At 45.0% G+C, this 57292-nt stretch carries 58 protein-coding genes (1 of these 58 cut by a window edge); 34 read left to right on the forward strand and 24 right to left on the reverse strand.

All coding sequences use genetic code 11. The annotated features are described in order from the left end of the window. Positions 1 to 160: 160 nt before the first annotated feature. Both QTO06_RS13335 and QTO06_RS13340 read right to left on the reverse strand, forming a co-directional pair. A complete protein-coding gene (locus tag QTO06_RS13335) occupies positions 161 to 1486 on the reverse strand; it encodes an MATE family efflux transporter (RefSeq protein ID WP_331408437.1) in 1326 nt (441 codons plus the stop codon). Positions 1487 to 1609: 123 nt separating this feature from the next. Next, on the reverse strand, positions 1610 to 1924 hold the full coding sequence (locus tag QTO06_RS13340; protein ID WP_005373603.1) for a DUF496 family protein: 315 nt from the start codon (positions 1922 to 1924) through the stop codon (positions 1610 to 1612). Between the two features lie 238 nt (positions 1925 to 2162). Here QTO06_RS13340 and QTO06_RS13345 point away from each other — a divergent pair, with 238 nt between their 5' ends. From QTO06_RS13345 to luxQ, 5 genes are all read left to right on the forward strand, one after another. Continuing rightward, positions 2163 to 2366 (forward strand): hypothetical protein, encoded by a 204-nt coding sequence (locus tag QTO06_RS13345; protein WP_331408439.1) that lies wholly within the window; start codon positions 2163 to 2165, stop codon positions 2364 to 2366. A gap of 93 nt (positions 2367 to 2459) precedes the next feature. Continuing rightward, positions 2460 to 3113 (forward strand): YceH family protein, encoded by a 654-nt coding sequence (locus QTO06_RS13350; protein ID WP_331408440.1) that lies wholly within the window; start codon positions 2460 to 2462, stop codon positions 3111 to 3113. Beyond that, positions 3110 to 3424 carry a GIY-YIG nuclease family protein gene (locus QTO06_RS13355; RefSeq protein ID WP_331408441.1) on the forward strand — a complete coding sequence of 105 codons (315 nt, stop codon included), beginning with the start codon at positions 3110 to 3112 and terminating at the stop codon, positions 3422 to 3424. Before QTO06_RS13350 ends, QTO06_RS13355 begins: the two co-directional genes overlap by 4 nt. 361 nt (positions 3425 to 3785) lie before the next feature. Next, positions 3786 to 4883 (forward strand): autoinducer 2-binding periplasmic protein LuxP, encoded by a 1098-nt coding sequence (locus QTO06_RS13360; RefSeq protein WP_331408442.1) that lies wholly within the window; start codon positions 3786 to 3788, stop codon positions 4881 to 4883. After that, the gene (gene luxQ / locus QTO06_RS13365; protein ID WP_331408444.1) at positions 4883 to 7462 is read left to right on the forward strand and encodes a quorum-sensing autoinducer 2 sensor kinase/phosphatase LuxQ; all 2580 of its coding nucleotides are present in this window, start codon (positions 4883 to 4885) and stop codon (positions 7460 to 7462) included. The genes QTO06_RS13360 and luxQ overlap by 1 nt, the downstream gene beginning before the upstream one ends. A gap of 57 nt (positions 7463 to 7519) precedes the next feature. Here the strand turns inward: luxQ and QTO06_RS13370 are convergent, their stop codons facing one another. Beyond that, on the reverse strand, positions 7520 to 8182 hold the full coding sequence (locus QTO06_RS13370) for a PilZ domain-containing protein (protein ID WP_331408446.1): 663 nt from the start codon (positions 8180 to 8182) through the stop codon (positions 7520 to 7522). 93 nt (positions 8183 to 8275) lie between these two features. Then, on the reverse strand, positions 8276 to 9202 hold the full coding sequence (locus QTO06_RS13375) for a DMT family transporter (RefSeq protein ID WP_331408447.1): 927 nt from the start codon (positions 9200 to 9202) through the stop codon (positions 8276 to 8278). Positions 9203 to 9351: 149 nt separating this feature from the next. Between QTO06_RS13375 and QTO06_RS13380 the strand changes: the two genes are divergently transcribed. Together QTO06_RS13380 and QTO06_RS13385 are read left to right on the forward strand one after the other, a co-directional pair. Next, complete coding sequence (locus QTO06_RS13380; protein WP_331408449.1) at positions 9352 to 9807, forward strand: Lrp/AsnC family transcriptional regulator; 456 nt, start codon at positions 9352 to 9354, stop codon at positions 9805 to 9807. A 44-nt stretch (positions 9808 to 9851) separates the two neighbouring features. Then, entirely contained in the window at positions 9852 to 10466 is a 615-nt protein-coding gene (locus tag QTO06_RS13385) for a class I SAM-dependent methyltransferase (RefSeq protein WP_331408451.1), read from the forward strand. 463 nt (positions 10467 to 10929) lie between these two features. Here QTO06_RS13385 and QTO06_RS13395 read toward each other — a convergent pair whose 3' ends face one another. Further along, positions 10930 to 11469, reverse strand: a complete 540-nt coding sequence (locus QTO06_RS13395) for an ATPase (protein ID WP_331408453.1) — start codon at positions 11467 to 11469, stop codon at positions 10930 to 10932. A 117-nt stretch (positions 11470 to 11586) separates the two neighbouring features. Between QTO06_RS13395 and QTO06_RS13400 the strand changes: the two genes are divergently transcribed. The 4 genes from QTO06_RS13400 to secF all read left to right on the forward strand — a co-directional run bounded on the left by QTO06_RS13400 (position 11587) and on the right by secF (position 15789). After that, the gene (locus QTO06_RS13400; RefSeq protein WP_331408454.1) at positions 11587 to 12255 is read left to right on the forward strand and encodes an SH3 domain-containing protein; all 669 of its coding nucleotides are present in this window, start codon (positions 11587 to 11589) and stop codon (positions 12253 to 12255) included. Between the two features lie 144 nt (positions 12256 to 12399). Then, the gene (locus tag QTO06_RS13405; RefSeq protein ID WP_331408455.1) at positions 12400 to 12879 is read left to right on the forward strand and encodes a hypothetical protein; all 480 of its coding nucleotides are present in this window, start codon (positions 12400 to 12402) and stop codon (positions 12877 to 12879) included. A 166-nt stretch (positions 12880 to 13045) separates the two neighbouring features. Then, positions 13046 to 14884: a protein translocase subunit SecD gene (gene secD / locus QTO06_RS13410; protein ID WP_331408456.1), complete on the forward strand. Its 1839-nt coding sequence runs from the start codon at positions 13046 to 13048 to the stop codon at positions 14882 to 14884. Between the two features lie 2 nt (positions 14885 to 14886). After that, a complete protein-coding gene (gene secF, locus QTO06_RS13415) occupies positions 14887 to 15789 on the forward strand; it encodes a protein translocase subunit SecF (RefSeq protein ID WP_009704757.1) in 903 nt (300 codons plus the stop codon). 118 nt (positions 15790 to 15907) lie between these two features. Here secF and QTO06_RS13420 read toward each other — a convergent pair whose 3' ends face one another. Beyond that, positions 15908 to 16174: a hypothetical protein gene (locus QTO06_RS13420; protein ID WP_009696224.1), complete on the reverse strand. Its 267-nt coding sequence runs from the start codon at positions 16172 to 16174 to the stop codon at positions 15908 to 15910. 45 nt (positions 16175 to 16219) lie between these two features. Next, the gene (locus QTO06_RS13425; RefSeq protein ID WP_331408458.1) at positions 16220 to 16840 is read right to left on the reverse strand and encodes a LysE family translocator; all 621 of its coding nucleotides are present in this window, start codon (positions 16838 to 16840) and stop codon (positions 16220 to 16222) included. 753 nt (positions 16841 to 17593) lie between these two features. On the opposite strand from QTO06_RS13425, the gene QTO06_RS13430 reads away from it, so the two are divergent. The 4 genes from QTO06_RS13430 to phaC all read left to right on the forward strand — a co-directional run bounded on the left by QTO06_RS13430 (position 17594) and on the right by phaC (position 21789). Beyond that, entirely contained in the window at positions 17594 to 18334 is a 741-nt protein-coding gene (locus QTO06_RS13430; protein WP_331408459.1) for an SDR family oxidoreductase, read from the forward strand. A gap of 12 nt (positions 18335 to 18346) precedes the next feature. Beyond that, positions 18347 to 19555, forward strand: coding sequence for an acetyl-CoA C-acetyltransferase (locus QTO06_RS13435; RefSeq protein WP_331408520.1), 1209 nt, complete (start codon positions 18347 to 18349; stop codon positions 19553 to 19555). A gap of 44 nt (positions 19556 to 19599) precedes the next feature. Next, positions 19600 to 19947, forward strand: a complete 348-nt coding sequence (locus QTO06_RS13440) for a phasin family protein (RefSeq protein ID WP_005435289.1) — start codon at positions 19600 to 19602, stop codon at positions 19945 to 19947. Between the two features lie 66 nt (positions 19948 to 20013). Beyond that, positions 20014 to 21789, forward strand: a complete 1776-nt coding sequence (phaC, locus tag QTO06_RS13445) for a class I poly(R)-hydroxyalkanoic acid synthase (RefSeq protein WP_331408460.1) — start codon at positions 20014 to 20016, stop codon at positions 21787 to 21789. A gap of 295 nt (positions 21790 to 22084) precedes the next feature. Here the strand turns inward: phaC and QTO06_RS13450 are convergent, their stop codons facing one another. The 6 genes from QTO06_RS13450 to napF all read right to left on the reverse strand — a co-directional run bounded on the left by QTO06_RS13450 (position 22085) and on the right by napF (position 26697). Next, positions 22085 to 22219 carry a TIGR02808 family protein gene (locus QTO06_RS13450; RefSeq protein WP_009704753.1) on the reverse strand — a complete coding sequence of 45 codons (135 nt, stop codon included), beginning with the start codon at positions 22217 to 22219 and terminating at the stop codon, positions 22085 to 22087. A 15-nt stretch (positions 22220 to 22234) separates the two neighbouring features. Continuing rightward, a complete protein-coding gene (locus QTO06_RS13455) occupies positions 22235 to 22813 on the reverse strand; it encodes a NapC/NirT family cytochrome c (protein ID WP_331408462.1) in 579 nt (192 codons plus the stop codon). 28 nt (positions 22814 to 22841) lie between these two features. Next, positions 22842 to 23297: a nitrate reductase cytochrome c-type subunit gene (locus QTO06_RS13460; protein ID WP_331408521.1), complete on the reverse strand. Its 456-nt coding sequence runs from the start codon at positions 23295 to 23297 to the stop codon at positions 22842 to 22844. A gap of 76 nt (positions 23298 to 23373) precedes the next feature. After that, positions 23374 to 25863, reverse strand: coding sequence for a periplasmic nitrate reductase subunit alpha (gene napA / locus QTO06_RS13465; RefSeq protein WP_331408463.1), 2490 nt, complete (start codon positions 25861 to 25863; stop codon positions 23374 to 23376). Continuing rightward, positions 25860 to 26168 (reverse strand): chaperone NapD, encoded by a 309-nt coding sequence (locus tag QTO06_RS13470; RefSeq protein ID WP_005433349.1) that lies wholly within the window; start codon positions 26166 to 26168, stop codon positions 25860 to 25862. Before QTO06_RS13470 ends, napA begins: the two co-directional genes overlap by 4 nt. 43 nt (positions 26169 to 26211) lie before the next feature. Further along, positions 26212 to 26697 carry a ferredoxin-type protein NapF gene (napF, locus tag QTO06_RS13475; RefSeq protein WP_077201881.1) on the reverse strand — a complete coding sequence of 162 codons (486 nt, stop codon included), beginning with the start codon at positions 26695 to 26697 and terminating at the stop codon, positions 26212 to 26214. Positions 26698 to 26943: 246 nt separating this feature from the next. Here napF and narQ point away from each other — a divergent pair, with 246 nt between their 5' ends. After that, on the forward strand, positions 26944 to 28680 hold the full coding sequence (gene narQ, locus QTO06_RS13480) for a nitrate/nitrite two-component system sensor histidine kinase NarQ (RefSeq protein ID WP_331408464.1): 1737 nt from the start codon (positions 26944 to 26946) through the stop codon (positions 28678 to 28680). Continuing rightward, entirely contained in the window at positions 28667 to 29299 is a 633-nt protein-coding gene (locus QTO06_RS13485; RefSeq protein WP_009704748.1) for a response regulator, read from the forward strand. The genes narQ and QTO06_RS13485 overlap by 14 nt, the downstream gene beginning before the upstream one ends. A 59-nt stretch (positions 29300 to 29358) precedes the next feature. On the opposite strand, the gene QTO06_RS13490 is transcribed toward QTO06_RS13485, so the two are convergent. Further along, entirely contained in the window at positions 29359 to 29532 is a 174-nt protein-coding gene (locus QTO06_RS13490; RefSeq protein WP_009704747.1) for a hypothetical protein, read from the reverse strand. 263 nt (positions 29533 to 29795) lie between these two features. On the opposite strand from QTO06_RS13490, the gene QTO06_RS13495 reads away from it, so the two are divergent. Further along, positions 29796 to 30656 (forward strand): DUF6279 family lipoprotein, encoded by an 861-nt coding sequence (locus tag QTO06_RS13495; RefSeq protein WP_331408465.1) that lies wholly within the window; start codon positions 29796 to 29798, stop codon positions 30654 to 30656. Positions 30657 to 30848: 192 nt separating this feature from the next. After that, positions 30849 to 32078 carry a peptidase T gene (gene pepT, locus QTO06_RS13500; RefSeq protein WP_331408466.1) on the forward strand — a complete coding sequence of 410 codons (1230 nt, stop codon included), beginning with the start codon at positions 30849 to 30851 and terminating at the stop codon, positions 32076 to 32078. A gap of 134 nt (positions 32079 to 32212) precedes the next feature. On the opposite strand, the gene QTO06_RS13505 is transcribed toward pepT, so the two are convergent. Beyond that, a complete protein-coding gene (locus QTO06_RS13505) occupies positions 32213 to 32671 on the reverse strand; it encodes a dCMP deaminase family protein (protein ID WP_005435882.1) in 459 nt (152 codons plus the stop codon). Between the two features lie 350 nt (positions 32672 to 33021). Between QTO06_RS13505 and vmeY the strand changes: the two genes are divergently transcribed. Together vmeY and vmeZ are read left to right on the forward strand one after the other, a co-directional pair. Then, positions 33022 to 34149, forward strand: a complete 1128-nt coding sequence (vmeY, locus tag QTO06_RS13510; protein ID WP_331408468.1) for a multidrug efflux RND transporter periplasmic adaptor subunit VmeY — start codon at positions 33022 to 33024, stop codon at positions 34147 to 34149. Between the two features lie 8 nt (positions 34150 to 34157). After that, the gene (gene vmeZ / locus QTO06_RS13515; protein WP_331408470.1) at positions 34158 to 37310 is read left to right on the forward strand and encodes a multidrug efflux RND transporter permease subunit VmeZ; all 3153 of its coding nucleotides are present in this window, start codon (positions 34158 to 34160) and stop codon (positions 37308 to 37310) included. Between the two features lie 93 nt (positions 37311 to 37403). Here the strand turns inward: vmeZ and QTO06_RS13520 are convergent, their stop codons facing one another. Continuing rightward, entirely contained in the window at positions 37404 to 39173 is a 1770-nt protein-coding gene (locus QTO06_RS13520; RefSeq protein WP_331408471.1) for a methyl-accepting chemotaxis protein, read from the reverse strand. A gap of 74 nt (positions 39174 to 39247) precedes the next feature. Next, positions 39248 to 39658 carry an alternative ribosome rescue aminoacyl-tRNA hydrolase ArfB gene (gene arfB, locus QTO06_RS13525; RefSeq protein ID WP_331408473.1) on the reverse strand — a complete coding sequence of 137 codons (411 nt, stop codon included), beginning with the start codon at positions 39656 to 39658 and terminating at the stop codon, positions 39248 to 39250. Between the two features lie 76 nt (positions 39659 to 39734). Between arfB and QTO06_RS13530 the strand changes: the two genes are divergently transcribed. The 6 genes from QTO06_RS13530 (at position 39735) to QTO06_RS13555 (ending at position 45950) form a co-directional block, all read left to right on the forward strand. Beyond that, positions 39735 to 40337, forward strand: a complete 603-nt coding sequence (locus QTO06_RS13530) for a beta-phosphoglucomutase family hydrolase (RefSeq protein WP_331408475.1) — start codon at positions 39735 to 39737, stop codon at positions 40335 to 40337. A 209-nt stretch (positions 40338 to 40546) separates the two neighbouring features. Continuing rightward, positions 40547 to 41182, forward strand: a complete 636-nt coding sequence (locus QTO06_RS13535; protein WP_331408476.1) for a helix-turn-helix transcriptional regulator — start codon at positions 40547 to 40549, stop codon at positions 41180 to 41182. Positions 41183 to 41352: 170 nt separating this feature from the next. Then, positions 41353 to 41865, forward strand: a complete 513-nt coding sequence (locus tag QTO06_RS13540; RefSeq protein WP_005453662.1) for a hypothetical protein — start codon at positions 41353 to 41355, stop codon at positions 41863 to 41865. Positions 41866 to 41915: 50 nt separating this feature from the next. Beyond that, the gene (locus QTO06_RS13545; RefSeq protein WP_331408478.1) at positions 41916 to 42578 is read left to right on the forward strand and encodes a fimbrial biogenesis chaperone; all 663 of its coding nucleotides are present in this window, start codon (positions 41916 to 41918) and stop codon (positions 42576 to 42578) included. A gap of 46 nt (positions 42579 to 42624) precedes the next feature. After that, positions 42625 to 45021 (forward strand): fimbria/pilus outer membrane usher protein, encoded by a 2397-nt coding sequence (locus QTO06_RS13550; RefSeq protein WP_331408480.1) that lies wholly within the window; start codon positions 42625 to 42627, stop codon positions 45019 to 45021. A 38-nt stretch (positions 45022 to 45059) separates the two neighbouring features. Continuing rightward, positions 45060 to 45950, forward strand: coding sequence for a hypothetical protein (locus tag QTO06_RS13555; RefSeq protein WP_331408481.1), 891 nt, complete (start codon positions 45060 to 45062; stop codon positions 45948 to 45950). 66 nt (positions 45951 to 46016) lie between these two features. Here QTO06_RS13555 and QTO06_RS13560 read toward each other — a convergent pair whose 3' ends face one another. Beyond that, positions 46017 to 46490, reverse strand: coding sequence for an FKBP-type peptidyl-prolyl cis-trans isomerase (locus QTO06_RS13560; RefSeq protein ID WP_020194145.1), 474 nt, complete (start codon positions 46488 to 46490; stop codon positions 46017 to 46019). A 14-nt stretch (positions 46491 to 46504) separates the two neighbouring features. Beyond that, positions 46505 to 47137, reverse strand: coding sequence for a thiol:disulfide interchange protein DsbA/DsbL (locus tag QTO06_RS13565; protein WP_331408483.1), 633 nt, complete (start codon positions 47135 to 47137; stop codon positions 46505 to 46507). A 372-nt stretch (positions 47138 to 47509) separates the two neighbouring features. Between QTO06_RS13565 and QTO06_RS13570 the strand changes: the two genes are divergently transcribed. Next, positions 47510 to 48133: an OmpA family protein gene (locus QTO06_RS13570; RefSeq protein WP_331408484.1), complete on the forward strand. Its 624-nt coding sequence runs from the start codon at positions 47510 to 47512 to the stop codon at positions 48131 to 48133. A gap of 88 nt (positions 48134 to 48221) precedes the next feature. On the opposite strand, the gene QTO06_RS13575 is transcribed toward QTO06_RS13570, so the two are convergent. From QTO06_RS13575 to QTO06_RS13590, 4 genes are all read right to left on the reverse strand, one after another. After that, positions 48222 to 48581, reverse strand: coding sequence for a glutaredoxin family protein (locus QTO06_RS13575; RefSeq protein WP_331408485.1), 360 nt, complete (start codon positions 48579 to 48581; stop codon positions 48222 to 48224). Between the two features lie 146 nt (positions 48582 to 48727). Then, entirely contained in the window at positions 48728 to 49270 is a 543-nt protein-coding gene (locus tag QTO06_RS13580; RefSeq protein WP_331408486.1) for a hypothetical protein, read from the reverse strand. Continuing rightward, a complete protein-coding gene (locus QTO06_RS13585; RefSeq protein ID WP_005433408.1) occupies positions 49257 to 49802 on the reverse strand; it encodes a YaeQ family protein in 546 nt (181 codons plus the stop codon). Before QTO06_RS13585 ends, QTO06_RS13580 begins: the two co-directional genes overlap by 14 nt. A gap of 75 nt (positions 49803 to 49877) precedes the next feature. Next, a complete protein-coding gene (locus QTO06_RS13590; RefSeq protein WP_005433440.1) occupies positions 49878 to 50087 on the reverse strand; it encodes a cold-shock protein in 210 nt (69 codons plus the stop codon). Between the two features lie 368 nt (positions 50088 to 50455). Between QTO06_RS13590 and QTO06_RS13595 the strand changes: the two genes are divergently transcribed. Next, positions 50456 to 50722 (forward strand): alternative ribosome-rescue factor A, encoded by a 267-nt coding sequence (locus QTO06_RS13595; RefSeq protein WP_054823771.1) that lies wholly within the window; start codon positions 50456 to 50458, stop codon positions 50720 to 50722. On the opposite strand, the gene QTO06_RS13600 is transcribed toward QTO06_RS13595, so the two are convergent. Beyond that, positions 50719 to 51882 (reverse strand): threonine/serine exporter family protein, encoded by a 1164-nt coding sequence (locus QTO06_RS13600; protein WP_331408487.1) that lies wholly within the window; start codon positions 51880 to 51882, stop codon positions 50719 to 50721. The genes QTO06_RS13595 and QTO06_RS13600 overlap by 4 nt on opposite strands. Before the next feature lie 363 nt (positions 51883 to 52245). Between QTO06_RS13600 and QTO06_RS13605 the strand changes: the two genes are divergently transcribed. From QTO06_RS13605 to QTO06_RS13625, 5 genes are all read left to right on the forward strand, one after another. Beyond that, entirely contained in the window at positions 52246 to 53688 is a 1443-nt protein-coding gene (locus tag QTO06_RS13605) for a transporter substrate-binding domain-containing diguanylate cyclase (RefSeq protein WP_331408488.1), read from the forward strand. Positions 53689 to 53805: 117 nt separating this feature from the next. Then, positions 53806 to 54552, forward strand: a complete 747-nt coding sequence (locus QTO06_RS13610; protein ID WP_331408489.1) for an outer membrane lipoprotein-sorting protein — start codon at positions 53806 to 53808, stop codon at positions 54550 to 54552. Between the two features lie 66 nt (positions 54553 to 54618). After that, positions 54619 to 55848: an ABC transporter permease gene (locus QTO06_RS13615; RefSeq protein ID WP_331408490.1), complete on the forward strand. Its 1230-nt coding sequence runs from the start codon at positions 54619 to 54621 to the stop codon at positions 55846 to 55848. Beyond that, entirely contained in the window at positions 55838 to 57073 is a 1236-nt protein-coding gene (locus QTO06_RS13620; protein WP_331408492.1) for an ABC transporter permease, read from the forward strand. The genes QTO06_RS13615 and QTO06_RS13620 overlap by 11 nt, the downstream gene beginning before the upstream one ends. After that, a protein-coding gene (locus QTO06_RS13625) for an ABC transporter ATP-binding protein (RefSeq protein ID WP_009699547.1) crosses the window boundary here: on the forward strand, positions 57073 to 57292 show its 5' portion. It continues 494 nt past the right edge of the window; 220 of the gene's 714 nt are visible here — the first part of the coding sequence; the start codon lies at positions 57073 to 57075; its stop codon lies off the right edge, out of view. Before QTO06_RS13620 ends, QTO06_RS13625 begins: the two co-directional genes overlap by 1 nt.

The following is a 57292-nucleotide window of genomic DNA, read 5'->3' on the forward strand; positions in this document are numbered from 1 at the left end:
GAATATGTCATCTTAGTGTTTCAGTGAGGAATAGTAAGTGATCAGATCGCACACACGTTAAAGAGTTCAAAAAAAATCCCCAAGCTACAAGCTTGGGGATTTGTGTATAAGAGACAGTCGTTATGAGGGCTTTGTTTTGTGCGATATTCTTAAATTGTTTTTAAGCGGATGCAAGCTTATGAATGGTTTTGCGATACGTAATATAAGCGGCAATACCAGCCATTATGTTACCGAGACACGCCCCGATAAGTAGGCCTTTGATTCCACCCATTTGTGCACCGATCCATAGGCAAGGAAGGAAAAACAAGAACAGACGCAATGCTGAAATTGTTAACGCGGTGTATGATTTACCTAAAGCATTGCAGATCGACACCATCAACATACACACACCCAGCGAACCTAAGCTGATAGGCACAATCATCAAATGCATTTCAAGCACGCTAGTTACTTCAGCATCACTGGTCATAAGCAGAGCAAGTGGATCAGCAGCGACAAAGGTGATGATGGCGATTAGAAGCTGGAAGCTAAGAACAAATTTCACCGCGATAGAAATCAGCGATTGAATGTCAGCGTAGTTTTTCGCACCCAGTAATCGGCCCACCATTGGCGGCATAGACATGGTTAATGCCAATACCGAAACGATGGCAAAGAATTCGTAGCGAGATCCCAAAGCCCAAGAAGCGACGGCTGCGGTACCAAATCCAGCAAGTAGCTTAGTTGCCAACATCGAAGAAAGTGGTGGCAACAGTTGGCTGATCATCGCTGGTCCCATGATATTGCCGATGGATGTAACGCTCTTAACCACATTCAAATCGTGCCATTCGAAGCTAGCCCAATGATTCCTCTGAACGCGAGGAGCCACTACTAAAATACCAAAACCAAAAGCAATCACTGTCGCAATAGCGGCACCGTTGATACCGAGATCGAAAGTGAAGATAAACAGTGGGTCGAGCACTAAGTTCACACCACTGGTGACCATCATCATGGTGCCAGGCAGCATGGTGTTGCCATTGGCTCGGCAGATACTGTAGTAGAAATACAGTACTGCACCTACCCATGAACTTAATAGCCACCAAGGCCAATAGCTATCGATGATGGGCATAACTGAATCTGGGGCGCTCAATATAGAGAGGATAGGGTAGCGCAGCATCCAAATAAGCAGACCAAAGACCGCAACACCAACAGAGCCAATCATGAGCACTAGGCCTCCTAGCTGCTTAGCATAGCGAGCATTGTTGGCGCCGAGTGCTTTTGAGATGACCGCTGTGGTCGCGATGCCTAAGCCAACTTGAATACCAATCACCACCATTTGAAGTGGGAGAGTGAAACCTTGTGCTGCAAGGGGAAGGACACCAAGTTGGCCAATGAACGCACTATCAACCAATTGGAAACTCATCAATGACAGAACGCCAAACAGCATTGGCCAAGTCATCGTAAAGAGTTGTTTCGCTAACGTCGGTTGGGCATTAGAAGAAATAGAAGACATACAAAATATGGGTGTTTTTGGAACGGAAATTGTGTTTATTGTACACACTGTACAACAAAGAGACAAAAAGAAACCCCGAGCAAGGCGCGCTTGCTCGGGGTTGAATATGGCAACTAAGTCGGCTTATTTTTTACCGCTAGTTTGCTTGTCTTCTTCTGTTAGCTCACGGATACGACGGCTGATGTCACGGCGTGCTTTAGAGATTTCTGCACTCTTGATGATGTGATCGTCAACGCGGTCTTCGTAGTCAGCTTTCATGTTTTTGATGATTGCAACGATCTCGTCGTGAGTCATTTCTGGCTTGATGTAGTCTAGTAGGTTTTCTAGTAGGTCTACACGTTTACGGTTGTCACGAACTTTTTTCTCGTTATCAAGCAGCTCACGTTTTAGTTTGTTTTTACGACGAGCTTGGTTCACGATTTCAAATACGCTACTCATGGTTCCCTTTCCTAATTTGTGAATATCTGACTCGATTAAAGCACAACATCTCGTGGCATAACAGTCTTTAGATCAAACGCGCGGCAGGGTTGAACATTTATCCACCAATTTTGATGTGGTATTAACAATCGCGCATTAAAAGCGTGAATGTTGCTCACTTGAACGCAGGGACTCGTTGTCATGGTGATGCCTTCGCTATATTATCAGCGTCATTCAATACAAAAATATGAAGCTCGAAATGAACTCTGGGACTATTGCGGAGCAAGTTGAAACCCAAGATGTCGAAACCCAAAACGACTCTCTGGCGGCCAAGCTCAAAGCATCCTATGTTGCGGCGAGAACGCAACTTGAAATCACTGAAGTCGAACTCAATCGTTCGAAGATAATGATGATTGATGAGAATGGAAAAATGACCAAGGTGTCGATTCTCTCAGAGCATTAAGACCTAACCCGATTCGCAAAGGGTGTCAGGTCCATGCGCTATGCTTTAGCCTGATACCCAAATTCAAATGCAACAATAATAAGGAAATGCATTATGAAAGTTGAGCTAACGGCAATTGAAGCACGAGTAATTGGCTGCTTAATCGAAAAAGAAGTGACCACCCCCGACCAATACCCTCTAAGCCTTAACGCGCTGACTAACGCATGTAACCAAAAGAGTAACCGCGAACCAGTAATGTCGCTATCCGAAGCCGATGTACTGGATGCGGTTGATGCGCTGATTGAGCGCCGTCTAGTCAGCGATGAAAGTGGTTTTAACAGCCGCGTAAGCAAATACCAACATCGATTCTGCAATACTGAGTTTGGCGACCTACAACTAACGGAACAAGAAAAGGGCATCGTATGCTGCATGTTGCTTCGTGGCGCGCAAACTCCAGGTGAAATCCGCACTCGTACTAACCGTCTGGCTACTTTCAATGATGTAAAAGAAGTCGAAAACGTACTTGAGCATTTAGCAAGTGAGGAGAAAGGTCCACTTGTGGTTAAACTTCCTCGTGAAGCTGGCAAACGTGAATCACGCTACATGCACCTATTCTGCGGTGAAGTAGATGTGAGCGAGTTGGCAGTAGCTAGCGCGGCACCTTCTTCTGCGGGCGCTGAGCGTATTGCTCAATTAGAACAAGAAGTCGCGGAACTTCGTGAAGAGCTTGCAGCGCTAAAAGAGCAGGTTGAATCTCTACTTTCATGAGTGAGACTGCCGAGCAGAATTGGAGCGTTTACCTGATTCGTAATAACCGCAATGCGCTGTATTGCGGTGTGACGAATAACGTTGAGCGACGCTTCAAGCAGCACGAGAGTGGGAAAGGCGCAAAAGCCTTAAAAGGAAAGGGGCCGCTAACGTTAGAGTGGTCCTGTTCTTTTGATAACAAAAGCATGGCAATGAAGGTTGAATACTTCATCAAGCAGCTGACCAAGACGAAGAAAGAGTTGTTAGTGCAAAAAAGCGCAGATATTCAGGTAAGTGAAGACCAATTGATTGCGTTTCAAACGCGTAAATAACAACGCTAAGAGATCATCCAGTTGCTTGATAGGCGTTTTAGTTAAATCTAGCAAGTACAACCCTCAATCGGTCAAAAAATGCAAAATTGTGCAGCTAGTTCAACGTTTGTCCTCTAAGTTAATACCTAATTATGTCAAAAAATAAACCGCCTTCAAATGGCGGTTTATTTTTGGCGTTTGTGGGTATCATTTCGGGCGCTTGTACCACATAATACGCCGATGTCCGCTCGGCTTTATATCAAAAATATTTATATAGAAACGGACAATTTATGGAAGATGAAATTAATAGGGTAAAGGATGACTCGGCTAGGTAATAAAATAGAGCAGCTCCATGCTCCATAAAAAACTAAATGAGCAACAAATGAATAAAGCGTTACTATTTTCCTTAATTTCTATGGTGAGTTTTTCACCAGTTACCCACGCCACTCAAGTGTTGAATGGGTACTGGGCATATCAAGAGTTCTTAGATGAATTTCCTGAGCAGAGAAAACTGACCAATGCGTTGGCGGAAGCTGTTCGAGAGCGTCCTGTTCCGCTTTCCATAGCCAAAAAGCGTCCACTCAAAATATCGGTTGTTTATCCAGGGCAGCAAGTGTCCGATTACTGGGTAAGAAACATCGCTGCATTTGAAAAACGATTAGACAAGTTGAATATCAACTATCAAATCAACCAAGTATTTACACGACCAAATGCCGATATTAAGCAACAGAGCTTGTCATTAATGGAGGCGCTCAAGAGCAAATCGGATTACTTGATTTTCACGCTTGATACGACAAGACACCGTAAATTTGTTGAGCACGTTTTGGACTCAACGAACACCAAATTGATCTTGCAAAATATTACTACACCAGTCCGTGAGTGGGACAAACATCAACCGTTTTTATATGTCGGATTTGACCACGCAGAAGGCAGTCGTGAATTGGCAACAGAATTCGGAAAGTTCTTCCCAAAACACACATATTACAGTGTGCTTTACTTTTCTGAAGGGTACATTAGCGACGTAAGAGGTGACACTTTCATTCACCAAGTCAACCGTGACAATAACTTTGAGCTACAATCAGCGTACTACACGAAAGCAACCAAGCAATCAGGCTATGAGGCCGCGAAAGCGAGTTTAGCGAAACACCCAGACGTTGATTTTATTTATGCGTGTTCGACCGATGTGGCCTTAGGCGCTGTCGATGCATTGGCTGAGTTGGGTCGTGACGACATTATGGTTAATGGATGGGGTGGAGGCTCTGCTGAGCTAGACGCTATTCAAAAAGGCGACTTAGACATTACTGTCATGCGTATGAATGACGATACTGGCATTGCCATGGCAGAAGCCATCAAGTGGGACTTGGAAGGAAAGCCAGTGCCAACCGTATACTCCGGTGACTTTGAAATTGTCACAAAGGCGGATTCACCGGAAAGAATCGAAACGCTGAAGAAGCGTGCATTTAGATATTCAGATAATTGATGACAATAACTCGATCAAACATAAAGAAGCGTCGCTCACTGGCGACGCTCATAACAAAGATCATCATTCTTGTTCTTGCTCCGATCATTCTAGGGATTTTTATTCAGAGCTATTACTTCTCTAAACAGATCATTTGGCAAGAAGTCGACAGAACGAAGCAACAAACCTCTGCATTGATCCACAATATATTTGATAGTCACTTTGCGGCGATTCAAATACATCATGACAGCAACTCAAAAAGTGAAGTGATTCGTGACTTTTACACCAATCGCGACACTGATGCACTTAACTTTTTCTTTCTCAGTATCGATCAAAGTGACCCATCGCACACGCCAGAGTTTCGCTTTCTGACCGATCATAAGAGTATCATTTGGGATGATGGTAATGCACATTTCTATGGTGTGAATGATCTTATCCTCGACAGTTTGGCGAACCGCGTCACCTTTAGTAATAACTGGTATTACATTAATGTGATGACCTCTATTGGTTCTAGACATATGCTGACGCGTCGCGTGCCAGTGTTGGATCCTGCGACAGGTGAGGTGCTTGGCTTCTCTTTTAATGTTGTAGTGCTTGATAACAACTTCGCTTTGATGGAGAAGCTAAAAAGCGAAAGTAATGTCGACAATGTGGTCCTTGTGGCGAATAACGTCCCTTTAGCTAACTCTTTAATTGGTGACGAGCCATACAATGTTGCGGATATCTTGCAGCGCAAAGGTTCAGAAAGAAGGCTCGACAAACTTCTAGTGATTCAAACTCCAATAGAAGTGAATGCCGTGACGACGGAGTTATGCTTGCTTACTGTGCAGGATAACCAAAGCGTTGTTACGTTGCAGATTCAACATATCCTAGCAATGTTAGCCTCTATCATCGGTATGATCATGATTGCGTTGCTCACTAAAGAATGGATCGAGAGTAAGGTAGCGGCGCAGTTGGAGTCTCTGATGTCCTACACTCGTTCCGCGCGTGAGGAAAAGGGCTTTGAGCGCTTTGATGGTTCGGATATCGAAGAGTTCGATCATATTGGCTCTACTCTTGAAAGTACTTTTGAGGAACTAGAGGCGCAGAAGAAGTCATTCCGAGACCTGTTTAATTTTGCGCTATCGCCAATCATGGTTTGGTCTGAAGAAAGCGTCTTGATTCAAATGAACCCGGCAGCGCGCAAAGAGTTGGTGATTGAAGACGACCATGAAACTATGCATCCGGTATTCCAAGGTTTTAAAGACAAGCTGACGCCACACCTCAAGATGGCCGCACAAGGCGCGACATTGACGGGCGTTAACGTGCCTATCGGTAACAAGATCTACCGTTGGAACTTGTCACCAATTCGTGTTGATGGTGATATCAGCGGCATCATCGTACAAGGCCAAGACATCACAACGCTTATCGAAGCTGAGAAGCAGAGTAATATTGCTCGTCGAGAAGCGGAGAAATCAGCGCAAGCACGAGCCGATTTCCTTGCCAAGATGAGCCATGAAATCCGCACACCTATCAACGGCATTCTTGGTGTTGCTCAGCTGCTTAAAGATTCGGTAGAAACGGAAGAGCAGAAGAATCAAATCGACGTACTTTGTCACAGTGGCGAACATCTGTTGGCGGTATTGAACGACATTCTTGATTTCTCGAAGATAGAGCAGGGTAAATTCAATATTCAGAAACACCCATTCTCGTTCACGGACACGATGCGTACGTTGGAGAACATCTACCGCCCAATCTGTGCGAACAAAGGGGTCGAATTGGTTATCGAGAACAAACTTGATCCGAATGTTGAGATCTTCACTGACCAAGTTCGCCTCAACCAAATCCTGTTTAACTTGGTGAGCAACGCCGTTAAGTTCACCCCTTCAGGCTCGATTCGCTTGAATGCCGAGCTGGAACAGTTCTACGGTGCGGATAACAGTGTTTTGGTAGTGGAAATCACCGACACGGGTATCGGTATTGAATCCGACAAACTAGACCAAATGTTTGAACCTTTTGTGCAGGAAGAGGCAACGACCACGCGAGAGTATGGAGGAAGCGGTTTAGGTTTGACCATCGTGAAGAACCTTGTCGACATGCTAGAAGGTGACGTTCAAGTTCGCAGTAGCAAGGGGGTGGGGACCACGTTTGTTGTGACGCTCCCAGTGAAGGACCGTGAACGCGTATTGAGGCCTTTAGAGGTCAGCCAACGTGTTAAGCCAGAGCTATTGTTTGATGAGAGTTTGAAAGTGCTACTGGTGGAAGACAACCACACCAATGCGTTTATTCTTCAGGCTTTCTGTAAGAAGTACAAGATGCAGGTGGATTGGGCGAAAGATGGTTTGGAAGCGATGGAGTTTCTTGCTGATAATACCTATGACCTCATATTGATGGATAATCAGTTGCCGCACCTTGGTGGTATCGAAACAACAGATGAGATTCGTCGGAACTTACGTTTAGGTACACCGATTTACGCATGTACAGCGGATACCGCGAAGGAAACCAGCGATGCGTTTATGGCAGCAGGCGCGAACTACGTCTTACTTAAGCCGATAAAAGAAAACGCATTGCATGAGGCGTTTGTCGATTTTAAGCAGCGGTTCTTGCTTGAAAGGACATAATGAAAAAGAGAAAGGGAGCGAAATGCTCCCTTTTTGTATCTGGTTGTTTGCCAAGTCTTAAATAGTGCTGGCCGAAAAAGATTGCTCTAGCAGTTCATTCTTGAGCGCTTCCGTCATATCGAGAGGCTCTGCAAACTTAACCCCAATAATCCAGCCTTTTTGTAGTTTCTTAATATTGGCGATAGAGCAACAGTTGTCTTCATCAATGTAGCTACTTAGAGGGGACTCAATCGTGATTCTATCCCCGACCGCAAACTCTGGTTCAATCAGAGTGGATATACCACATCCAGAAAGCGAGAAGTCGACCAAACAGCCGTCGTATTTATTGCTCATGTGGTCGATCGCGCAATCTAGTTGCAACTTATAACGTTCATGTTCTCGTACTGGTTTAGTTGCAAACGTTGCAGGGATTCGAATAAACAGCAATGGCGAAGGACGAACTAAGTTCGTCAACACGCTAGTTTTGAAAGCGACAACATGCCCAAGATCGGTGTCCGATACACCACGAATAACAACGTCGACATTGTTGAGTTTTCTAAGTGCTTGTTCTTCCAATAAGCGAGTCGGTATATCGAGGATGATATAAGCGTTTTCTTTCAGCCCCAGATAGGTCGCAGCGTAAATGTACTTTTCGTCCTGACCAAACTCAAAGTTAATTGAGAGTCGCATCCCTGTTTTTAGGAATTTATTCAGTTCATCTTTAGTATGAGTAGATGGCATAACATCTGATGTTTTAATTTATTATCCAGACAGGTTATCAAATCGCCGTTTTTGCTTTCAATAGGCGACATGAAAAGTTATGCAGTTTTATTCTTATCTGTGAACGGGAGGCTGATAATTTTGGCTAGGATCTTGTTTCATCAGCACATTGCTTGCGACGATGCTTCCGCAGGTAACGAACAACAGCGCACACCAAGTGAGCGTATCAGGTTGTTCGTTAAAGACAGGAATCGCTAATAACGTTGCTAATACGGGCGTGAGTGACCCAAATGCCGCACTGGCTTCTGCACCTATGGTTCTGACCGCGTAAAGGAAGGTGAACGACGCCAACAAGCCTGCTCCTATGCCTTGTAACATCAAGTGACCAAACAACTCATTCCAAGGCCATTGATTGACAGGCGTTGTTGCAAGGTAGCTATCAAGCCAGCCAAAACCAACCGCGATGATCAGTAGTGCAAATGAAATCAGCGAAACAAACCCAGCACAAACATACGCACTCAAATTGGCGACGCGCGCGCTGATGGTGAAGCCTGCCCACATCAAACTGCCAACCAAAAACAGAAGATGTCCTTTTAATTGTAGCCAGTTGTATTCTGCACCAACGTTAGATAGCAAGAAGATCAGGATACCGAGTAAAACTGCGGATAAGCCAATAATGCGATGTTGGCTTAACGGTTGTTGATAACACACTACTGCGATCGCAGAGACAAATAGTGGCAAAGTGCCAGGGATAAGTGCGCTGCCATGAGAGACGGGCGCAAAGTGCATTGCTGTACCAGCGACAAGGAGATAAGGCAGGCCGCTGCCCACAACGAGAACCAGCAAGTATTTGCTCGGTACAGCACGGATGTTATCTATAGACTTTAGTACGAATGGAAGTAGCACAATGGCAGGGATAAGAAAGCGTGCTAACGCAATGTCGGCGGGTTGAAGGTTTGATATCGCGCCCCCGCGTAGTGAGAGAAAAAAGCCCGACCAAAGAAATAACGTTGTGATGATTGCGGCGTATCCAAGTGCCATAAGGCGCTCCGTGCGTTTGTAAATAATGTGTTAATTATCGAATGAAAGTGACGCTCAATGGTGGCAAAATATGACCGAATATAATTAGAACTTAGCGATTTTCATCTTTGAATGAATGTTATTTGGTGAAATTTGGCAAGGAAGGCGTAATGGATAAAATCGATCGACTGTTATTGGACTTGATCCAACAAGACGCCACAATGACGACAAGCGAGCTCGCGGATAAGGTAGGGCTTTCTGCTTCGCCTTGCGCGCGAAGAATAAAACGCTTAGAACAAGAGGGCGTGATCAGTGGTTACCGTGCAATGATTTCTCGCGAACAAGCCGGGATTGCGATGACGGTGTTCGTAGAAGTCAGTCTAAACAACCATCAAGCGACCTCTATTGATTATTTTGAGCAAGCGATTAGCGATATGGAAGAGGTGATTTCATGCCATGTAGTCTCTGGCGCTTATGACTACTTGTTAGAGGTCGTGAGCAAAGATCTCACCGGGTACGAAGCTTTCACGCGTAAACTACAACGACTTGAAAACGTCAAAGATATCCATACGCATCTGGCCATCCGCCAAGTGAAGGGCAATGGTAACCTGCCAATTTACTCTTAAATACGGCGATTCACAGGTAACCCATACAAAGGTAATAAGGCATTATGAAGTGGCTCGATAGATTACGCATCGCACACTATCACCGCAAAAGACACAAGCAGTTTGGTGACGACAAAGCGAGAACACTCGGTTGGCAAGATACTTTTAGCCAAATCACGCGCTTTGAAGCTCTATGCCGAGATCTAGAGTTAGATGGTAAAAGCGTTCTCGATATTGGTTGTGGTTATGGAGACTTATTATCTTTCATCGAACAAAAGGGCAGCAGCCCAAGCCTTTATGTTGGTATCGATCAGCAAAAACAGTTTGTTGCTGAGTCTCGCAAGCGCAGTTTCCGGACAAAGACTGATTTTATTCGTGGTGACTTTTCGAAGTTAGTGTTGCCAAAGTCGGACTACGTGATTGCTTCGGGCTCACTGAATTACCAGTCCGCAAACCCGAATCATACAGTAGAGATGATAGAGAAGATGTATCATGCAGCGAACATCGCGTGCGCGTTTAATCTTCTGGATGAGGCCAAACTACCGAGCATGAGATTACTAGAATCTCATAATAAAGAGGGCGTGTTGCGTTACTGCAAATTGCTGAGTGAAAGGAGTTATCTCATTGAGGGATATTCCGACCATGATTTCACAGTGGTGATGCCTAAGCTGAGCAAATAGCACGCAATAAAAAACGGAGCCAGTTTCCTGCCTCCGTTTGCGTATTTTTATAAGCCTTATTGGTATTTGTATTTTGAGATCTCACAGTTGCCTGTGTGTCTATCAACCTTGAATGAGAACGCGGCTGAATGGTATTCCCTCCCATCGCTCCAAATTGTTTCTCCAAAGATTTTACAAAGGTCCAAATCACTGATTGAACCAAACTCTTTAACGTGCCTAACTACTGACAAAAACTTGGCTCTGGTAGCATTAGGACAATCCCTGTTACTTAAACGACTGATAACCATTGGTTTAGCATCATCTCCAGCCAAATGTGACTTTATATTAAATTTTGTTAATGGGTAAATTACCCAAAAACTGGTCGCAAGTAAAGCGTTATTGTGACGTATATCTCTATAATCCAACCTGCTTGTCTATTAATTGCTCAATTTTAAAGAGGGGAACAGTCCCAATATGAACAGAATTATTGGGGGCTATTTTGAGCGAATCGGAGCACGTTGGCTTCTTGAACGTATAGTCGTGCTAATCCAAGATATTGTGTCTCCAGTTGCGTATAGTCTTTGGCAAGCTGAGAGGCGTTAACTTGATACCATTCGGCGGTAATCTGATTCGCTTTTTCATCCGAAATTTCACACTTCTCTGCGAGTTTCTCCCAGCCGTTGGCCATCCATATCGACTCTTTACTAAGCTTTGCTAACGCTTTCGCCTTATTGGTCAGTTCTTCGTGATACTGAATAGATGCTTTAAGTTGATCTTGAAAAGCTCGTTGGTTGTTTTGTGCACGCCACAACAGGGCTAGCTCATGTAATGAAAAGGTTTGTGAAAGTAATTGTCTTTGCTTGTGTTCAGTTAGGAGTACATTGAATGTCTCAACATACTGATTGTAGTTGGACTCTAAACGGTTGAATTGGGTAAGATTGTCATTCCACGAAGCGTGGTCACATTTAAGGCCCGCAAAAGCAGAAAATGGTAGTAGTAACCAAACCAATGTCCATTTGGTCATGATTGTTTTTACGTTAACTGTTTTCACGTTATTAGCTTTCACATCAGTTATGCATCTTTTATCAGTATAGTTTGTGTATTGGCGTCTACTGCGTAAGGAACGAAAAAGGAATCGAACATGAAGAAAGCCCTGATAGCATTGGTCATTTTGCTTCTGTTAGGCGGAGCAGGTGCTGGGTACTACTTTTTCTTTATGCCAAAAGACGAGCCAGTGGTTGAGCAAAAGCCAGAGCCTGAGCAATCAAGCGAGCCAGAAGAAAAGCCAAAGCCGATCATGGATCTCGAAGCTCCGGCACCGGAAATCACCGAATACTACGTGACCGAGCGACGCATTAACGTGTACAACAAGCCGGAGCAACGAGCCTTAATCGTTGATACACTCTACAAAGGTGAGAAAGTCTCTGTGCTTGAAAAAGCCGATGGTTGGTTCCGTCTATCAGATTACATCGTGTATGAAGAGGGTGGGGAAGAAACCGCTGAGTGGGTGGATTCAAAAGGGCTGTCTGATGCAGAGCCCGTTATCAAAGAGCAAGAGCGTTTGGAAATCTTGGATGGCTACCTGCAAAAATCCGACGATTTAAAAACGCATTTGGATATGTTCCGCAACAAAACGCAGCAATTGCTTGATGATGAAACCTGTGACCCTAGTGATTTCGAAGAACTCGGTGGTTGGGTTCGCTCAGTTACCTATAAGAAGCGTAACGTGTATTTCATCTATTGTGGCGGGCTGGAACAAGAAAATAAAATCTACCTAGATGTGGATAAAGGCGAAATATTTTATCGATGAATATAGCCTCAACCCTTGTGGCCATTGCTTTCCACGATTGAAAACAGAGATTTATAACTTTTTAGTTGTTAAGTATAAGCAATAGGAATACTATCTCCGAGCTGAGTTGAAGAACTCGGCTCGTTTTGTTTTAAGTGAGCTACCATGCCTTGGATTTACGTTAGAAAACTGTTTTTGTTGCTTCTTGCAATGGCTTTGTCGCCAATGCAGGCGTCGGCTGCACAAACAGAACAAAAGTCCTATTTGCCTCACTTTTCTAAACTGCAGCCATTTACGGCGAGCAGCTCTGCGTCGAACTCTCCGGTTGATTTCTCTGAACTGACTGAAGAAAGCACGCAGTCTCCAGTTTCTGAAGGGCATGCGCTTCAAGATTCACTGGCCATCTTTAATTCTCAGCGCTGGACATCGCATCTGCGTGAGAATATCGACGATGAACACATTGATTTCATTGGCGATTTAAATGCACCTTTCTACGCTGATGCTGGCTACGCTTATAGCCTAATGGACATCAACTGGCGTCAAAACCAATCCGTATTTAATCACTTCGTTAGCGACCATCGTCTTTCCGGCTGGAAAGAAACCAATGCCATGTACGTCGCCCTCAATAGTCAGTTTTCTGCGTAAGCACCATCACTCTGCACATCTTGTGCGTTCTTAACACGGCAACTCTTCGACAGAGCGATTGAAGCTCTGGGCATTCTGTACCTGCATTTTAGTCAGGTGAGCGTTTTGTCGTGTCTTGAATCCAATTATTGAAAACTTCACTGTTTAGTGAAGGGATGATGTTTACATGAAGAAAACACCAAAACCACAAAAAACCAGAAAAGTGCTGAATCATTACTCAGCATGGAAATACGTCGTACTTATCACGACTATTATCATTTTAACCTTAAGTGCCATTCCAACTTGGTTTGGTGAGCAGCCTTCTATTCAGGTGACGTTTGCTGACCAAGACAACAGCGCAATGTCTGTGGTTCAGTTAGACCAATTGCTGAAAACACACCACATTCCTGCGTCTAAAATCATTGAGAAAGACGGCAAAACTACCATCGTTTTTGATGGTGAAGACGCACAAAGTAAAGCACGTGCATTGCTTAACGAACAACTAGACAAAGATGACAACATTACGTTCTCTTACGTTTCTGTTGCACCTGAGTGGCTGAACGAAATGGGCTTTAGCCCTATCAAACTTGGTCTTGACCTTCGCGGTGGTGTGCAGTTCCTACTGAATGTAGATGTGAACAAAGCCTTCGAAGAACAACGTGACGCACTCGTTGACGAAATCAAAGCAAGCCTTCGTGAAGAACGTGTTCGTGGCGTTCAAGTTCGTGCAGAAGCGCACAACCACATCGCAGTAAACAGTGAAAACGAAGCAGGTCTAAAAGCGGCGAGCCAGTTCATTCGTCAGAACTACCCAGGCTGGACAATGACAAGTTCAGACCGTGGTTTTGAACTTCAACCAAGTGAACAAAATATCCAAGAATTCCAAACCACGACACTTCAACAAAACTTGAAGATTATGCGTGGCCGTATCGAAGAGTTGGGTATTACTGAAGCGTTGGTTCAACGCCAAGGTAAAGAGAGCATTCGTATTGAGCTTCCTGGTGTTCAAGACCCTGCTCAAGCGAAAAACGTTATCGGTGCAACAGCAAGTCTTGCGTTCTACGAAGTAAAAGACGCGGGTCAAGCTCGTAGTAGCCAAGATCTCGTTCTGAAAGACAACGATGGCCGTACAGTAATCCTAACTAAGCGTCCAGTACTAACGGGTGAGCACATCGTAAACGCGCGTGCGGGCGTCGATAAAATGGGCATGTCTGAAGTAAACATCTCTCTAGACCACGCGGGTGGTAAGAAGATGAGTGACTTCTCTGCAACACACATCGGCAAACCAATGGCGACCGTATACCGCGAGTACAAAACTGACGAACGTGGTATGACAGAGCGTAGCGAGCGCGTCATCAGTGTTGCAACTATCCAGTCTCAACTTGGTAGCCAATTCCGCATCACAGGTGCGGGCAGCATGGATGAAGCACAGCAACTTGCATTGCTTCTACGTGCGGGTTCTCTAACAGCGCCAGTAACCATTGTTGAAGAACGCACAATCGGTGCTTCTCTAGGTGCAGAAAACATCCAAAACGGTTTTGCTGCTCTTGCACTTGGTATGGGTCTAACTCTGACGTTCATGGCTCTTTGGTACCGCCGTCTTGGTTGGGTTGCGAACGTGGCTTTGTGTGCAAACATGCTTTGCTTGCTTGGTCTAATCGCACTGCTTCCTGGTGCCGTGCTAACGCTTCCTGGTATTGCCGGTTTGGTTCTGACTGTCGGTATGGCGGTAGATACCAACGTAATCATCTTCGAACGTATCAAAGATAAAATGCGTGAAGGTCGCAGTTTCGCTCAAGCGATCGACCTAGGCTTCGACAGTGCGTTCGCAACTATCCTTGATGCCAACATCACCACCATGATCACTGCTGTGATTCTATACGCGATTGGTAACGGTCCAATCCAAGGCTTTGCGCTAACGCTAGGCTTGGGTCTGATGACCAGTATGTTTACCGGCGTATTCGCTTCTCGTGCAATGATCAATTTAATTTGGGGCCGCGATGGCCGTCGTGATGTGAGGGTTTAATCATGGTCGAAATGCTAAAACAAAATATCCGCAAGATTCGTTACTTCACGACTGTAGTATCGGTAATTCTAACGATTATTGCTCTGGTTGCTCTTGGAATGAAAGGGCTTAACCTAGGTCTAGACTTCACTGGCGGTATGGTTACTGAAGTGAAAGTCGATAAACAACTGACTAACCACGATCTGCTTAACGCACTTCAACCAAAGCTTGGTGAATCAACATCAGTAACACGCTCGGGTGAAGATGGCCGTTGGGTGATTCGCTACTCTGCACCTGCAGAAGGTCAAACACTGCCGAGCGTCGCTGATGTGCTTAAGCCTATTTCACACCAAGTGGATGTAGTGAGTAACAGCATCGTTGGTGCGCAAGTGGGTCAAGACCTATTCGATCAAGGTGGTTTGGCACTATTAGTATCGGTACTAACGATTCTTGGTTACTTGTGTTTCCGCTTTGAATGGCGTCTGGCGAGTGGTTCTCTATTCGCATTAGCACACGACGTTATCTTGGTACTAGGCTTCTTTGCGATTACACAAATGGAGTTCAACCTAACGGTGTTTGCAGCGATTCTGGCGATTCTTGGTTACTCGCTCAATGACTCGATCATCATCGCAGACCGAATTCGTGAATTGCTGGTGGCTAAGCAAAACTGGAAAACAGAGCAAATCAACGACGAAGCGGTATTGGCGACATTCTCTCGTACAATGGTGACATCAGGTACGACTCTGATCACTGTTGGGGCGTTGTGGATTATGGGCGGCTCGGCTCTGGCTGGCTTCTCAACAGCGATGTTTATTGGCGTACTTTCAGGTACGTGGTCATCCATCTCGATTGGTACGGTGCTTCCTGAATGGTTGAAGCTAGAACCAAAACACTACCTACCAGTAGAGATCGACACTGCACCATAATACTTGGTGTGTAAGGTAAAAGTGCTTGCGCCACTCAATTTGAGTGGCGCTTTTTTATCTGGGAAAAGGGAAAAGGGAAAAGGGAAAAGGGAAAAGGGAAAAGAAATAGAATCGGACGCTACTTCACGCGCATTAGTCGATGCTTGACTGAACCTAAATCAAATTCGATGATCTGAGATCGCTTCATTGACTCGACTTTGGTGAGCATTGGTCCTTTATAGCCCTTCTTTTTCATCCATTGTAACGGTTCAGAAAAGCTGTCCTCATTGACCACGTAAGACTCACCTTTATGTTCGCCAGCATAGACGTTCACTACCCACACTCGGGCTTGAAAATCCAACACCTCACCAAAGGATTGTTTGAGCCTGCTTAAAATGTTCTTCATAACTTGTTTTTCATCACTAGACCTGTTTCATCAATACTGCTTTTTCTAACTCATTAAGAGCCAAATACCCACTCCCATCATCAAAGTGCCAGCGATTCGGTTCATTAAGCGTACATTTTTGGATTGACGTAGCAATCGCTTCAATCCTTTACCACCCGTTGCGTAAAGAGACATACAAATGAACTCGAACATCAAAATAATAGAAACAAGCACGATGAGCTGAGGAGCAAGAGCCGCAGTTTGATCAATAAAAGGCGGCAAAAGTGAAATCATGAACGCCCAGCCTTTCGGGTTTGCAATTGCGGTGACAAAGCCTTGCAAAACCAAATCCCAGTTACCGCTAGTAGGAACATCAATGCTATCAACATTAATGGCAAGTTTGCCTCGTGAGCGCCACATCTCAACCCCTAAATAAAGTAGGTAACCACCACCAATCAATTTAAGTGCGGTAAATAACCAAGGGTAGTTAAGCATAATGGCTGCGATACCGAGTACTGCTGCGACAGAAACGAGAGCAACACCAACTAATTCGCCTGCCATCATCCATAGGGTTCGTCGATATCCGACACTCATCCCTAGTGTTAGAGCAAGCGTCATACACATCCCAGGCGTAATAGAGACAAAAAAGAAGGTGGGGATGAACATGGTTAACAAGGCTGTATTCATGAATATTGATGATTGTATAAGTAAACAACTAGGCCACAAAGATAGTGCAAAAGGAGAAGAGATGCCACCTCTAAACAATCTTGAACGCGCCAGTATAGAGTTAACATTCAATTATTTAATAAAACTTAAATAGTAATTAAATGCATGCGACATATTAGTGCGACATTGCACCAAAGAATGACATTTATAAATAAACGTGGCTGATTGGAATTAAGATTAAAAGAATGTTTACTTGATATTTAATATTTTTCCAATAAACAAATTTATCACCAATTGACGTTTGTTTTAATAAATTAAACACTCAATAAAATGCTAACCAAATGATATATTTCATATTTATTAGTAAGTCGGTTAGAAGTATTGCTCCAATGATTTAATCGCAATTTATTACTTGATTGAAGAAGGATGATCTTAAACTCTTAGTCAATGTAATGCACATAAAAATGCGTGCAACTTACTGAATAAGCAGTATTTTTTAAATTTAATAATGACATTGTAGTTAAGGTTTTTTCTTTTAAAATATGAGGTTATATTAAGTTAACGTTTTTATAACATTTCATTGCGAGTGAGATCTAAATCAATCTTATGCAAATGAATGAGTTTTTTATTTGAAATGTAATATTTCTGGGTTAACTTAAAATAAAAGGCAGCAGAGGATTTGTTGCCACAAGAATAAATTAACACGTCAGTTGGCGATACATTTCGCCGGTGTCTTAATTCGCTTTTTTAATGCCGTTAAGAATGGAGTCTTCAATGAAGAAAGTCGCTTTGATCACTGGATCAAAAGGCGGAATTGGTTCTGCTATTTGCTCTCAATTAGTGAATGATGGTTATCGAGTAATAGCTACTTATTATACCGGTAATTATAAATGTGCTTTGGAATGGTTTAATGAAAAAGGGTTTACGAAAGATCAGGTACGCCTTTTTGAATTGGATGTAACTAACGCAGCGCAATGTGCTGAGAAATTGGCACTTATCCTTGAGGAAGAAGGGACAATAGACGTTGTTATCAACAATGCAGGTATCACACGTGATGGCGTGTTCAAAAAGATGACTGCTCAAGCTTGGAACGACGTGATCAATACCAACCTAAATAGCTTGTTCAATGTGACTCAGCCACTTTTCGCAGCCATGTGTGAAAAAGGTGGTGGTCGCATCATCAATATCTCTTCTGTGAATGGTCTGAAAGGGCAGTTTGGGCAAGCAAACTACTCGGCAGCAAAAGCTGGCATGATTGGATTCTCCAAAGCATTAGCCTACGAGGGCGCACGCTCAGGCGTCACAGTAAATGTTATTGCTCCAGGATACACAGGCACTCCAATGGTTGAACAGATGAAACCAGAAGTGCTTGAGTCGATCACGAGTCAAATTCCAATGAAGCGTCTGGCGACGCCAGAAGAAATTGCTGCATCAGTGAGCTTTTTAGTAAGTGATGCAGGCGCGTACATCACCGGCGAAACATTGTCGGTGAATGGCGGCCTATACATGCACTAAGGAGTATTGATGATGGAAAAAGTATTTATTGTTGCTGCGAAACGTACCCCAATTGGCGCATTTGGTGGAAGTCTAAAAAATACCTCAGCAGGTAATCTTGCTGCGGTCGCGATTAAAGGCGCGCTTGAGGCCGCATCACTTTCTGCCGATAAGGTTGATGAAGTGATCGTTGGTAACGTGATTGCTGCGGGCCAAGGCATGGGTGTTGGGCGCCAAGCAGCATTGTTTGCTGGTATTCCAGAGTCAGTACCCGCATATGGCGTCAACATGGTTTGCGGCAGTGGTATGAAAACCGTCATGGATGGCGTTTCTCATATTCGCAGTGGCGATGCAGAAGTCGTTGTAGCAGCGGGCGTTGAGGTAATGTCGCAAATCCCATTCATCGTGCCAAGCGTTGTGCGCGACGGTAACAAAATGGGCAACATGGAGTTGAAAGATCTCCTTATTGCTGACGGTTTGACGGACGTTTACAACCAATACCACATGGGCGTAACGGCAGAAAATGTGGCTAAGGAAGTGGGTTTATCGCGTCAACAACAAGACGAATATGCACTCTCAAGCCAACAAAAAGCGGTGGCAGCGATTGAAGCAGGCAAATTCAAAGACGAAATTGTTCCTGTAGAAGTCAAGCAACGTCGCGAAACCGTCGTATTTGATACGGATGAATACCCAAAAGCGAACGCGACATTAGAAGGTTTAAGCAAGCTACGCCCTGCGTTTGACCGTGAAGGTACGGTAACTGCAGGCAATGCGTCAGGCATTAACGACGGTGCAAGTGCCATCATTTTAGCATCAGAAAGCGCGGTTCAAGCGCACGGCTTGACGCCAATTGCTGAAGTGGTGAGCTACGCTCAATCAGGTTTGGATCCTAAGGTTATGGGTCTTGGTCCTGTGGAATCAGTCAACAAGGCGCTGCAAAAAGCCGAGCTGCAAACCAGCGACATTGATGTTTATGAACTGAATGAAGCCTTTGCTGCGCAAGCACTAGGTGTGATTCATAAACTGGCAGAAACCAACCAGGTACCAGTGAGCTCAATTCAAGATAAAGCCAACTTTAATGGTGGTGCTATCGCATTGGGCCACCCACTCGGTGCATCGGGTAACCGCATTCTGGTTACGCTAGTACACGAACTTCACAAACAAGACGGTCAGTACGGTGTTGCTTCACTTTGTGTAGGCGGCGGTATGGGCACGGCTGTGGTTGTAAAAGCAGTTAAGTAGTTATTTAAACGGACATTTTTAATTCTTTCTCTAGGAGATAAACCATGTACACTGATTTCTTCAAAACTTTTAGCGATCAAACTGAAAAGAATCTAGAACCATACTTGAAGTTCAACAAGCTAGTGACAAAGAACGTTGAAGTTCTTACAGAGCTTCAACTGAACGCAATCCGCACTTACAGTGAAGTTGGCCTAAACCAAATGAAAGCAGCGTCTGAAATCAAAGACGTGACTTCTCTAACCGCTTTCAACAGCCAACAGCTAGCAGTGCTTACTAAGCTTTCTCAGCAAATGATGGACGACAGCAACAAGCTGCAATCTATCGCGAAAGAATTCAAAGAAGACGTTGAGCAAATGACTTCGGAAAACCTAAAGACTGTTACTCCTGCGTAATACGTCCGCTTATCGCCGCCCGAGATCTTGGGCGGCGTTGTTTTTTCCGAATACAGGAGTAAGACTATGTTTCAACACTTCTTTTCGGACTATCTTGTAAAGCTTCAGGAAACCAATCATCAGTGGTGGCATGATTTCGAAGTGAACAAGGCAGTCGTGAATTCTCCTTTGAATAAGGCCATGCAAGAAGTGAACTTCGAAGATACTGCCAAACTATTCGAACAAGCGGCAAACCAGCCAGCAGCGATTCTAAAGCTGCAAGCCGAATGGTGGGAGCAACAGCTTCAAATATGGCAGAATGTGGCACTGGCGGGTAACCAAACACAAATTATCGAAGCAGAGAAGGGTGATAAGCGTTTCTCAAACGATGCTTGGCAACAAGAAGCCATGTACAGCTTCATCAAACAATCCTACTTGTTGTTCAGCAAGACATACCTCGACACGCTCGATTCTATCGAAGGTCTTGATGAGAAGACGAAAGAACGTATTACTTTCTTTTCTCGCCAAGCTATCAATGCACTCTCTCCATCTAACTTCATTGCGACTAACCCAGAGCTGCTTAAACTCACTCTTGAGCAAAATGGTGAAAACCTGCTGACGGGGCTGGAAAAGCTAAAAGAAGATGTTGAGTCGAGTGCCGATATTCTCAAAGTACGCATGACCAACAATAATGCCTTCCGCGTGGGGGATGATGTTGCGACAACGCCGGGTGACGTGGTTTTCCAAAACGAACTGTTTGAGTTGATTCAATATCGTCCTTTGACAGAAAAAGTGAATGCAACACCACTGTTGATCGTCCCGCCGTTTATCAACAAATACTACATCCTTGATCTGACGGCGAAGAACTCAATGGTTCGCTGGTTGCTAGAGCAAGGCCACAGCGTATTTATGATGTCTTGGCGCAATCCGGGTAAAGAGCAGGCTCACGTTGAGTTTGGCGATTACGTAACGGAAGGCGTGGCGAAAGCGGTCACGGCGATTGAAGATATTACTGGCCAAGAGCAGATCAACGCGGCGGGTTATTGTATTGGTGGTACGGTTCTGGCGAGTACGGTCGCTTATTATGCGGCGAAGCGTATGAAGAAGCGTATTAAGTCGGCAACCTTCTTTACCACGCTACTGGACTTCTCTCAGCCGGGCGAAGTAGGGGCGTACATCAACGATACCATCGTCAGTGCAATTGAGACGCAAAACAATGCGAAAGGTTACATGGATGGTCGCTCTCTTAGCGTGACGTTCAGTTTGCTGCGTGAGAACAGCTTATATTGGAACTACTACGTTGATAACTACCTCAAAGGCAACAGCCCTGTAGACTTCGACCTTCTGTACTGGAATAGCGACAGCACCAATGTGAGTGCAGCTTCCCACAACTTCTTATTGCGTGAACTCTATCTAGAGAACAAGCTTGTTCAAGACAAGGGCGTGAAGATCGGTGGCGTCTGGATCGATCTGAATAAGATTAAGATCCCGAGCTACTTTGTATCGACCAAAGAAGACCATATCGCGTTGTGGCAGGGTACATATCGCGGCGCACTAAACACTGGCGGCAACAAGACCTTTGTGTTGGGTGAGTCTGGTCACATCGCGGGCATCGTTAACCATCCTGCTAAAAACAAGTATGGCTACTGGTTAAACGACAACCTTGATGACTCTGCTGATGAGTGGTTTAACAATGCCAACCATCAGGAAGGTTCTTGGTGGACGCATTGGCATCAATGGCTGTTGCAATTCAACCCAGAAGAGCAAGTCGAGCCGTTCCCTGTGGGTTCAGAGCAAAACCCAGTGATTGAAGACGCTCCGGGTCAGTACGTAAGACAAGTATTGCCAATCAAAGAGTCCTAAGCTGCTCCTCACAGCAGTCTCATTTGGCGGCCTAACACGGGTCGCCTTTTTTGTTTCTGGCGTACCTTAAGGAAGCTGAAGAGGCTTAGTGAAGGAGTGAAGGAGTGAAGGAGTGAAGCACGGAAGCTTGAGTTGTGGTAATGAGAGTTTGAGTCGGTGGGAGATTGAAAATAGAACTTCTTAGATCGTTTTCAGCGCAATTGAATTTTCAGAACCACAAAGAAAAAACGCCAAGCAAATGCTTGGCGTTTTCCGTCAACAAAATAGGCAAAAATGTCGACTGATTCGAGGCAGATTAAACCTCTTTATCCTTACCTAGTGAGAGTAGCCATAGAGAGACTGCTGCTACTCCGACAAAGCCGGAAAGAATAATGACTGGCATTGCACTGTACCCAAGGAAATGCCAGATAAAGGATTCAAGATTACTCATTGTCTTTGTTTCTCCTTATTGCCAGCCTTCAACGCCGTGCATGTCAGGCAGTTTGTGTGCGATACCTTTGTGACAGTCTACACACGTTTTCTCGCCTGAAGCCAGAGCGGTTGAGTGTTGTTCAGCTGCACGTTTACCCTGTTGAGAGTAATCCATGAAGTCGAACTCGTGACAGTTACGACACTCAAGTGAGTCGTTTTTCTTCATTCGTGCCCATTCGCGTTCGGCAAGGTGCTCACGACGTGCTTGGAACTTCTCTGGCGTATCGATGGTCTTCGTTACGAAGTGTGCAAACAGCTCTTTAGATGCTTGAACTTTACGAACGATTTTATCGGTCCATTCATGTGGTACGTGACAGTCTGAACAGATTGCACGAACACCAGAGCGGTTCGAGTAGTGAATTGTTTCTTGAATTTCAGCGACGATAGGAGCGTGACAGCCAGAACAGAACTCTTCTGTGTTGGTCGCTTCCATACCCGTGTTGAATGCGCCCCAAAACAGAAGACCACCAGCGAAGCCTAAGAACAAAACTACACCAGCGGCAGCTTTGCTTGGGCTCGACAGTCTCTTCCAAAACGCTTTAAGTATTTTCATAAGTAACCTCTTAGTACTCGCGTTTCAATTACTGAAGCGAATCGACTGCCTTAAACTCGTTTTCCACTAGTGGAGTAGCACTTGTTTGTGGAACGTGACATTGCAAACAGAAGTAACGACGTGGCGACATATCTGCCAGTACCGCGTCTTCACGGTTAACGTAGTGCGTTACACTGATTTTGGTAGCGCCTGCGTCTTTAGCATTTTTCCAGCTGTGACATGCTAGACATTTGTTTGCGTTCAAAGACACTTCATAGTTACGGATGCTATGTGGGATCAGTGGCGGCTGATATACAAAGCTGTCTGCAACGATTTGGTCTTTTGGAAAGTCTTTGAAATCATCTGCAGGACGCGTGTCTTCAAGTTGTGCAGTACCACGTAGCGAGTCTAGACCGCCTGTGCCACCTGGATTGTCCAGTTCCGCTTGTGCAACGCCTGTCGACAAAGCACCTACAGATAAAAGTGCGATAAGGTATTTTTTCATCATTTCATCTCCGCCTTATGGCTTAAATTCTTTTTAGGCCGCCGAGTAGACGGCCCTTGCATTCGTTATTTGACGGTTAAGCGACTTTGGTAATTTTGACTGGACACTTCTTAAAGTCTGTCTGTTTTGACAGTGGGTCAGTCGCATCAAGGATCAACTTGTTAATCAAAATACGGGCATCAAAGAACGGTACGAATACCAAGCCTTCAGGTGGACGGTTACGGCCGCGAGTTTCAACGCGAACGCGTACTTCACCACGTTTGTTTGCAATTAGAACTTCTTCACCGCGACGAACGTTACGTTTCTTCGCATCCGCAGGGTGCATGTAAACCACCGCGTCAGGAACCGCTTTGTAAAGCTCTGGTACACGACGAGTCATAGTACCTGTGTGCCAGTGCTCAAGAACACGACCTGTACATAGCCATAGGTCGAACTCTTCGTTTGGCACTTCTGGTGGCGCTTCGTATGGTGCAGAGATGATCTTCGCTTTACCATCAGCATTGCCGTAGAAGTCCCAACCTGAACCAGCTTTCGCGTACGGGTCAGAGCCTTCTTTAAAGCGCCATTGTGTTTCTTTGCCATCAACAACCGGCCAACGTAGACCACGTACTGTGTGGTAAACATCGTATGGTGCTAAGTCGTGACCGTGACCACGACCAAACGTCGCGTACTCTTCGAACAGACCTTTCTGTACGTAGTAACCGAAGTGGTGAGCGTCATCGTTCATCTCACGCGCTTCTTCGATAGGGAACTTGTCGACTTGGCCGTTCTTGAACAGCATGTCGTACATAGTCTTACCGCGGTACTCAGGTGCTTTTGCAAGTAGCTCTTCTGGCCACACTTCTTCCATCTTGAAGCGTTTCGAGAATTCCATTACCTGCCATAGGTCAGATTTTGCATCACCGATGGTTTCTACTTGTTGATACCAAGCTTGAGTACGACGCTCTGCGTTACCGTAAGCACCTTCTTTCTCAATCCACATTGCGGTCGGAAGAACGAGGTCAGCCGCCTGCGCGGTTGCTGTTGGGTATGGGTCAGATACAACGATGAAGTTTTCTGGGTTACGATAACCAGGAAGACGTTCAGTGTTGATGTTCGGGCCTGCTTGCATGTTGTTGTTACATTGAACCCAGTAACAGTTCAGAACGCCGTCATGCAACATACGGTCTTGAAGTACTGCGTGGAAGCCAGGTTTTGGTGGAATAGTGCCTTCAGGTAGTTTCCAGATGTCTTCTGCAATCTTACGGTGTTTAGGGTTAGCAACCACCATGTCTGCTGGTAGACGGTGAGCAAACGTACCAACCTCACGAGCCGTACCACACGCTGATGGCTGACCTGTTAGTGAGAATGGGCTGTTACCCGGAGTCGCAATCTTACCGGTTAGTAGGTGGATGTTGTAAACCAAGTTGTTCATCCATACACCACGAGTATGTTGGTTCATACCCATCGTCCATAGAGACATTACTTTCGTGTTTGGATCCGCGTATTGCTTCGCAAGCTCGATTAGTTTTTCTTTCTCTACACCAGAGATTTCAGACGCTTTCTCTACCGTGTATGGAGCTACTGACTTCTTGTACTCTTCGAAGGAGATAGAAGTTAGCTTGCCAGAGTTCGGGTTCTTCGCCGCTTTTTGTAGCGGATCATCATCACGTAGACCGTAGCCGATGTCCGTGTCTGCTTGAGTGAAGTTGGTGTGCTTGTTCACGAAGTCCCAGTTTACTGCATCGTTTTCGATGATGTAGTTTGCGATGAAGTTAGCAATCGCAAGGTCAGACTGAGGATTGAAAATGTAGCCGTGGTCTGCCAACTCAAATGAACGGTGGTAGTAAGTAGAAAGCACGTTCACTTTAACGTGAGGGTGACTTAGACGACGGTCAGTAATACGAGTCCAAAGAACTGGGTGCATTTCTGCCATGTTTGAACCCCAAAGAACGAAGGCATCTGCGTTCTCGAAGTCATCGTAACAGCCCATTGGTTCATCGATACCAAATGCACGCATGAAGCCTACTACCGCAGACGCCATACAGTGACGCGCGTTCGGGTCGATGTTGTTTGAACGGAAGCCTGCTTTCATCATTTTGGCAGCGGCATAACCTTCCATTACTGTCCATTGACCAGAACCGAACATACCGATGCTTGTTGGACCTTTCTTCTCTAGAGAGGCTTTCCATTTTTCAGCCATGATGTCGAAAGCGGTATCCCAAGATACAGGAGCGAAGTCGCCGTCTTTGCTGTATTTGCCGTCTTTCATACGTAGAAGAGGCTGAGTTAGGCGGTCTTGACCGTACATGATCTTAGAAAGGAAGTAACCTTTGATACAGTTAAGGCCTTTGTTTACTGGTGCTTCAGGGTCACCCTGAGTTGCTACCACTTTGCCGTTTTGTGTACCAACAAGAACAGAACAGCCTGTACCACAGAAACGACAAGGCGCTTTGTCCCATGTGATTTTGGTTTGATCAGAGCTTGCAATCAGGTTGGTTGCAGAAGCTGGTAGTGTAATACCTGCGACAGCAGCAGCTGATGCAGCCGCGTTTGCTTTCACAAACGCACGTCTTGTCATTTTCATACTTCACCCTCGATTTGGGAATGTTGTGTTCCAGTGTCTTTTTCTTCCGTTTCTTCAAGCCCAGTTTCGATTTGGTGATAAACCAGTACTGTGCTCAAGACATTCGGTAAATTATTAATCGCATCGATAGTGTCGGTGATGAAACCTTGGTTCTCAGTTTCTAACACCACCACGATTTTGCCTTCAGGACTGTCACCGTAGATCTCTGCGTTTTCGTACGCTTCAATCTGGGTTTTCACTTCAGCCAGATGTTCAGGCAGAACATGGACTACCAGACTCGAAATGTGCACTTCGTTTAGTGACATACATCTCTCTCGTTTTATCGCCTTTCGTGCCGACCACTGACGGCTAGGCTGTTATATTGCTCACATTGATGGATGACGTCGGACACACTGAGACACAGGCGCCGCAGCCGTTACACTCATCAAGGTCTAAATTTGGTTGTGCTACTTTGCCAAGCTCTAACTTGAACTGAATTGCCATCGGGTCGCACATGTCCCCACAGCTTCGGCATTCGACATTTTGTTTTGCTAAACAGCTATCATTGATGCTCGCTTTCGCCTGCCAAGGCTGTTCCGCTTCCGCTAAAAACAGTGGCTCTGGACAAGCCTCGGCGCATTGGTAACAAAAGGTGCATTCATCAATAGAAAAATCGACAGCGGGAAACCCACCGTCGCTTTTTGATATAATTTTAGTTTCGCACGCCTCGATGCATTTACCGCAACGAGTGCAATCGTCTGTGAATTGAGTTGGCTTAGCTAACCAAGGAAGACGTACCGAATTGTCCGGTTGCGTTTTACGTGCAAAAAGTCTTCTTCTCGAAAGATCTACCACTTAGTCACCTCGGAAATTGAAACCCCAAATAAGCATAGTTCACAATTTCATTAATAAACTGTCATTTAAGTACATGAAATTGTAGTTTTTGACATATATGTATAAATACCTCTTAGGAGGTAATTGGGATGCTATATTGTTTTAGATCAATAAATTCCGACGCAGGTGATCACATATTGATAAAGTTGAAAGATAATGCGTGTTGTATAAAGGCAAACATGGTTATCAAACGAGCGGAGTTCAGAGTTGTTTAAAAATGTGAAAAAGTCAGTAACACGCACAATCGCATCTGCCATGATGTTGATTTTGCTTCTTTCAGTGGCGACAACTGGCTTTGCTATTTTCACTCTTGCGTCGAGCCTTAATGATGCAGAAGCGGTAAACGTAGCGGGCTCCATGCGAATGCAGAGCTATCGTTTAGCTCATGATATTCAAAGTGAATCTGTTGACTATTCTTCACATATTGACTTATTTGAGCAGTCAATTTACTCACATTCAATGCTGGCGCTTCAACATTGGTCAGTGCCAGAAGATATTACAAAAGACTACTACCGACTGATTCTTCGTTGGCATGAACTGAAATCGGTACTTAAGAGCCAAGACAGAGACCAATATCTGATCTTAGTCGCTGGTTTTGTTCAACAAATTGATGCCTTCGTATTTAAGCTACAGAACTATTCAGAGCAAAAACTGATCAACTTAGCTTGGATTGGTGGGTTAGGGCTTGGCGGCATACTGTGTGTGAGTATGTTCGTTGTGCACTTTGTTCGGCTAGAAGTCGTCAGGCCGCTTCGTGCGCTGGTGTTTGCTAGTGAGCAAATTCAGAATCGCTCGTTTAACGTTTCGCTCAATGTTTCAAGTGATAACGAAATGGGCATTTTGACCAGAACTTTCAATAGGATGGCGAACGATCTTGGTAAGCTCTATCGAGGTTTGGAGCAAGCGGTGGACGAGAAAACACGTAAGCTGCAACACGCAAACCAATCGCTTAGAGTATTGTATGATTCGTCGAAAGAGTTGACTGCTTCTCGCATCCATCAAGAAAATTTCCAAGCGATTTTACAACATATTGCAAGTTTGGAAGGAATTCGTGCTGTTAAGCTCGAAATAGACCAAATAGGGGAACCAAACTGGATACTTACTGAGGGGGAGGAGTGTCGTCATGAATGTGACAGTGAATGTCACAGTAAGCCGCTTACTTTAGATGGCGAGCATCTTGGCTTCTTGCATTGGAAAGTAGGGCTACCTTGCCCAAATGAGTCCCTTATTGATAACTTTGTTCAAATCTTATCTCGTGCGGTATATTACAACCGAGCGCAACGACAAGCCGAGCAATTATTGCTGATGGAAGAGCGTGCCACCATTGCTCGTGAGCTTCATGATTCATTGGCTCAAGCTTTGTCTTATCTGAAGATTCAAGTGTCGCTGTTAAAACGCAGTGTGAAGAACATCCCTGATGAGAAAGCGATCGCGCAAACTAATCAAGTGATTGCCGAATTAGACACCGGGCTTTCAGCGGCCTACACCCAGTTACGTGAACTGCTGACCACATTCCGTCTCACGATAAAAGAGGGCAGTTTTGGTCAGGCACTTCAAGAGATGGTTTCGACGCTAGACGATCAAACGGCGGCTGAAATCTCTCTCAATAACAAGCTCTCTTCAACAGAATTAGATGCGCACCAACAGGTACATCTACTACAGTTGATCAGAGAAGCGACAATTAATGCGATCAAGCACGCTCAAGCTAAAAATATTGATATTCAATGTCTTGATTCTGAAGGGACAGTCACAGTGACGGTCACCGATGATGGTATAGGCTTTGAGCAACAAGATGAAAAATTAAATCATTACGGTATGAGCATCATGCAAGAGCGTGCGGCAAGGCTGCACGCCGACCTTAGAATTGAGGCAGCAAAGAATAATGGCTGTATCGTAAGACTAGAATTCCAACATAGTAAGGAAGTAAACATTGACAGTGTGTAAAGTAATGCTGGTGGATGATCACCCACTCATGAGACGTGGTATTCATCAGCTTCTCAGTTTCGAGCCAGAGTTTGAAGTGGTTGCAGAGGCGAGCAGCGGCGCAGATGCGGTTGCTAAAGCTCACGAACTAGAACTGGATTTGGTACTTCTTGATCTGAACATGAAGGGCATGTCGGGCCTGGATACGCTGAAAGCGCTGCGCGCAGACGGTTGTGAAGCGCGTATCGTTATCCTTACGGTATCAGATAGCCCTGCGGACATCGAAGCGATCGTGCGAAGTGGTGCAGATGGTTACTTGTTGAAAGATACCGAGCCAGATGAGTTGGTTGAATTGCTAAAACAAGCACACGAGGGTGACAAGGCATACAGCCAAGCCGTGGCTAAGTACCTGAACGAACGTGAAGGGCAAGAAGACGTGTTTGACACGCTTACTGACCGAGAAACGCAGATCTTGCAAGAGGTCGCACGTGGCTTCCGTAATAAGCAAATTGCAGATCGTTTGTTTATCTCTGAGTCAACGGTGAAAGTGCACATGAAGAGCTTGTTGAAAAAGCTCAAAGTGCCTTCTCGTACCGCCGCGACTGTGCTTTACCTAGAGCGTTTTGGCGAAATTAAATAACCGCCCAAAGCTAAGCACATCTTAAGCACAAAAAAACCGCCTATCATCGGCGGTTTTTTTTATTTGTCTGGGCGAATCGAATACAAATCACTGTTATGCTTGCCGCACTCCAAGTAGTAATGATGTGCCGCGTTTTTATCTTCCGCGACGACTCTCATACTGTGCATTTTCCCCTGTTCAAAGTAACGAATCTCGTACTCTACACTCGTATCAAGTTGCTCAGCAGCAGCCATGCTACGCCTCCATAAACTATCCTGATGTTATTGATGCAAATTATATACCATATAAGGAACGCCGTTTCGTTCAAGTTTTGGTCGATAATTGCGCACTAACTCACTTTTTTGCGAATAGTTGTGATAAAAAAGTTAATTTCAAACTCTATATACTACATGAGTGGCAATGTCACTTTGCCGTACTGACGAAAGTTTGCCGCAATAATAAGTGATTAAGATTGAGTATAGAACTTAATCAATGGAAAAGGGAATATGGATCGGTGATGAAATTAAAAAGTTTATCTAATAACGCGGTTCGATACGGATGTATTTTGATATCTATTCTGGTACTCGCTGGCTGCGCGAAAAAGTTCTTATACAGCAATATTGATTGGGTCGTGATTGAATATTTGGATGACTACGTCTCATTAGATGGTGAGCAAGAAGCTCTGTTGGAAGAACGTATCTTATTATTGGCGGATTGGCATAAAGAAGAGGAATTACCCTTATATATCGATCACTTAAAACAATTAGAGTCACTGAATAAAGACAACGTGACACTAGAGTCATTGCAAGCCAACCGAGATCAAATGCGAGACCATTACCAACGTCTTGTCTCGAAAGCCGCGCCAGACCTGTTCTCGCTGAGTATGCAGTTAGACAGTAAGCAAGAATCGGAGTTCGTCGATAGCGTAAAAGAGCGTTACAAAGAACGAGATGAAAAATATGCAGGGAAAACGGAACAAGAGCTGCGAGAAATTGTCTTAGAGAATACAGAGGAGTGGATGGAAGAATGGTTAGGTAAATTATCTAACAAGCAAAAAGCACGTGCCAAACAGCTTTCTCAAGATGTGATAATTAATAGCCCATTATGGCGTGATTATCGTTCCTCTATAATTCAGGAATTAGAGTATCTTTTCGAAAATAAAAACAATAGCGTGGTTTACCAGCAGGTATTCATGCAGCTCCTGTTTGAGCCGGAAAGTTATTATAGTGATCAACTGACCAAGAATATTGATCATAATATCGCTCTAACGGATCAATTCACCGTAGATATTTCTCAAACAATGAGTGATAAACAGTGGCGACATTTCCACGGAAAAATCCGTGAATGGCGTGAACTTGCTGAAGACTTATTGAATTAATTCTCGATAAAACAATCCCTTAATGTGAGTGCTGATGTGGCGTGTCAGCACTTTCTGATGAAAAACTGATTCAAAGCAAATTCTTATTGTGGCATGAGCGTAACATGGCTTGTCGAACCATGTTGGATAGGATCCTCGCACACCTTACATCCCTGTGCGTGGCATCCTTCGCTCAAAACAATGAGAATAATTATGAAGCATTTAGTTGAAAGATTTCTTCGCTACGTCACGTTCGATACTCAATCTAATCCCCACGAATCAGCTTGCCCAAGCAGCGGCGGGCAACTTGTATTTGCTCAGCAGCTTAAAAAAGAAATGATTGAACTTGGTTTAAGCAACGTGACCTTGAGTGACAATGGCTATCTAATGGCTAAGCTGCCATCTAACGTTGATTATGATGTGCCAGCGATTGGTTTTATCGCACACATGGACACAGCTCCTGATGCTTCAGGTAAGAACGTAAAACCACAGTTTATTGAAGACTATCAAGGTGGCGATATCGCACTTGGTCTAGGTGATGAAGTGCTTTCTCCAGTGCAGTATCCAGATTTGCACGAGCTTCATGGCCACAACCTGATTACCACAGATGGCACAACACTTCTTGGTGCTGACAACAAAGCAGGCATTGCAGAGATTCTTTCTGCGGTAGCGATGTTGATTGAAACCCCAGAAATCCCACATGGTGACATCTGTATTGGTTTTACTCCCGACGAAGAAATTGGTCGCGGTGCTGACTTGTTTGATGTTGAGAAATTTGGTGCTGAGTGGGCTTACACTATTGATGGTGGCCCGCAAGGTGAGTTGGAATACGAAAACTTCAACGCAACCAGTGCAGACGTTATCTTCCATGGCGTGAGCGTTCACCCGGGCACAGCAAAAGGTAAATTGGTTAATGCAATGAACTTGGCGGCTAAATTCCAAGTGCAGATGCCAGAAGATCAAACGCCAGAAACCACAGAAGGCTATGAAGGCTTCTTCCACCTAAAATCTGGTGAACTTGGTGTCGCTCGCAGTGAGCTAGGTTACATCATCCGTGACTTCGACCGTGAGGGTCTGGAAAACCGCAAAGCCTTTATGCAGAAGCTTGTTGATGACATGAACGCAGGCTTAAAACATGGTTCGGTTGAGTTGAAGCTCACTGACAGCTATTACAACATGCGTGAAATGGTTGAGCCATACCCTCACATTATCGACTTAGCGAAGCAAGCGATGGAAGCGTGCGATGTTGAACCTCTGATTAAGCCAATTCGCGGTGGTACAGACGGTGCGCGTTTGTCGTTCATGGGCTTGCCTTGTCCAAACATCTTCACGGGGGGTTACAACTTCCACGGTATCCATGAGTTTATTTCAGTGGAGATGATGGAGAAGTCGGTACAAGTGATCGTCAAGATTGCAGAACTAACGGCGAAGAAACACGGTTAATCATACAGCTGGTTAACCTCACCATTTAGATAAACAAAAGCCCAGACTCGTGTCTGGGCTTTTTCATTTATTTGTTCGAGCTAGGGTTTCAAACTAGGGTTGCCTGAGTGCTCAAACAAAAGCTCAGTGATAACTTAGCGAACGCTTTTCTCTTCGATTTCGCTGATTGGTAGCCAGTTCACTTCCACACCTGCTTGGTCGAACATGTCTTGGCTCACTTGAATCTTGTCGCCCCAGCGAGATAAGAAATCTTCAGATTGTTCAGGGCAACTTACGCGTGCAATACCTGTTTGAATGATTTTCGCTGCGCAGTTCGGGCAAGGGAAGTGGGTAACCCAAATATCACAACCGTCTAAATCGCGTTTAGAGAACAAAATCGCGTTCTCTTCAGCGTGCAACGTTTTCAGATACTTCAGTTCACGTTCATCTGTATCCACACTGTCGGAAACACCGTGTGGGTAGCCGTTAAAGCCAACAGAGACAATGCGGTTGTTTTTAGTGATTACCGCGCCAACTTGTGTTGATGGATCTTTACTCCAAGACGCCACAAGCTCAGCCATTTGGTAAAAACGTTTCTCCCATTTAGAAATCATAGTAATCCTCTCGGTCGAAAGCTTTGAATTACTTGCATGATAACGCATTTTGTTTAAAAAAATAGTCAAATCATACGCTGCGCTGACGAAGTTTTCGTTTTACTAGGTTATCGGCCTATCATTGTACAAATAACCTCCGTTCTCTAACCCACAACATTTACACGACTTTCATTGCGATTCGAGCACAGGATCGCAACAAATATAGCCTGCTAATTACGATGTTTGCGAGTCGTTTCATTGGCTTACACTTTGATACACTTCCCCCGGTTTCCTTTAAAGTTTTCGGACAAAGCACCCTGTAAGGTTAGGGTATTGTCAAACGAATCCTGTTCTATAAAGACGGTATATACATGCAAAAGAAACCACTCGTCGCATTAATGGCGGCAACAGCTATCCTCGCAGGATGCGGAGAAGCAAACAATGCCCAGAAGAGGGGCCAAGCTCCTCTTGTTGTGACTCAAAATGTCACAATTATCGACTACCAGCCGAGCAAATCTTACATCGGCCGCATTGAAGCAGTAGAAGATACAAATATCACGGCACAAGTCTCTGGCTATCTTGAAGCTCGCCATTTTGATGAAGGTCAAATGGTCGAGAAAGGACAACTGCTTTACTCCATTGAGCCTTCATCTTTTGAAGCGCAAGTGGCGAGTGCAAAAGCGGCGCTAGCTCAAGCAAAAGCGGCGCTTAAAAAAGCAGAACTCGACCACCAACGTGGTAAAAACTTGTTGCCACGTGGCAGTATTTCCCAATCAGAGTTCGATGCGTTGACGGCGACGTTACTTGGCGCGCGAGCAGAGCTTGAAGCAGCAAACGCTCAGCTTAAGCTTGCAGAAGTAAACCTTTCTTACACGCAAATTCGTGCGCCATTTAGCGGCCGCATCAGCGACAGTAAAGTAAGTACGGGTGACCTGCTTTCTCCTTCTTCTGGCATTCTGACAACGCTTGTTAGCTTAGACCCAGTGCATACTTCATTCAGCGTTAGTGAACGTGAGCGTTTAACGCTTGGTATGGATCGCATCAAGGGTGACGGCAGTGATGAGTCGAGTGGTGTAGAAGTTCAACTTGAACTGGAAAACGGTGAGTACTTTGAGCACCTAGGTCAGTTAGACTTCTTGGGCAACCGTATCAATACCCAAACAGGTACGATTGCGATGCGTGCTTTGGTACCAAACCCAGAACAACAACTGCTTCCTGGTCAGCACATTAAAGTGAATCTACGAGACAAGAACGCGAAAGACGTTATCGTGATCCCTCGTCGAGCAGTGCAAACTGACCTAGAGGGCGACTTCGCAATGGTGATGGCTGAAGGCAATGTTGCAGAGCGTCGCAACGTGAAGCTTGGTCCTCAAGTAGAGCAGGGCATCATCATCAATGAAGGTCTGGAACAGGACGACACTGTGATTACACAGGGTCTGCAACGTGTACGTAACGGTGTAGAAGTGCGCATTCAATCTCCTGCTGAAGATAAGCAGTAGGAGGCGCAATGTTAAGTCGTTTCTTTATTCAAAGACCAAAATTCGCACTGGTTATTTCTATCATATTGACGTTGGCTGGTGCCATCTCTTTAGCGATCTTGCCAGTTGCTGAATATCCAAAAATCAGTCCGCCATCAGTGAGCGTGACCGCATTCTACACGGGGGCAAGTGCAGAGGTTGTGGAACAGGCAATAGCCGACCCGATAGAAACCTCCGTAAACGGTGTAGAAGACATGATTTACATGTCGTCTAAGAGTGCGAACGATGGTTCTTACAGCCTAAACGTTACCTTCGATGTAGGCACTGACCCAGACATGGCGCAGGTTAACGTGCAAAACCGTGTATCACAGATTGAGTCAAAACTGCCTCAAGAAGTGCGCATGGTAGGCGTAACGGTGAAAAAGCGTTCTCCTGACTTGTTGATGGTTCTGAACTTCTACTCACCAGACGGTAAGTACGACGATAAGTTCCTTATCAACTACATCAACCTGAACGTAAAAGACCAGCTGGCGCGTGTTAAAGGCATCAGTGAAGTTAACGTTATCGGTGGTGGTGAATACGCGATGCGTGTTTGGTTAGACCCAGAAAAGATGGCTAACCTGAACCTCACGACAACCGACGTTTACTCGGCATTGGCAGAACAGAACGTACAGGTAGCGGCAGGTCGTATCGGTGCTGCGCCGTACAACAACCCTCAAGAAGTTCAGTTCAACTTGGTGACTAAAGGTCGTCTTGAGAGCGTGAGCGAGTTTGAGGATGTAGTACTTCGCGCAAACCCAGATGGCTCTACGGTCTACCTAAAAGACGTAGCTCGTGTTGAGCTTGGTAAGAAGTTCTACGATGGTAACGGTAAGTTCCGTGGTCAAGATGCCTCTATCGTCGCGTTGTCACTGCAATCAGACGCAAACGCATTGGAAAGTGGGCAAGCGGTCATGGACTTGCTTGAGCGCTTAAGCACTAACTTCCCTGAAGGCATGGCTTACGAAACCAGTTATGACACAACCGTGTTCGTAGCTGAGTCAATCAAGGGTGTAGTGAAAACGCTGATTGAAGCTATTTTGCTGGTAATCGCGGTAACCTACCTGTTCCTTGGTAGTGCGCGTGCAACCTTGATTCCGGTTGTTGCGATTCCGGTATCCCTTATCGGTACATTCGCCATCATGCAGGCGACGGGCTTTACCATCAACACGGTAACCCTATTCGGTTTGATCCTAGCCATCGGTATCGTGGTAGATGACGCGATTCTGGTTATCGAAAACGTGGATACCACCATGGCGAAAGACCCAACTATTTCACCGCGTAAAGCAACGTTGCTGGCGATGAAAGAAGTAACGGGCCCAATCATTACTTCGACCTTGGTTCTATTGGCGGTATTCCTACCAGTAGCAATGCTTCCGGGTATTACTGGCATCATGTATCGTCAGTTCGCATTGACGATCTGTATCTCGGTAGTGATCTCGTCTATTAACGCACTAACGCTGTCTCCAGCGTTATGTTCGTTGGTACTGAAGCAGGGTGGCGGCAACACAGCAAACTGGTTCCAAGCGTTCAACCGTGGTCTAGAGCGTGTAACAGCGCGCTACGGTCAGATCGCTGGCTTCTTGGTCAAGAAGTCTATGTTGCTGATTGCCTTCTTCTTCGTGGCGGTTGCGGCTGTAACGTTCTTCGCGAAAATAACCTCAACGGCGTTTGTTCCTCAAGAAGACAAAGGCATCTTGTTGGTGAACGTTCAGCTTCCGGATTCGGCGTCGCTTTCTCGTACCGAGGAAGTAACCAATGAACTGATGAAGATGGTTGAACAAGAGCCGGGTGTAGATGGCGTAACCGTTGCGAATGGTTACTCATTCATGACGGGTGCAGCAGCATCAAACGGTGCGTCTCTGTTCATCAAATTGCATGATTGGGACACGCGAAACTCGCTTGACGGTGAACACGCTGCTAACGCAATTGCAAACCGCATCAACGGTCGTGCTGCGATGGAACTTCCTCAAGCAGTGGTATTCGCGATGGGGCCTCCAGCAGTACCTGGTATGGGTGCAGCTTCTGGCTTTGAATTTGTACTGGAAGACACGCTAGGTCGTAGCCGTACGGATTTGTCGATGGTAATGGGTGAAATGATTCAGGCGGCCAACCAAGCGCCAGAAATCGCGTATACCTTTAGTACTTTCCGTGCAAACGTACCGCACTACTATGTCGACATTGATCGTGAGAAAGCGCAGCAGTTGGGTATTCCGCTGTCGTCGATCTTCCAAACGCTACAAGGAAACCTTGGCTCACTGTACGTGAACGACTTCACCATGTTTGGTAAGAACTTCCGCGTCACCATGCAAGCGGACAGTGAACACCGCAGCAGCATGGAAGATCTAGAGCGTTTCCACGTGCGCTCTTCAAGCGGCGACATGGTGCCACTAAGTACACTAGTGAGCTATGAGCAAGTGTTTGAACCCGATGTTGCATGGCGTTACAACATGTACCGCAGTGCGATCATACAAGGTCAACCAGCGCCGGGTTATTCAAGTGGTGACGCAATTGCAGCAATGGAACGTGTGGCGGCTGAAGTACTACCGCAAGGTTACACGTACGAATGGACGGGCATGGCTTACCAAGAAGTATTAGCAGGTAACCAAGCGATTTACGCGTTCGCATTGGCATTGATCTTTATCTACTTGTTTATGGTGGCGCAGTATGAGAGTTGGAGTATTCCTCTAGCGATCATCCTAGTGGTGCCAGTGGCAACGTTAGGTTCCTTCCTTGCATTGAACTTAACCGGAACGCCGCTTAACTTGTATGCTCAGATAGGTCTCGTCCTGCTCATAGCGCTTGCGGCGAAAAACGCAATCCTAATTGTGGAATTCGCCAAGCAAGAGCGTGAAGAAAAAGATGTGGATATCGACAGTGCCGCAGTACAAGGTGGTAAGCTTCGTTTCCGTGCGGTGAACATGACTTCTTGGTCGTTCATCTTGGGTATCTTCCCTCTGATCTTCGCAGCCGGTGCGGGTCACGTGAGTCAGAACTCGTTGGGTATTTCCCTAATCGGTGGTCTGTTGTGTGTACTTCTAGCGGGTACCTTCCTGATCCCAGGCTTCTACGCTCTAGTACAGAGAAAGCGTGAGAAGATCCACGGTGGTAGCACTAAGCTTGTTCCTCTTGATGACGAATAAGCACTGAGTTTCCTCAGATAGAAAAAGCCCGAAGCATGAGAGTGCTTCGGGCTTTTTGTTTATCTGGCAATAATGATTACGAGGGAAGGTAGATTACACGCTGCGTGTTTTGAATTCAGCAACAGCATCATCCATTTCATGGGCTTGAGCTGAAACAGAGTTCACCTCATGTAAGCATTCTTGTGCTGATTGCATGTTGTTCTCTGAAATCACATTCAACTCAGTAATCGAATCGCTCACCTGGTTCATCACGATGCCTTGCTCTTCAATGGCTGATGCAATGCGCTCGGAGTTGCCCTGAATTGCGTGCATGTCTGCGATGATTTGTTGCAAGCTAGAATCGAGCTTCTCTGAAGCGTGAAGAGTTTGCTGGCCCTGATCGTTACATTGGTCGATATCTGATACCACCATCGACATTTGCGATTGAATGTCTGATACCACGCGAGTGATTTCTTCTGTCGATTGATGAGTACGGCTGGCTAGTGCGCGTACTTCATCCGCTACGACGGCAAAGCCACGACCTTGCTCGCCCGCACGCGCTGCTTCAATGGCTGCGTTTAGTGCGAGTAGGTTGGTTTGTTCTGCAATGTCTTGGATGATGTTCACTGCACCGCCAATCTTTGCAACGTGCTCGTTAAGCGATCCGATTGACTGCTGACTATTCGAAAGAATACCGGTTAATTGACCGACATTCGTTACTGTGGTTTCAACAACGCTACGACCTTGTTCCGCATTGTTTGCAGCTTGGTGAACGCCTTCTACTGCTACAGAGGTACTTTCCGAGATTTCACCAATAGTGGCGACCATTTGCTGAACTGCAGTTGCCATTGATGAAGTATGATCGGCTTGAGCGTGGAATTGCTCCATCACGCCCTCAAGTTCACGATGCATATTATCGGTGCTTGCTGATAGCTGTGCTGACTTCTCTTGCGTGCCGTGAATCAAGTGCTCAAGTTTGTCCAACAGATCGTTTAAGTGATGGCTGATGTCTGCCAGTTCATCTTTCCCCGCAAGTTCAGAGCGCAGGCCCATGTTGTTGCTTTCACTAATGTTTTTAATAGTGGTGAGCAAGCTGCTAACGCGAGTATTGATCGAACGTGAGATTTGGAAGATCAAGGCAAAGATGATGACCAACACAACCGCTGTGATGACTTGTTTCACCACGTTGTTTTGGCTATCTCGAGCTTGTGCTGCGTCGCTCAGGGCAGATGAAAAGGTTTTAAACTGTTGTTCTACCGCGTGTGATAAAGCACGAGTATCACCCAATAAACCCTTATTGTAAGCCACGCCGATAGTTTGCTTTTGCGCAGCAAGCTGACGCGCACTTTCAATCAAAGCAGGTACGTATAGGCCTTGTAGAAGGCTTTCGTCCATTTCACCAGCTTTAACAAGCTCTGAGAATTTAGTCAGAGCCATGACTTGTTGATGATCAGCATTTTGCTCTGCAGCATAAAGCTCTCGCTCAAAAGTCGCCCATAAGCCGCTTTCTGCATCTAGCCCGTAGCGTCCGTAAGCAGAAACTAAAGTCTGGAAACCTTTTTGATAGGCCAATAAGTCTTGTTTGAATCGGTGGCTAGAAGGGAGGTCATAACGGTTTAGGATGCCAGACAATTCTTGTTCAATCACCAAGAACTTATCGACGTTACCATCGAACTTACCAAGGTACTTAGTGTTACTACGCAGCAAGAAGTCTTTTTCATTACGGCGTAAGTTAAGGAGACGGATCTCTAAATCACCAACGAGCTTAACAGCATGACCGAGCTCTTGGCTTTGGTTAGCGAAGTGTGACGAGGTACCCAGCAGGGTCATAATACCCAGAATGGCGATCACTCCTAAGGAGTAGAGCTTGTGCCTAATAGTCATAAAGTTTGTCCTGAATAGTTGACTAAAGTAAGGAACTCAAAAAGGTTCCCAATGGCTAGCTCTGACGTTTGTTATTACAGCACTCTTTTGCGTTGCTGTTTTTTTGTCGCTTGCTTGTTTTTGCTATCAAGTCTACGACGTTGCGAAGCGCGAGTTGGTTTGGTTTTAATACGCTTCTTTTCTTGTCGGCTTGCAGATTGTATTAACGCTTGTAATCGGTTTAGTGCGTCTTCTTTGTTCTGCTCTTGCGTCCGAAACTGTTGTGCTTTGATGATGATTACGCCATCTTTGGATATTCGGCTGTCAGAAAGGGCAAGTAATCGCTCTTTATAGAATTCCGGCAGCGTGGAATGACGTACGTCAAAGCGCAAATGTATCGCGGACGATACCTTATTAACGTTTTGCCCACCACTTCCTTGAGCCCTGATGGGAGATAATTGGATTTCCCAATCTTGAATTGTGACGGAGTTCGAAATTTTGAGCATGTTTACTAAATGCCGATAAGGAATGTTGTAATGGCTGATAAATTACCATCAGAGATGTACAAATAGAAGAATTGACATGAATACGATAGATTTAAGCCCCTATAAAGGGTTGATTTTCGATATGGACGGCACCTTAATCGACACTATGCCAGCGCATCTAGCAGCGTGGCAAGCGACGGCAGATCGTTTCGATTTCCCTTTCAACCAAGATTGGTTGCACAGTTTAGGTGGCATGCCAAGCTTCAAAATTGTTGGCGAAGTGAACCGTCAACATGGTTTGTCTCTCGACCCTAAAACCGTATCTCGCTTCAAAATGGACACGTTCGCAGAGATGGAACAACACGGAGAAATCATCTCGTGCACTAATACCGTTTTGGATGAGCATCTTGGCAACAAGAAGATTGCCGTGGGCACAGGTAGCCAGCGCGACAGCGCACTGCGTCTATTAGCAAAAGCCGGCATCCTGAAAAAGCTGAATGCGGTGGTTACGGCTACTGACGTTGAAAACCATAAACCATTCCCAGACACGTTTCTTATGGCTGCAGAACAACTTGGTTTGAGCGCACAAGATTGTGTGGTGTTTGAAGATACCGAGTTAGGCAAGAAAGCCGCTCACGCTGCAGGTATGGATTGTGTAATGGTGGAAGGGGATAAGTTAGTCTTTTATCCAAAGGCTTAACTTAATAAGTTAATTATCATTTAAAAGACCGCGATATCATCGTGGTCTTTTTTGTATAACTCCCGTGAATTTATATAATTCTCACAATGAGAATGTGAATGTTTATTGTGAAATTAATCAAATTATCAATCTAATTATAAAGTATTAATAATCTACACTCGCTATAGTTGTTTATTCCTTTTACTAAATTATTTTTACAGGAAAGGATCATGACACGCTCTCAAAATGTTTATGTAATTTCTTCCGACTCAGATTGGTCAGGGTTAGTTATTGCTGGTTTGTCTCACTCTTTTAAGAACTACACCTTTCATACTGATAAGACCGTCAATAATATATGGAATTTAAACAATACTGATATTGTAATTTATGATCGCCTTACTTTAGGTAATCCGTCATTACACTTAATCTCACCACTCTCACGTGGCGGAGCTTGGTTGCTTGCTAATGCTACTAAGCAAGACTTAGAGGGAGTTCAAGGGCTTATATCCCTTGGTTGGGGTGGGTTGCTAGAGAATGACTTTACGTTAGAACTGCTTCACAAATCCGTCCGAATGGTGGCTTCTGGTCAGTTATGGTTTAGCCGAGAAGCCATGTCTTCTTCATTGAAGAATATTGTGAGGGGACAAGTTCATAGTTCTTCATCTGCGGAAGTTCTAGGTGCTAAATACGAACTTTCTACTAAAGAACAGAAAGTATTTATGTATTTAGTTCAAGGTTATTCAAATAAAGAAATAGCACATCAATTAAGTGTAAGTTTAAGCACGGTAAAAACACATGTCTCCCATATATTATCTAAAACAGGAAAGCAAAGCCGTTCTCAGTTAGGATCTTTAATGGTTGAGTGATTTTTGATCTAGTTCAAATTAATTATTTAGTTGTCCTTTACTCATCCTTTTATGTGGTTCTTTTGGCCAGATGACCGATAGGAAAAAAGTTAATAAGGCGTACATTTAACTCGTCTACTTAATTCAACTTTTGGTCTATACCGCAGGAAAAAATGTAAAGGAGAACAATCATGAAACGTTTAGCAGGTTTTGCAGCAATGGCGTTGCTTGTATCGGCTGGTGCAGTTGCGAATCCATGGGTCGTTGGGTCTGACGAAGGTCGCGCAGACTTTTACGTTAAATTCAAAGGTGAAGTGCCTAAGCGTTGTGAAATGATGACTTACGGCAACTTGGATGTCATCAATTTCGACTTAACTAAGTCATCTGATACAAAAGAGTTTGGCTTTAAGACGTGGTGCAACTCATACGGTACGAAAGGCATCGTCCAAGTTGACCCATTTGGTTTTACCAACAGCAATGAAGATGAAATTCCAATGGAGTACAGCTTCAATGGTGAAACTAAGCTAAAAGACAAAGGGATTGACACTACTGTTGCTCGTATCCATCAAGTTGTTGAAATTAGCAACAACTTAGATAAAACGATGACTGATGAGCACAAACTTTCAATTACCTCTAAACCTCAGGCTGGTGCGCGTTGGGGTGAATACAGTGGCGCGATGTATGTGACTCTATTCCACATGTAGGAAGGAATGCGCTGAGGGGGGAAACGTCCATCCCTCAGCCATTATGTTGTATGAAAACACTTCGAATATTATTTCTCATCTTGATTTACATGCCAGCACAAGTGGTGGCTTTTGAGCTTTTCCCAATGGTGCAATTTCTTTCCGATTCAGGGAAAGAGACAACGGTATTTTTCAAGGTAACTAATACCTCTCTTGCACCTTTGCCTATTGAGGTGACTGGCGTTAAGCGATTAGTTGAATTCAACAACGAAGAGTCGCTTCTTGAAACCGATGACTTGATGATCTTTCCACCGCAAGTACTTATTCAGCCGGGGAAATCTCAGACCATTAAGGTGCAATACATTGGCGCACCCAAGGGCGTAGCAGAATCCTATCGTTTGATCGTGAGCCAATTGCCACTCAAAGCAGATGAAGTTGAGAAAGATGCCATACAAATGTTGTTCCGAATCGGAGCGCTTGTGTTTGTCTCTCCACAAGATGCGCAAGACCAATATTCTAGCGAAATCATTGTGTCGAAAGGTAAGAAGCCAAACCTTAAAATTAGCAACACAGGTTCAAGTGTTATTGAGCTAGATAAACACACTTATTCGGTTGATTGGCAAGGTCAGACTAAGCGTTGGGGGTGGGGGCAATTAGAACCGGTTCTACCGATGCAATATCTCGTACCAAACCAGAAAGTTCAGGTGAATGTCGAGTCACTTCTTGTGAACTAACGACACCCAGTTTTCATATCGTCGCTGACATACATGGAAGGTTACAATGTGGCGCGCATTCGTTGTATCGATCGCTGTCCTTATTTCTGGGGCTGTATGGGGAGGCTCTTATAGCCTCTCTTTGCCCCTTGTGTATGAACAAAATCAGCTTGGCGAACTTCCTGTTGAAATAAACGGCATGGCTCTTGAGCGAGTGTCAATCGATGTCCTTCAAGATTTGCTCGGAACGCGCGTGAGTCCGGAGTGGTGGTCGCAGTTTTTTGGTTCAGAACCGTCAACATTCGTTGATATATCAACGCTTGCTGAGCGAGGTATCGAGGTTACACTTAATACTGAATCCTTGTTTATTGACGTTCGACTCTCGGCACAAATTCTCAGCGAACAAGACATTACTTTGTCGTCTGGCTATCCCGATTTTATTCCCTCTGAAAGTGGCTCGATAAGCTGGTTAAACAGTTTTAGCTTTGCTTATAACAATTATTGGCAAGAGGATGTTGAGACTTGGGACACGTCGCTGGATTGGTTGTCACAAGGTAATATCGGTGGTGCCAGTGGTGTGAATTTTCTTTTAGCCAATTATCTTGAAGCGGATAACGAAACCACAAAGTTTTCCCGAGGTGAGTGGATTGCTTTCTATGATGATCCAAACTTACCGATGCGTGCTTCCACAGGGGACGTTATCAGCGGTGAATCCGGACATATTTATGGCATGTCCTTGGGCGGTTTTTCTATTGAGAGTCGATACGCTGACTTACAACCGGATCGTGAGACAAGTCCTGAGAGTAGCCAACAGCTTGTTTTGCTCGAATCCGCTGAAGTGGAAGTTTATGTCAACGGTGAACGAATTTCTGGTGGGCGATTGGAGCCGGGACGTTACAACCTCAAGAATCTGATTTTAGATAACGGTGCTAACGATATTACGGTTGTCGTCAACTATGTTTCTGGTAAGCAAGAAGTATTACGCTTTACTCAATTTTACAACGCTAAGCTGTTGAAAAAAGGTCTGATTGATTACTCGTTTTCCGTTGGACAGCCAATCATCTATGACAACCGTCAAGTCGAATACGAAGAGGAATGGGTAGCGACAGGTTACTTAGAATATGGTGTCACTGACTGGTTAACCGCAGGTGCAAACGGCTTATATGCTCAAGATGGTTCGATATTTGGGGCTCTGACTACTTTCAAAAGCGGTGTAGGGAATGTGACTGCCCGTTATTCGCTAAGCTCTGCAAGTTCGGGAGAAGACGGGTGGATAGCTTCCCTTGATTATGAAAACAGCATTTTTGGAAGTGGGGAAAGCCAATCTCCCAACCTACGTTTTGCGATTGAAAAATCGGATGATTTTCAAAACAAACCTTGGCAAGAATCCCAAGAAGGGAACTCATATACACAATATCTCGCAAATTACTTTTGGCAGATAAACAGTAAATTTGATCTGACATTAACAGGACGCATGACTCAACTCCCTCCTGATGATGAGTTACGTGGTTCGATCTTGCTAAATTGGAGACATGGTGGTTTTACGGTAGGGGTTGGTAGTGAATACGAAGAATCCGAGCGTTATAGCGAACCGGATACGCGTTTCTTGTTTACCTTTGAATACAATTGGTATTCAGATGAGCATGGAAATCGTATAGGTCTCTCTTACAACAGTGAGAGTGAACGAAGCCGAGCGTATTTTAGTAATGAAGGTTTGAACTACGTTGGTGATTATGGTGTAAGAATCGAAGCTGAGCGGGACGAATTTCGTGATACACAACGAGCTCAATTGAGTTACACCGCAAATCGTTTTAGAGCAGAGTCCGAAGTGAGTCGTGATGTAGTGAGAAAAGAAGATACCGAGCAATACCAAGCTTCATTGCGTCTAGCGACTGCAGTTGGCATGGTTGACGGTGATTGGGGGTGGGGACGTGCGACCAGTGGTCCTTTTGTTGTGGCAGAAATGCATCCGACGTTGGGTGAAGCGACTGCGAACCTAGATGTAGACTCCCAAGGAAGACCAACGGCAATGGCGACGAAGCACCTTAATGGTCTTGTCTCGATCTCCCAACCTTATGCTCGCTATGCGATGGATTATAACGTGATGGATTCTCCCATTGGTTATGACTGGGGAGATGGCAAACTTGAGCTAATGCCTGCGGCGGCAACCGGATATTTGTTGACGATAGGTTCCGATGCGTCATACACGGCGAGTGGTTATTTGAAGCGTTTTAGCGGTGAACCTATCGAGTACCGACAAGGGCGTGTGTTGGTTGATGATGAACAAATTGAGTTTTTTACCAACAAGCAAGGACGATTCTTCATTCAAGGTCTACGCCCTGGCATATATACACTTGAGCTTTATGGACTACAGACTAGCTCTGTCGTTATCTCGATTCCTGAGTCTGATACGAGCTTAATCGATTTAGGCGAAATCACCGTGATGCCGAACAATGACAAATAATTGAGAGCATTGTACCGGTAAAGGAAAAGGAAAATAGGATGAAAACAGTTAATTGCAGTGATGTCTTAACATTCGCAACCGTGCTATTTCTTACTGCTTTTGCTTCACCGTTGTTGGCGAATGATGGCAGCGAAGCAAAGTGTGAGGGGACGTTTAGGGTAAGCATCAATGATACACCTTATAAACCTCGTGTGACGCAGCCTGATACCTTGTGGTTTCAAGGTAAAATAGAGTTAGATAGCCAACTAGTTAACTGCATGAGCGGCATCGTCATCAAGCCTTCAAACGGTTGGCAGCAGGTTGTTTCTGGCCCTCAAGGTAAGATCAATTCGACAGTCCTTAACACGCAAAGAAAAAGCTTGAATCGAACGCCTCAAGGAGACTTTTTATTACCAAACCGTGGTAGCAAACAGGTCGATTTTTGGGTGCAAGTACCCGATGGAAGAACCATGCGACCGGGTGATTATCGAGCAGACTTTGAATTTTCTTTACTTGGCAAGCAAATCGAAGTTGGCGTGAGAAATGCAGGACTTGACTACACGATAAAGCCATTCGTACGAGCGCGCATAGAGGCAAAATCGAGTTCCAATGTGTCTGTCTCTGGGGCAAGTGTGACGGTAGATATGGGAAATTTAACCAAGCAAAACCGAAGGGATTTGGACATTGTCGTAGTGAGCAATGCTTCAGTAAAACTTGAGCTCGACTCGTTGAATCATGGGCACCTCGTCAATACGAAGAAACCGAGTCATAAAGTTCCTTACACCACACTTTTGCAAGGTCAGACTCTAGGGTTGGATAGTCCGGTGTTTTTAAATACTCATCGAGGGAACCAAACTCGCTTCAATATGGCTTTTGAGAATAAGGCGGTGCCAGGTGCTGCAGCTGGCCAGTATGAAGATGAGATGACCATTAGTTTGATTGCCTACTGATTAACGTAAGTTGAGACCAATAAAAAACGCCGCAATCAATGCGGCGTTTTTTGTTCTTGCTGAGGATTATTGGATGTCCAACAGTTCCACATCAAAGATCAGTACACTTGCTGGTGGGATAGGACCTGTACCGTTTTTACCGTAACCAAGTGTGCTTGGTACGAACAGGCGGATTTTCTCACCCACAACCATGTATTGCAGACCTTCTTGCCAGCCTTTAATCACTTGGTTTAGGCCGAATGTGATTGGTTCGCCGCGCTCTACAGAGCTATCGAAAACCGTGCCGTCGATCAGAGTGCCGTGGTAGTGCACCTTCACTTTGCTCGTCGCGGTTGGGTGAACATCACCAGTACCTTTCTCAAGCACTAGGTATTGCAGGCCACTTTCTGTGGTAATTACACCTTCTTTCTTGCTGTTCTCAAGCAGGAATTCCTGGCCTTTAGCAAAGTTTTCGTCAGCCACTTTGTGGTTGGTCCAAGTGCGGTAGATAAAGAATGCCGCTAGGACGAAAATAATAAGAGGAAACAGAAATTTAGACACAGTAGCTCCTTGTCTTATTTTGGTTGTTTTAGCAGATAGTTGATGGTGTCAGCCATAGCTTCAACGGTTTCGTGACCACCAGTGATAACTTGGTATTTACCGTTTACAATAAACGCTGGAACTGAGTTAATTTGACCACGAGTTGTGATCTCTTCTGCTTTGGTGATGTATTCAAACAGTTTTGCTTGTTGCGCGTCGTCTAGCTGGTATGGGCTTACTAGGTTGCGAGACTTAAATGCTTTCTCAACTGCCGCTTGGCGCTCGTCTGCTGTTGCATCTGCACCCATTTGAACTGCGGAAAACAGCTCTTCCATAAATGCTTTGTCTGGTGTGCCGTTAACTTGCATTGCTGCTGTGTAGAAGATGATCGCGCTGATCTGTGCACTCTCGTTAAAGGTAACGTGCATCTTCTCAACCTTTTGTTCTGTCAACGATTCGATCTGAGGAACGAACTGTTCCATCGTACGGCAGTGGCCGCAAGTTAGAGAGAAAACTTCAGTAACTGGCGCTAGGTTGTATTCAGCAAGAGAAACAGGCAGTTCTTCGTATTGCTTGCCTTGTTGTGGCTGACTATTGCCGTTATCACAAGCTGTAAGGGCAAATACTGCCGCAAAAAGTGCAGCGCCTTTAGAAATAGTTTTAAACATGGGTCAGGCTCTAAATAGTAAAATTGTTGCTAGTTTATCGGTTAACGGTATCGACGAAAACCATTAATACGGCTTGTTACACTAAAGTGAGACAATCGGAGAAAGTTTAGACAAAACATGGCTATGACGAGTCAATTAAAGGCTTCAATGCTTGAAAAATCGAAGCTTTCGACCGTTACAAAGCTCACTCTAGATAAGTGCAACATTGGTATCCAGCTCATCACCATTAGTGAGGTTAGACAAATGAGAAGTGAAGTCAGAACGTTGGCACGATAGGTGCTTGGTAAATGGGATGAAATGGTAAAAAGCACTAAAGTTTGGACGATTTGAGCCGACACAGTGGACAGGAATTCATTCTACGTTGGTAACGGTATGAAGCATTGGTTTTTAGTGGCATGCGGCTTTTTAGCTGGATGTGGCAGCATTAATTCAGATATGGTTCCGGGCGGTAATATGTTGGATACCGCTCCTCGAACTAACTCAGAACTTAGACACCCAGAGTGGGGTTATGCGAAGTATTACGCATCAACACCTCGCTATGTGGCTCAAGCACCGAGCACAATGGAAAAAAAGTCACAGGGCGTGACGTCACTGGAGATGTTTTTAAATAGGCATCAAATCGCCCACGAAACCATCAGTGGCGACCACCTTATGGTGCGTTTGAAAGAACAGGTACACTTCCAAACTGGGTCTGCGAGATTATCATCACAGTCAGAAGATTGGTTACGTAATCTAGGGCAATATCTTGCCGGACGTACGGATGTAGATGTAGTGATTGATGGCCATGCGGACAGCACAGGTGCAGCAACCTTCAATGATTCTCTTTCTGAGAAACGCGCTCGTGAAGTTGAAAAGCAATTGTTAGCCACAAGCTTGCCGCGCCAACGAGTATTTTCTCGTGGTTTTGGTGAGTATGTACCCCAGTGCAGCAATGCAACGGCCAGTGGTAAGGCGTGTAACCGCCGCGTGGAATTGATGTTGATAGTCGATCAGTAAATTCTCATTCCATTGAATTGAATTGAAATAATAGAAAAGAGGCACCGTATGGTGCCTCTTTTGCATCCGCCAATGTTCTTAGGGGGAACTAGGCAAATTCTTTTTCAATGTAAGCGACGATGTCTGAAGATTCGTAAAGCCACTGCGTTTCGCCATCTTTTTCAATGCGAAGACAAGGTACTTTCACGCGACCGCCACCTTGCTCAAGTGCTTCACGATGTACTGGGTCGTTTTTCGCATCACGTAATTCAATGTTTACGGATTGACGCCTCATGGCACGGCGAACTTTTACGCAGAAAGGACAAGCTTCAAATTGGTATAGCGCATAGTTTTTCGCTTTGTCATCAACGCTTTTTTGTGCCTCTGCTGAGCGTTTAACGCCACGAGGAGAGAATACAGCGTTGAGAAGTAAGATGATTTTTCCCAAAATCCAACGGATAAACTTCATAATGATCCCTTGATGTTCAGTGGATGAGTGTCCTTGAATGTCATGTAACGAGCTATAAATTACAGGCCATATGTAACAGCCAAAGCACGCCGTTGCATGAAAGGAGGTAGTCTATCAGGTGTTTGGTTTTGACAAAACCATGTTTTTTATGAGGAAAACAGGCGCTTTATCCAGCTAACTAGCCCGCTGGCTTTTGCTGGGTTTGCTTCTTTACCGAGGTAAAAACTCTGCATTAAGTCGGTACGGAAAGCGTCGAGATCCATACGCTTGATCACTAACTCGTGTTGCAGAATGTTTTGCGTTTGCTCAGCATGGTCGTGAGCAAGACTAAAATCCATGTTGAGATAGCCTTGAGTGTATAGCCATAAATGCGTCACCAGTACTAAGTCTTCGGCCGACTGATTGGTGAACTTTTCCGCGTGCTCATCACCTAGCGTGTCACTCAAGACTTGCTGCATGTGATGAGTCGATGAGGCGTGCTGCTCATAGAGTGCACTGGCTTCGATGTGAGATTTAGTTAAAAGCCCAAGCATATGCAGCGCAGGGGCTGTGTCAGGCTTGTTTTCACATACTCTAATGAACAATGGGGCTTGTTCTTTTGTCCAACGTCGCCTTGCAGCCTTATGCTCATTAACGAAGGGAATGTTTTTGAACCCCATTTCTTGGATCAGTTCATTAAGAGGCGTCATTACTTTGCAATTCCTTCACCGTCACTTCGACGTGTTGTTCGTTAATATCAACGAAAATAGAGGTGCCGGTAATCATAACAGATAGGCTAGTGCCACGGTCAAGGTGCTGTGAAATCAGATCGATAGCATCGTAATCTAGGCTTGCCACGTCGACAGGAAGCATGCCAAATTTGCCAGCCATCTTGTCCCACCAAACTGACGCTTTGGTGTTGTAGGTGTAGACTTTCACATTCTTAGCCAAACGGGTCGCTTTCTTGATGCGATCTGGCTCTGGCTCACCAATCTCAATCCAATGTGTGATGGATTGGTCGTCCTCAACACGCCACAAGTCTGGCTCTTCTGTTGTAGAGAGACCTTTAGTGAACTCGAGATCATCCTGTGCATTCAAGCAGAACGCGAAAATACGAGCCAGCATACGCTGTGGCTTTTCAGAGGGATGAAGGGCGATAGTCAGGTTTTTTGAATCGTAGTAATCGTTGTTCATATCGGAGATAGCGATACGAAACTTGTAAATTGTTGGTTTTAGAGCCATGGGAAGTATCAATAAATGAAGGGCAAAAAAATAGCCAGCTAAAAAGCTGGCTACCATATCAAAATCTTAAAAGGATTAAACTAGAGTGATTTTCTCAGCTTGTGGACCTTTTTGACCTTGAGTGATTTCGAATTCTACTTTCTGGCCTTCAACAAGAGTACGGAAGCCGTCACCTTGGATTGCAGAGAAGTGTGCGAAAACGTCAGGACCGTTTTCTTGTTGGATGAAGCCGAAGCCTTTAGTTTCGTTGAACCACTTAACTGTACCAGTAGCTTTGTTAGACATGTTTATTTCCTAAATATCTAATTTTATGTAAATCTTCGCCTAATCGGCGCTTATAGCGTGGAAAAATAAATTGCTATTGCGTACCACAGGACGGGGGAATTACGAGTAATCCAACGAAATGTGAAAACAAAGAACTTTCTTTCTAGCCGTGTTCGAGTCTAGGTTAATTACGGGTATAGTCAACATTTATTGCTCTATCAAAGGCAAATATTTGTATCTAGTCACTTTTTATACAGTGTTTTTTTGATGAAATTTCAAATAAATGACGTTGATGTGAAGTTTTTGAAGAATAAAATGAAAATAATTCTACAAATTTGACTATTTTATCTAATTATTGTCCAATCTGGTTCGACCATTACGGAGGATCTATGGGAAAGAAAAAACTCAATCCTCAGCCAAATGAATTGAATCAAGATACCGAGTTTGGCAGAGGGGAAATCAAAGACAACGCACTTAAAGCGGTCGTCACTAGTCAACTGTTTAGAACGCGAGTTGTGAAAGCCAAAAAAGGCAAAGGTAGCTTCAATCGGAAAGCGAAGCATAGAGGCAAAGAGCCCTATTCAAAGTTCTCACTAAAATGGATTTTGAATAGGGCTTTTTTCTTGTCTGAAGGTAATGGCGAAGCGGTGTTCTAGCGTTCTATTTTTGGCGAGTAAATCGAGTAGGCTGTAATTTGCCCTGCGACGATGGCTGAGAACATGAACAGCGCTGAGAGACCAATACTCGGAATCGGAAGGATCGATTGTTCAAATACCGACTGACTCGCACTGACCAAGACGCGACTGCCCGGAACCAAAATGATGATGCCTTGAACAATATAGATAGAACCCGTCAGCTCCATCTTTTTCGCAATCCAAGTGCCGTAAAGTGTAATCAGAACGGTCGTTACCCAAGTTCCAACCACCCAGCCACTTTCGAAGCCGAGATAAAATGGCCCCCACATCCCCAGCATCGCGACAGGCAACCCAAGCAGTATATCGATAGGGCGGGCGTTAAAAATCACACCAAGGCACGCTGAAATTAAGAACAAACCGCTAATGTGCATCCAAATCGGAATCTCATTGGTGTAAGCAATAGACAGAGCTTGTCCCCAAATCCCTTCGCCAATGTTCAGCCCCATCGTGATACCAACAAACAGTTTGATTAATGTCAGTGCGCATTGCCCCAATAAGCTAGTGCCCGAAACCAAATCATTAAACGCCAAACATTCGAGTGAGTTAGCAATGGAGAGGCCGGGTACGAATAAGACAATCGTCGCGATACATAGCGCCCAAACAGGGATCGGAAGTCCAGTGCTAGATAGATAAGCGACAATAATGCCGGTGAACAAAGCTGCGATAAACTCAACCGCAATTGCGCGTCTCGCTCTGCAAACTTGCTGACATCCCCAGACCATAAAACCGAGAATAAAAGCAAAGCCGACCGCCTCTAAGGTGCTGCCAACCAACATCAAGTACGCGGGTGGAATGCCCATGTTTGCCAATGCGATAACCCATGAAGGATAACCAGCAGGTTCTGGAACGGGTTCGCTACTCGGTTGGTTGATACGGATGATGGTATTGGCGAGCAAGCTGAGATTAATTGATGCCGGTTTAAGGCGCTTGAGCACGACAGCGTTGTTGTCATCAGGAAACTGATAGTTGATTGCGGTAGGTGTAGCTTGAATCATCACATCCACGCCATGTTTTTGCGCGTAGTGTTGAGTGTATTTCTCTACTTTGTAAGGCGCACAGCCACTACGATGCAGCGTATCGCCAATTTCGACGATTTTGTTAATTCTATATTGAGAAGGCATGGCGAAAGCGAAAATTTCGGGTCACAAAAAAATTGCGCGTAAGTTAACAAAGTGATTCTTATCGAGCGAATAATCATTACTTTTTTTATGTGATTTTGTGGGTTGTGTCAGGTGTTCTTACGCGCAATGATAAAACTGAAGAAAGCGGAATGTATTTATCGCACTTTTATCCATATAAATTTGATAATAATTCGCGATAGATTAATAAAATATTATGGTAATAAAGTACCGTTTTACAGCATAAAGGTACTAATTTAGATTCATATCAATAAGAGTCACTTCCCATCATTAAAAGCTCTGCTATACCTTTAGTTCTAATTAAGTCTTAGATAATACTTTCGGATAGGTTGGCGAGAAGTAGGTATGGCTCTCATACGTTATAGTACTTATGGTTGGAAAAGCGCAACATTTGGCATCGTTCTGATGATCGTGAGTGCGCTTTACAGCGCCGCATCCCAGAGTCATGAGACCAAACAAGGCGCCTTGATTGTTGCCAACTCTAAAGCTTGGAAACCATTCTCTTATCTTACCCCAGACGGCGAACCCCAAGGCATTTTGATTGATTTTTGGCGTGAGTACTCTGTTCGCAATGATGTGCACGTTAAATTCCTTTTGCTTGATTGGGAAGAGTCTTTACTCGCTGTAAAGGACGGGCGTGCAGACGTTCATGCGGGGTTAATATATTCTGCAGAGCGGAGCCAGTATCTGAACTTTGGCACAGTGATTATGCCTATCGATACTCAGCTTTATGTAAACAGTGACCTGTTAGGAATTGACGTGGAATCGGTGCTGAAAGGTGAATCGGCAATGGAAGTTGGTTTGGTGAAAGGAGGATACGAAGAGACTTTCGTTCGTAAACACTACCCGAACGCGGCAATACGGTTGTTTTCGAATAATGATGCGTTGCTAAAAGCAGTTACGAATAAGCAAATTTTTCTGTTTGTCGCTGATACTCAGGTATCCAATTTCTACATGGCAACAACACGTGACTCGGTGACTTTTTTACCTGTATTGCATCTTTACAGCAAAGATTTAAGAATCGCGACGGGTGACGGCAGTGCAAAGTCGATTGAAGAGGTATCGAGGAATTTTGAGATAGTCATGGAGGCAAATAAGGACCGGATCCTCAGTCGTTGGATTCATGTTAAAACTGTCTATCCAGCGTATCTTGCGCCCTTGGCCGTATTTGCTTTGGTTATTGCAGCCATGTTCCATATCTTTTCACTCAAAAGAACGGTGGCGTTGCGAACTCGACAGCTAACCTTGGCCAATCAGCAGTTGTTTGAGTTGACCCTGACAGATCCGCTTACCAAGCTTTATAACCGACGTCATTTGATTGAACGGTTGGCGACATTAAGCACAGTAAAAAGAGACCTGACCGTGATGGTGTTTGATATTGATGACTTCAAATCCATCAATGATCAATTTGGACATTTGGTTGGGGATCAAGCCATTATCGCCGTTGCGAATACGGCGAGAACCGTGATCGATGAAAGAATGACGTTGGCACGCATTGGTGGCGAAGAGTTCGCTTTGGTGACAGCTTCGCTTTCTGCTGAAGAGGCTGAAGTGCTCGCGCGTACAATTTGCACCCAAGTAAATTGCGCACCAGTGACCTTAGATGGACAAACGATTAGCGTTAGTATCAGTTTAGGATGCGCGTATTATCCAAAATTTGATGAACAACCAAGCCTGCAAGATGCAGATCAACTCATGTACCATGGCAAGGCAAATGGGAAGAATCGCGCTGTATTCCAAATCATCAACAGAAACAAAGTGGAACCACTACTTCGTAAAGTTCAGTAAAACTTTGAGCGTGCTCTCGCTGACCTTCATCCTCTCCTTGCTATACTGATTTGAACTCCCTGTTTTTATTGTTATTTCTGACGTGAATAGTGTTGGATTTCAGTGTCGAGGACAGTTATGCGTACTGCTTTGTTATCTCTCATGTGTTTGTTCACTTCACTTACAGCTGTGGCTGAAAGTGCTTTTGATATCGTGCAAAAGTCAGATCAAGCAATGCGCGGTGATTCCAGTTATACCGAATCTACAATGGAGATCATTCGTCCTGATTGGACTCGTTCGATGACCATGAAGAGTTGGACAAAAGGGACGGATTTGTCTTTGGTGTTGGTTACGGCGCCAGCCAAAGATAAGGGCAGCGCTTCTCTAAAACGACAGAGAGAAATGTGGAATTGGGTGCCGAGTATTGAACGCGTCATCAAAATTGCGCCATCTATGTTGAGCCAATCGTGGATGGGCTCTGACTTCACCAATGATGACTTAATCAACCAGTCTTCTATCGTGGTCGATTATCAACATGAATTGAAAGGCGAGGATACGTTTGATGGCGACAAGGTTTGGGTGATAGACGCCGTTGCAAAGTCCGATGCTCCTGTGGTTTGGAGCAAAGTAACGTTGTGGATTTCCAAATCGACCTACCTACAGCGCAAAGTAGAATTCTACGATGAGTTTGATGAGCGAGTGAACGTGATGACGACTTATGACGTGAAAGAGCTCGGCGGGAGAAAATTAGCGACCAGAATGGAAATGCAGCCGCTTGATAAGCCAGACAACAAAACCGTACTCATCACCCACCAAGCACAGTTTGACTTCGATATCGATGACAGTTTTTTCTCTCAGCAACAGATGAAATCGCTGCGCGACTAAGTTTGGATAAATGAACGGCTAAAAGAAGAAACGGATAATCAAACATCAACGAAAGGAAGCGAATCAATGCTTGTGAAACTGGCTTGGCGAAACCTCTGGCGACAAAAGCGCAGGACATTACTGACGGCGTCTGCGTTGGCATTGGTGCTGTTTCTTTCGCTTATTACGCGAGCGTTTCAAGAAGGCAGTTATACGTCCAATATCAAAAATGCCGCCAAGTTTTATACGGGTCTGATTCAACTGCAAAACCCCGAGTTTGGCGACTCTTCCAGTATTGATGATGTCTTGCCGCAAACCAACACCTTCATTTTGGCGGCGAAAAACAATCCCAATATTGACGTGGTATTACCTCGGATAGAATCTTTTGCTTTAGCCGCAAAAGACGAACGCTCAAAAGGCGTGATGGTACTAGGCGTTGAGCCTGAAGCTGAAGATCAGTACTCCAATATCAGCGACAAATTGATTGAGGGAAGCTACATCCAATCAGGGCAAAAAGCAGTGCTAGTTGGTGGTGGTTTAGCGAATTATTTGCAACTCACGGTTGGCGATGAATTGGTGCTATATGGTGCCGGTTATCGAGGACAGACCGCGGCAGGTTTGTATCAAATCTCGGGCATTCTTCATTTTCCTTTGCAGCAGCTTGATTCTCAGTTGGTGTACATGCCGCTCGATACTGCGCAAAACCTGTATTCATTGGATGGCCAAGTTACCGCATGGGTTTTGAATACTGAGAGTCTAAGAGACTTACCTGATACCGTTGAACAGCTTAAAGCCGAGTATGGCAAAAATGTCGCCGTGAAAGATTGGAAAGAACTTTCGCCAGAAATGGCACAGCAAATCGCCTTAGATAAAGCGGGCGGTATTTTCTTGATTTACATTCTCTACGGCATTGTTGGTTTTGGCTTGTTCGCGACAATCTTAATGACGACATTGGAACGCCAACGTGAGTTTGCTGTTATGTTAGCAACCGGAATGCTGCGCTCCAAGCTCGTCCTTCTGCTCACGATAGAGTCTCTGTTTATGTCCGTCATTGGCATTCTCATTGGGCTTCTCGTGAGTGTTCCTGTGTTGGGGTATTTCTATGTTAATCCAATCGAAATTACTGGCGATGCTGCCAAGTTGATGCGCGAAAGTGGTTTTGAACCCATTGTACCCGTTTCGCTAGACCCACACTTACTGCTCAATCAAATCGCCGTCGTGCTGTTCATTCTCTTGTTGTGTTTACTTTACCCAATGATTCGTATGCTTCGAATGCCTATTGCGGCAGGGTTAAAAGGAGGTGCTCATGCTGGTTAAGTTGGCTTGGCGTAACTTGTGGCGCAACAAGTTGAGAACCTCAATCATGCTCGGAGCTATGGTATTTGGCTTGATGGGCGTGGTTGCCATGATGGGGTTTATGAATGGATTGGTCGATAGCATGATTAAGAACGCCATCTCTTGGCAAACCAGTCATTTTCAGATCCAGCAAAAGTCCTACTTGGTCAACCCTGAGCTAAAAGATGTGGTTCCCGATGCGAATAAGATAGGCAAAGTGTTATCGGCTAATCGAGAAGTGAAAGCGATCTCTGAGCGATTTCTAGCAGATGGCATGATAGCGTCGGCGCGCAGCACACGTGGTATTCGCATCAACGGCATTAATATCGAGCAAGAGCAAAACATCACGCCACTCTCGAAACATATTGTCGACGGGGAATGGTTGAGTGAAGAAGGCAGAAATCCGATTTTGGTATCGAGCAAGATAGCCGAACGATTAAAGCTACGAGTCGGGTCCAAAGTTGTACTTACTCTGTCTGATATCAATGGGGAAGTCGCAGGCGCAGCATTTCGTGTTCGAGGTATATTCAAAACACCATCGACAGGGTTTGATGACGGTAATGTCTACGTCCGCAAAGCAGATCTTGAAAAGGTTGCGGGGCTGAGTGGCACACACGAAATCGCGATACTCCTTACTTCTAATAACGATACTGAGCTCAAGCAGCTACTGGCGTTCACTCACTCTATTTTGCCGCCGGAAAGTAAAGACTTGCTCAGTGTGAGACCTTGGCAGGAGATCCAACCTTTGCTCTCCACCATGATGAGCACGATGGATGTTTCCAACCAAGTGATGCTCGTGGTGTTTGTGCTGGCGATGACCCTTGGCATCATCAATATCATGCTGATGTCGGTGTTTGAACGCACACGAGAGTTCGGGGTGTTAATGGCTGTCGGCATGCAAAAACACAAGATACGCTTGTTGATTGTTTTTGAAACCTTGTTCCTCGGATTAAGCGGTTGTGCACTTGGGGTGCTCGGGAGTGCAATTATGCTCAAGGTGCTGAGTATTACCGGATTGTCGCTGGCTGGCATGGCAGAAGGGCTAGGGGCTTATGGCGTGGATACCTTGCTTTATCCACGGGTATCGATAGCGGAATATCAAATGATCATTGTCGCGATTTTTGTTGCCAGCTTTATCGCAGCCCTGTATCCCGCACGACAAATTTTGAAGCATCGACCTGTGGATGCCATGGCGGAGAAAAGCTAATGACCATCAAACTACAAAACCTAACTAAGATTTACAACGCCGATGGTGATTACCCTGTGCACGCAGTGCAGTCGGTCGATCTGGAGATCAAGCAAGGTGAGTTCGTTGCGATCATGGGACCATCTGGTTCGGGAAAAACGACGTTGCTGAACATGATTGGCGGTATTGATGCCCCAAGCTCTGGCAAGGTGGAAATCGATGGTTGCATGATTTCATCGA

The sequence above is a fragment of the Vibrio sp. M260121 genome (assembly GCF_036533715.1).
In the GTDB taxonomy this organism is placed as follows: Bacteria; Pseudomonadota; Gammaproteobacteria; order Enterobacterales; family Vibrionaceae; genus Vibrio.

Excerpts from the sequence above, each read along its gene's own strand:
- QTO06_RS13335 (WP_331408437.1), bottom strand. The coding sequence starts at position 1,486 with ATGTCTTCTATTTCTTCTAATGCCCAACCGACGTTAGCGAAACAACTC.
- QTO06_RS13340 (WP_005373603.1), bottom strand. The coding sequence starts at position 1,924 with ATGAGTAGCGTATTTGAAATCGTGAACCAAGCTCGTCGTAAAAACAAA.
- QTO06_RS13345 (WP_331408439.1), top strand. The coding sequence starts at position 2,163 with ATGAACTCTGGGACTATTGCGGAGCAAGTTGAAACCCAAGATGTCGAA.
- QTO06_RS13350 (WP_331408440.1), top strand. The coding sequence starts at position 2,460 with ATGAAAGTTGAGCTAACGGCAATTGAAGCACGAGTAATTGGCTGCTTA.
- QTO06_RS13355 (WP_331408441.1), top strand. The coding sequence starts at position 3,110 with ATGAGTGAGACTGCCGAGCAGAATTGGAGCGTTTACCTGATTCGTAAT.
- QTO06_RS13360 (WP_331408442.1), top strand. The coding sequence starts at position 3,786 with ATGAATAAAGCGTTACTATTTTCCTTAATTTCTATGGTGAGTTTTTCA.
- luxQ (WP_331408444.1), top strand. The coding sequence starts at position 4,883 with ATGACAATAACTCGATCAAACATAAAGAAGCGTCGCTCACTGGCGACG.
- QTO06_RS13370 (WP_331408446.1), bottom strand. The coding sequence starts at position 8,182 with ATGCCATCTACTCATACTAAAGATGAACTGAATAAATTCCTAAAAACA.
- QTO06_RS13375 (WP_331408447.1), bottom strand. The coding sequence starts at position 9,202 with ATGGCACTTGGATACGCCGCAATCATCACAACGTTATTTCTTTGGTCG.
- QTO06_RS13380 (WP_331408449.1), top strand. The coding sequence starts at position 9,352 with ATGGATAAAATCGATCGACTGTTATTGGACTTGATCCAACAAGACGCC.
- QTO06_RS13385 (WP_331408451.1), top strand. The coding sequence starts at position 9,852 with ATGAAGTGGCTCGATAGATTACGCATCGCACACTATCACCGCAAAAGA.
- QTO06_RS13395 (WP_331408453.1), bottom strand. The coding sequence starts at position 11,469 with ATGACCAAATGGACATTGGTTTGGTTACTACTACCATTTTCTGCTTTT.
- QTO06_RS13400 (WP_331408454.1), top strand. The coding sequence starts at position 11,587 with ATGAAGAAAGCCCTGATAGCATTGGTCATTTTGCTTCTGTTAGGCGGA.
- QTO06_RS13405 (WP_331408455.1), top strand. The coding sequence starts at position 12,400 with ATGCCTTGGATTTACGTTAGAAAACTGTTTTTGTTGCTTCTTGCAATG.
- secD (WP_331408456.1), top strand. The coding sequence starts at position 13,046 with ATGAAGAAAACACCAAAACCACAAAAAACCAGAAAAGTGCTGAATCAT.
- secF (WP_009704757.1), top strand. The coding sequence starts at position 14,887 with ATGGTCGAAATGCTAAAACAAAATATCCGCAAGATTCGTTACTTCACG.
- QTO06_RS13420 (WP_009696224.1), bottom strand. The coding sequence starts at position 16,174 with ATGAAGAACATTTTAAGCAGGCTCAAACAATCCTTTGGTGAGGTGTTG.
- QTO06_RS13425 (WP_331408458.1), bottom strand. The coding sequence starts at position 16,840 with ATGAATACAGCCTTGTTAACCATGTTCATCCCCACCTTCTTTTTTGTC.
- QTO06_RS13430 (WP_331408459.1), top strand. The coding sequence starts at position 17,594 with ATGAAGAAAGTCGCTTTGATCACTGGATCAAAAGGCGGAATTGGTTCT.
- QTO06_RS13435 (WP_331408520.1), top strand. The coding sequence starts at position 18,347 with ATGGAAAAAGTATTTATTGTTGCTGCGAAACGTACCCCAATTGGCGCA.
- QTO06_RS13440 (WP_005435289.1), top strand. The coding sequence starts at position 19,600 with ATGTACACTGATTTCTTCAAAACTTTTAGCGATCAAACTGAAAAGAAT.
- phaC (WP_331408460.1), top strand. The coding sequence starts at position 20,014 with ATGTTTCAACACTTCTTTTCGGACTATCTTGTAAAGCTTCAGGAAACC.
- QTO06_RS13450 (WP_009704753.1), bottom strand. The coding sequence starts at position 22,219 with ATGAGTAATCTTGAATCCTTTATCTGGCATTTCCTTGGGTACAGTGCA.
- QTO06_RS13455 (WP_331408462.1), bottom strand. The coding sequence starts at position 22,813 with ATGAAAATACTTAAAGCGTTTTGGAAGAGACTGTCGAGCCCAAGCAAA.
- QTO06_RS13460 (WP_331408521.1), bottom strand. The coding sequence starts at position 23,297 with ATGAAAAAATACCTTATCGCACTTTTATCTGTAGGTGCTTTGTCGACA.
- napA (WP_331408463.1), bottom strand. The coding sequence starts at position 25,863 with ATGAAAATGACAAGACGTGCGTTTGTGAAAGCAAACGCGGCTGCATCA.
- QTO06_RS13470 (WP_005433349.1), bottom strand. The coding sequence starts at position 26,168 with ATGTCACTAAACGAAGTGCACATTTCGAGTCTGGTAGTCCATGTTCTG.
- QTO06_RS13490 (WP_009704747.1), bottom strand. The coding sequence starts at position 29,532 with ATGGCTGCTGCTGAGCAACTTGATACGAGTGTAGAGTACGAGATTCGT.
- QTO06_RS13495 (WP_331408465.1), top strand. The coding sequence starts at position 29,796 with ATGAAATTAAAAAGTTTATCTAATAACGCGGTTCGATACGGATGTATT.
- pepT (WP_331408466.1), top strand. The coding sequence starts at position 30,849 with ATGAAGCATTTAGTTGAAAGATTTCTTCGCTACGTCACGTTCGATACT.
- QTO06_RS13505 (WP_005435882.1), bottom strand. The coding sequence starts at position 32,671 with ATGATTTCTAAATGGGAGAAACGTTTTTACCAAATGGCTGAGCTTGTG.
- vmeY (WP_331408468.1), top strand. The coding sequence starts at position 33,022 with ATGCAAAAGAAACCACTCGTCGCATTAATGGCGGCAACAGCTATCCTC.
- vmeZ (WP_331408470.1), top strand. The coding sequence starts at position 34,158 with ATGTTAAGTCGTTTCTTTATTCAAAGACCAAAATTCGCACTGGTTATT.
- QTO06_RS13520 (WP_331408471.1), bottom strand. The coding sequence starts at position 39,173 with ATGACTATTAGGCACAAGCTCTACTCCTTAGGAGTGATCGCCATTCTG.
- arfB (WP_331408473.1), bottom strand. The coding sequence starts at position 39,658 with ATGCTCAAAATTTCGAACTCCGTCACAATTCAAGATTGGGAAATCCAA.
- QTO06_RS13530 (WP_331408475.1), top strand. The coding sequence starts at position 39,735 with ATGAATACGATAGATTTAAGCCCCTATAAAGGGTTGATTTTCGATATG.
- QTO06_RS13535 (WP_331408476.1), top strand. The coding sequence starts at position 40,547 with ATGACACGCTCTCAAAATGTTTATGTAATTTCTTCCGACTCAGATTGG.
- QTO06_RS13540 (WP_005453662.1), top strand. The coding sequence starts at position 41,353 with ATGAAACGTTTAGCAGGTTTTGCAGCAATGGCGTTGCTTGTATCGGCT.
- QTO06_RS13545 (WP_331408478.1), top strand. The coding sequence starts at position 41,916 with ATGAAAACACTTCGAATATTATTTCTCATCTTGATTTACATGCCAGCA.
- QTO06_RS13550 (WP_331408480.1), top strand. The coding sequence starts at position 42,625 with ATGTGGCGCGCATTCGTTGTATCGATCGCTGTCCTTATTTCTGGGGCT.
- QTO06_RS13555 (WP_331408481.1), top strand. The coding sequence starts at position 45,060 with ATGAAAACAGTTAATTGCAGTGATGTCTTAACATTCGCAACCGTGCTA.
- QTO06_RS13565 (WP_331408483.1), bottom strand. The coding sequence starts at position 47,137 with ATGTTTAAAACTATTTCTAAAGGCGCTGCACTTTTTGCGGCAGTATTT.
- QTO06_RS13570 (WP_331408484.1), top strand. The coding sequence starts at position 47,510 with ATGAAGCATTGGTTTTTAGTGGCATGCGGCTTTTTAGCTGGATGTGGC.
- QTO06_RS13575 (WP_331408485.1), bottom strand. The coding sequence starts at position 48,581 with ATGAAGTTTATCCGTTGGATTTTGGGAAAAATCATCTTACTTCTCAAC.
- QTO06_RS13580 (WP_331408486.1), bottom strand. The coding sequence starts at position 49,270 with ATGACGCCTCTTAATGAACTGATCCAAGAAATGGGGTTCAAAAACATT.
- QTO06_RS13585 (WP_005433408.1), bottom strand. The coding sequence starts at position 49,802 with ATGGCTCTAAAACCAACAATTTACAAGTTTCGTATCGCTATCTCCGAT.
- QTO06_RS13590 (WP_005433440.1), bottom strand. The coding sequence starts at position 50,087 with ATGTCTAACAAAGCTACTGGTACAGTTAAGTGGTTCAACGAAACTAAA.
- QTO06_RS13595 (WP_054823771.1), top strand. The coding sequence starts at position 50,456 with ATGGGAAAGAAAAAACTCAATCCTCAGCCAAATGAATTGAATCAAGAT.
- QTO06_RS13600 (WP_331408487.1), bottom strand. The coding sequence starts at position 51,882 with ATGCCTTCTCAATATAGAATTAACAAAATCGTCGAAATTGGCGATACG.
- QTO06_RS13605 (WP_331408488.1), top strand. The coding sequence starts at position 52,246 with ATGGCTCTCATACGTTATAGTACTTATGGTTGGAAAAGCGCAACATTT.
- QTO06_RS13610 (WP_331408489.1), top strand. The coding sequence starts at position 53,806 with ATGCGTACTGCTTTGTTATCTCTCATGTGTTTGTTCACTTCACTTACA.
- QTO06_RS13615 (WP_331408490.1), top strand. The coding sequence starts at position 54,619 with ATGCTTGTGAAACTGGCTTGGCGAAACCTCTGGCGACAAAAGCGCAGG.
- QTO06_RS13620 (WP_331408492.1), top strand. The coding sequence starts at position 55,838 with ATGCTGGTTAAGTTGGCTTGGCGTAACTTGTGGCGCAACAAGTTGAGA.